Source organism: Bifidobacterium sp. LH_413, from assembly GCF_056357015.1.
The window spans coordinates 401,800-459,470 of record NZ_JBKEVK010000002.1; the positions used below are offsets into that span (position 1 = coordinate 401,800).

General features: G+C 64.8%; 40 protein-coding genes and 3 tRNA genes (2 of these 43 only partly in view). 24 read left to right on the forward strand and 19 right to left on the reverse strand.

Annotated elements, in window-relative coordinates; translation table 11 throughout:
• The 3 genes in view from AC1AYN_RS05685 to pknB are tightly spaced (each overlapping or abutting the next) and all read left to right on the forward strand, a layout consistent with a single transcriptional unit that may run on beyond the window.
• A protein-coding gene (locus AC1AYN_RS05685; RefSeq protein WP_476532509.1) for a peptidoglycan D,D-transpeptidase FtsI family protein crosses the window boundary here: on the forward strand, positions 1 to 797 show its 3' portion. 670 nt of this gene lie to the left of the window's left edge; only the last 797 of its 1,467 coding nucleotides appear in the window; the start codon falls outside the window, past its left edge; its stop codon occupies positions 795 to 797.
• Complete coding sequence (locus AC1AYN_RS05690) at positions 794 to 1,768, forward strand: serine/threonine-protein kinase (protein WP_476502246.1); 975 nt, start codon at positions 794 to 796, stop codon at positions 1,766 to 1,768. Before AC1AYN_RS05685 ends, AC1AYN_RS05690 begins: the two co-directional genes overlap by 4 nt.
• Complete coding sequence (gene pknB / locus AC1AYN_RS05695; protein ID WP_476532510.1) at positions 1,765 to 3,855, forward strand: Stk1 family PASTA domain-containing Ser/Thr kinase; 2,091 nt, start codon at positions 1,765 to 1,767, stop codon at positions 3,853 to 3,855. The genes AC1AYN_RS05690 and pknB overlap by 4 nt, the downstream gene beginning before the upstream one ends.
• 193 nt (positions 3,856 to 4,048) lie before the next feature.
• Here pknB and AC1AYN_RS05700 read toward each other — a convergent pair whose 3' ends face one another.
• From AC1AYN_RS05700 to AC1AYN_RS05710, 3 genes are all read right to left on the reverse strand, one after another.
• Complete coding sequence (locus AC1AYN_RS05700; protein WP_476502244.1) at positions 4,049 to 4,693, reverse strand: anthranilate synthase component II; 645 nt, start codon at positions 4,691 to 4,693, stop codon at positions 4,049 to 4,051.
• Positions 4,694 to 4,891: 198 nt separating this feature from the next.
• Positions 4,892 to 6,091, reverse strand: a complete 1,200-nt coding sequence (locus tag AC1AYN_RS05705) for a class E sortase (RefSeq protein WP_476532511.1) — start codon at positions 6,089 to 6,091, stop codon at positions 4,892 to 4,894.
• 4 nt (positions 6,092 to 6,095) lie between these two features.
• The gene (locus AC1AYN_RS05710) at positions 6,096 to 6,944 is read right to left on the reverse strand and encodes a DUF881 domain-containing protein (protein WP_476532512.1); all 849 of its coding nucleotides are present in this window, start codon (positions 6,942 to 6,944) and stop codon (positions 6,096 to 6,098) included.
• Between the two features lie 153 nt (positions 6,945 to 7,097).
• Here AC1AYN_RS05710 and crgA point away from each other — a divergent pair, with 153 nt between their 5' ends.
• On the forward strand, positions 7,098 to 7,565 hold the full coding sequence (crgA, locus tag AC1AYN_RS05715; protein ID WP_476502241.1) for a cell division protein CrgA: 468 nt from the start codon (positions 7,098 to 7,100) through the stop codon (positions 7,563 to 7,565).
• Positions 7,566 to 8,348: 783 nt separating this feature from the next.
• On the opposite strand, the gene AC1AYN_RS05720 is transcribed toward crgA, so the two are convergent.
• Positions 8,349 to 9,056, reverse strand: a complete 708-nt coding sequence (locus AC1AYN_RS05720) for a rhomboid family intramembrane serine protease (protein ID WP_476532513.1) — start codon at positions 9,054 to 9,056, stop codon at positions 8,349 to 8,351.
• Between the two features lie 132 nt (positions 9,057 to 9,188).
• Between AC1AYN_RS05720 and AC1AYN_RS05725 the strand changes: the two genes are divergently transcribed.
• A complete protein-coding gene (locus tag AC1AYN_RS05725) occupies positions 9,189 to 9,428 on the forward strand; it encodes a hypothetical protein (protein ID WP_476532514.1) in 240 nt (79 codons plus the stop codon).
• Positions 9,429 to 9,689: 261 nt separating this feature from the next.
• On the opposite strand, the gene AC1AYN_RS05730 is transcribed toward AC1AYN_RS05725, so the two are convergent.
• On the reverse strand, positions 9,690 to 12,134 hold the full coding sequence (locus AC1AYN_RS05730; RefSeq protein WP_476532515.1) for a glycogen/starch/alpha-glucan phosphorylase: 2,445 nt from the start codon (positions 12,132 to 12,134) through the stop codon (positions 9,690 to 9,692).
• Positions 12,135 to 12,438: 304 nt separating this feature from the next.
• Between AC1AYN_RS05730 and AC1AYN_RS05735 the strand changes: the two genes are divergently transcribed.
• Entirely contained in the window at positions 12,439 to 12,909 is a 471-nt protein-coding gene (locus tag AC1AYN_RS05735) for a sterol carrier family protein (RefSeq protein ID WP_476532516.1), read from the forward strand.
• Positions 12,910 to 12,924: 15 nt separating this feature from the next.
• Here the strand turns inward: AC1AYN_RS05735 and AC1AYN_RS05740 are convergent, their stop codons facing one another.
• Positions 12,925 to 13,332: a DUF3073 domain-containing protein gene (locus AC1AYN_RS05740; RefSeq protein WP_476532517.1), complete on the reverse strand. Its 408-nt coding sequence runs from the start codon at positions 13,330 to 13,332 to the stop codon at positions 12,925 to 12,927.
• Between the two features lie 185 nt (positions 13,333 to 13,517).
• On the opposite strand from AC1AYN_RS05740, the gene trpS reads away from it, so the two are divergent.
• Positions 13,518 to 14,645, forward strand: a complete 1,128-nt coding sequence (trpS, locus tag AC1AYN_RS05745; protein WP_476532518.1) for a tryptophan--tRNA ligase — start codon at positions 13,518 to 13,520, stop codon at positions 14,643 to 14,645.
• Between the two features lie 466 nt (positions 14,646 to 15,111).
• Here trpS and AC1AYN_RS05750 read toward each other — a convergent pair whose 3' ends face one another.
• Positions 15,112 to 16,128 (reverse strand): hypothetical protein, encoded by a 1,017-nt coding sequence (locus AC1AYN_RS05750; protein WP_476532519.1) that lies wholly within the window; start codon positions 16,126 to 16,128, stop codon positions 15,112 to 15,114.
• Positions 16,129 to 16,361: 233 nt separating this feature from the next.
• On the opposite strand from AC1AYN_RS05750, the gene AC1AYN_RS05755 reads away from it, so the two are divergent.
• Positions 16,362 to 17,876, forward strand: a complete 1,515-nt coding sequence (locus AC1AYN_RS05755; protein ID WP_476532592.1) for an amidohydrolase — start codon at positions 16,362 to 16,364, stop codon at positions 17,874 to 17,876.
• A gap of 247 nt (positions 17,877 to 18,123) precedes the next feature.
• Here the strand turns inward: AC1AYN_RS05755 and AC1AYN_RS05760 are convergent, their stop codons facing one another.
• Together AC1AYN_RS05760 and AC1AYN_RS05765 are read right to left on the reverse strand one after the other, a co-directional pair.
• Entirely contained in the window at positions 18,124 to 19,800 is a 1,677-nt protein-coding gene (locus AC1AYN_RS05760; protein ID WP_476532520.1) for a sodium/proline symporter, read from the reverse strand.
• A 341-nt stretch (positions 19,801 to 20,141) separates the two neighbouring features.
• Positions 20,142 to 21,992, reverse strand: a complete 1,851-nt coding sequence (locus tag AC1AYN_RS05765; RefSeq protein ID WP_476532593.1) for a threonine/serine exporter family protein — start codon at positions 21,990 to 21,992, stop codon at positions 20,142 to 20,144.
• 423 nt (positions 21,993 to 22,415) lie between these two features.
• On the opposite strand from AC1AYN_RS05765, the gene AC1AYN_RS05770 reads away from it, so the two are divergent.
• Both AC1AYN_RS05770 and AC1AYN_RS05775 read left to right on the forward strand, forming a co-directional pair.
• Positions 22,416 to 25,172 carry a phosphoenolpyruvate carboxylase gene (locus AC1AYN_RS05770; protein ID WP_476532521.1) on the forward strand — a complete coding sequence of 919 codons (2,757 nt, stop codon included), beginning with the start codon at positions 22,416 to 22,418 and terminating at the stop codon, positions 25,170 to 25,172.
• An 802-nt stretch (positions 25,173 to 25,974) separates the two neighbouring features.
• Positions 25,975 to 27,291 (forward strand): OFA family MFS transporter, encoded by a 1,317-nt coding sequence (locus AC1AYN_RS05775; protein ID WP_476532522.1) that lies wholly within the window; start codon positions 25,975 to 25,977, stop codon positions 27,289 to 27,291.
• Positions 27,292 to 27,480: 189 nt separating this feature from the next.
• Here AC1AYN_RS05775 and AC1AYN_RS05780 read toward each other — a convergent pair whose 3' ends face one another.
• Together AC1AYN_RS05780 and ahpC are read right to left on the reverse strand one after the other, a co-directional pair.
• Positions 27,481 to 29,472, reverse strand: coding sequence for an FAD-dependent oxidoreductase (locus tag AC1AYN_RS05780; protein ID WP_476532523.1), 1,992 nt, complete (start codon positions 29,470 to 29,472; stop codon positions 27,481 to 27,483).
• Between the two features lie 237 nt (positions 29,473 to 29,709).
• On the reverse strand, positions 29,710 to 30,273 hold the full coding sequence (ahpC, locus tag AC1AYN_RS05785) for an alkyl hydroperoxide reductase subunit C (protein WP_476532524.1): 564 nt from the start codon (positions 30,271 to 30,273) through the stop codon (positions 29,710 to 29,712).
• Positions 30,274 to 30,996: 723 nt separating this feature from the next.
• On the opposite strand from ahpC, the gene AC1AYN_RS05790 reads away from it, so the two are divergent.
• From AC1AYN_RS05790 to AC1AYN_RS05810, 5 genes are all read left to right on the forward strand, one after another.
• Entirely contained in the window at positions 30,997 to 31,641 is a 645-nt protein-coding gene (locus AC1AYN_RS05790; protein ID WP_476532594.1) for a carbonic anhydrase, read from the forward strand.
• 81 nt (positions 31,642 to 31,722) lie between these two features.
• Positions 31,723 to 32,337, forward strand: a complete 615-nt coding sequence (locus AC1AYN_RS05795; RefSeq protein WP_476532525.1) for a sugar O-acetyltransferase — start codon at positions 31,723 to 31,725, stop codon at positions 32,335 to 32,337.
• A gap of 62 nt (positions 32,338 to 32,399) precedes the next feature.
• Positions 32,400 to 33,296 carry a hypothetical protein gene (locus AC1AYN_RS05800; RefSeq protein WP_476532526.1) on the forward strand — a complete coding sequence of 299 codons (897 nt, stop codon included), beginning with the start codon at positions 32,400 to 32,402 and terminating at the stop codon, positions 33,294 to 33,296.
• Positions 33,297 to 33,387: 91 nt separating this feature from the next.
• A complete protein-coding gene (locus tag AC1AYN_RS05805) occupies positions 33,388 to 34,701 on the forward strand; it encodes a hemolysin family protein (protein ID WP_476532527.1) in 1,314 nt (437 codons plus the stop codon).
• 77 nt (positions 34,702 to 34,778) lie between these two features.
• Positions 34,779 to 35,258 carry a Dps family protein gene (locus AC1AYN_RS05810; protein WP_476532528.1) on the forward strand — a complete coding sequence of 160 codons (480 nt, stop codon included), beginning with the start codon at positions 34,779 to 34,781 and terminating at the stop codon, positions 35,256 to 35,258.
• A gap of 178 nt (positions 35,259 to 35,436) precedes the next feature.
• Here AC1AYN_RS05810 and AC1AYN_RS05815 read toward each other — a convergent pair whose 3' ends face one another.
• Together AC1AYN_RS05815 and AC1AYN_RS05820 are read right to left on the reverse strand one after the other, a co-directional pair.
• Positions 35,437 to 37,089, reverse strand: a complete 1,653-nt coding sequence (locus AC1AYN_RS05815; protein WP_476532529.1) for a peptide ABC transporter substrate-binding protein — start codon at positions 37,087 to 37,089, stop codon at positions 35,437 to 35,439.
• A 162-nt stretch (positions 37,090 to 37,251) separates the two neighbouring features.
• Positions 37,252 to 38,067: a M48 family metallopeptidase gene (locus AC1AYN_RS05820; protein ID WP_476532530.1), complete on the reverse strand. Its 816-nt coding sequence runs from the start codon at positions 38,065 to 38,067 to the stop codon at positions 37,252 to 37,254.
• A 633-nt stretch (positions 38,068 to 38,700) separates the two neighbouring features.
• Between AC1AYN_RS05820 and AC1AYN_RS05825 the strand changes: the two genes are divergently transcribed.
• From AC1AYN_RS05825 to AC1AYN_RS05840, 4 genes are all read left to right on the forward strand, one after another.
• A tRNA-Ile gene (locus tag AC1AYN_RS05825) sits at positions 38,701 to 38,774 on the forward strand.
• An 80-nt stretch (positions 38,775 to 38,854) separates the two neighbouring features.
• A tRNA-Ala gene (locus tag AC1AYN_RS05830) sits at positions 38,855 to 38,927 on the forward strand.
• A 234-nt stretch (positions 38,928 to 39,161) separates the two neighbouring features.
• Positions 39,162 to 40,349 carry a tyrosine-type recombinase/integrase gene (locus AC1AYN_RS05835; protein WP_476532531.1) on the forward strand — a complete coding sequence of 396 codons (1,188 nt, stop codon included), beginning with the start codon at positions 39,162 to 39,164 and terminating at the stop codon, positions 40,347 to 40,349.
• Positions 40,346 to 41,683, forward strand: coding sequence for a tyrosine-type recombinase/integrase (locus tag AC1AYN_RS05840; protein WP_476532532.1), 1,338 nt, complete (start codon positions 40,346 to 40,348; stop codon positions 41,681 to 41,683). The genes AC1AYN_RS05835 and AC1AYN_RS05840 overlap by 4 nt, the downstream gene beginning before the upstream one ends.
• A gap of 931 nt (positions 41,684 to 42,614) precedes the next feature.
• Here the strand turns inward: AC1AYN_RS05840 and AC1AYN_RS05845 are convergent.
• Positions 42,615 to 42,956 (reverse strand): hypothetical protein, encoded by a 342-nt coding sequence (locus AC1AYN_RS05845; protein ID WP_476532533.1) that lies wholly within the window; start codon positions 42,954 to 42,956, stop codon positions 42,615 to 42,617.
• Positions 42,957 to 43,630: 674 nt separating this feature from the next.
• Positions 43,631 to 44,077, reverse strand: coding sequence for a hypothetical protein (locus AC1AYN_RS05850; RefSeq protein ID WP_476532534.1), 447 nt, complete (start codon positions 44,075 to 44,077; stop codon positions 43,631 to 43,633).
• Between the two features lie 394 nt (positions 44,078 to 44,471).
• Here AC1AYN_RS05850 and AC1AYN_RS05855 point away from each other — a divergent pair.
• Positions 44,472 to 44,554 (forward strand) — tRNA-Ala (locus AC1AYN_RS05855).
• Positions 44,555 to 45,105: 551 nt separating this feature from the next.
• Here AC1AYN_RS05855 and gnd read toward each other — a convergent pair.
• From gnd to AC1AYN_RS05870, 3 genes are all read right to left on the reverse strand, one after another.
• On the reverse strand, positions 45,106 to 45,981 hold the full coding sequence (gene gnd / locus AC1AYN_RS05860; protein ID WP_034525618.1) for a phosphogluconate dehydrogenase (NAD(+)-dependent, decarboxylating): 876 nt from the start codon (positions 45,979 to 45,981) through the stop codon (positions 45,106 to 45,108).
• A 124-nt stretch (positions 45,982 to 46,105) separates the two neighbouring features.
• On the reverse strand, positions 46,106 to 47,434 hold the full coding sequence (locus tag AC1AYN_RS05865; RefSeq protein WP_476532535.1) for a GntP family permease: 1,329 nt from the start codon (positions 47,432 to 47,434) through the stop codon (positions 46,106 to 46,108).
• A gap of 106 nt (positions 47,435 to 47,540) precedes the next feature.
• Entirely contained in the window at positions 47,541 to 48,068 is a 528-nt protein-coding gene (locus tag AC1AYN_RS05870) for a gluconokinase (RefSeq protein WP_476532536.1), read from the reverse strand.
• A gap of 161 nt (positions 48,069 to 48,229) precedes the next feature.
• Here AC1AYN_RS05870 and AC1AYN_RS05875 point away from each other — a divergent pair, with 161 nt between their 5' ends.
• Positions 48,230 to 48,994 carry a FadR/GntR family transcriptional regulator gene (locus tag AC1AYN_RS05875; protein WP_476532537.1) on the forward strand — a complete coding sequence of 255 codons (765 nt, stop codon included), beginning with the start codon at positions 48,230 to 48,232 and terminating at the stop codon, positions 48,992 to 48,994.
• Between the two features lie 153 nt (positions 48,995 to 49,147).
• A complete protein-coding gene (gene gdhA / locus AC1AYN_RS05880) occupies positions 49,148 to 50,494 on the forward strand; it encodes an NADP-specific glutamate dehydrogenase (protein WP_476532538.1) in 1,347 nt (448 codons plus the stop codon).
• A gap of 1,598 nt (positions 50,495 to 52,092) precedes the next feature.
• Here gdhA and lacZ read toward each other — a convergent pair.
• Positions 52,093 to 55,380 carry a beta-galactosidase, LacZ type gene (lacZ, locus tag AC1AYN_RS05885; protein ID WP_476532539.1) on the reverse strand — a complete coding sequence of 1,096 codons (3,288 nt, stop codon included), beginning with the start codon at positions 55,378 to 55,380 and terminating at the stop codon, positions 52,093 to 52,095.
• 398 nt (positions 55,381 to 55,778) lie between these two features.
• On the opposite strand from lacZ, the gene AC1AYN_RS05890 reads away from it, so the two are divergent.
• Together AC1AYN_RS05890 and AC1AYN_RS05895 are read left to right on the forward strand one after the other, a co-directional pair.
• A complete protein-coding gene (locus tag AC1AYN_RS05890) occupies positions 55,779 to 57,353 on the forward strand; it encodes a glycoside-pentoside-hexuronide (GPH):cation symporter (RefSeq protein ID WP_476532540.1) in 1,575 nt (524 codons plus the stop codon).
• A gap of 227 nt (positions 57,354 to 57,580) precedes the next feature.
• Positions 57,581 to 57,671, forward strand: partial view of a LacI family DNA-binding transcriptional regulator gene (locus tag AC1AYN_RS05895; RefSeq protein WP_476532541.1) — the start only. 950 nt of this gene lie beyond the right edge of the window; the window shows 91 of its 1,041 coding nt (coding positions 1–91); the start codon lies at positions 57,581 to 57,583; its stop codon lies beyond the right edge, outside the window.

The window sequence follows — 57,671 nt, forward strand, 5'->3', positions numbered from 1 at the left end:
TCGTGGCGGCCACCGCGCTCGAGACCGGCCAGTACCAGACGGACACGCAGATCCCGGCCGGCGCGAGCTACACGCTGCCCGGCACGGTCACCGACCTCACCAACGTCGAATACCAGGCGAACGGCTCGAACGGCACGATCAGCTTCGAGGACGCCCTCGCCTACTCGTCGAACACGGCGTTCGCCCAGCTCGGCGTCGCGCTCGGCCAGGACAAGATCGCCGACATGGCCACGAAGCTCGGCTTCGGCAGCTCGATCGTCGTGGACGGCACCGAATCGACCGGCTCCCCGATGAAGGCCGTAGCCTCGAACTTCCCGACGTCGATGACCGACGACAAGCTCGCACTCGCCTCGATCGGCCAGGGCGACGTCACCGAGACGCCGCTGCAGAACGCGATGATCGCCGCCGCGATCGCGAACGACGGCACGCTGATGCGACCCACGCTCGTCGACCGCGTGCGCGCCAGCGACCTGTCCGTGCTGTCCGAGACGAAGGCCTCGACGATGTCCGAACCGTTCAGCTCGGACACGGCGAACAAACTCACGCAGATGATGCAGGCGGTCGTCACGAAGGATTCCCCGACGCTCGCCCCGACCGGCGTGAGCGTGGCGGCGAAGACCGGCACCGCGCAGATCGGCGCCGACAACAGCGCGATCGACGCGTGGGTGATGGGCTTCGCCCCCGCCGACGACCCGAAGATCGCGATCGCCGTCGTCGTCCACAACACCACCGGATACGGCATCACCTCCGCCGGCCCGATCTTCCGCTCCGTACTCGAGGAGGCGCTCAAGCAATGAAACTGATCGAAGGACAGCTGATCCATCGCCGATACCGCCTTGACTCGCGCATCGCGAAGGGCGGCATGGGCGAGGTGTGGAAGGGCTGGGACATCCAGCTCGGCCGCCCGGTCGCCATCAAGGCGCTGCGCTCGGACCTGACGAACGCGGAGGCGAAGCTTCGCCGCCTGCGCGCCGAGGCGCACAATTCCGCGAACCTCGCGCACCCGAACATCGCCGCGCTGTTCGAATACTACGAGCATGACGGCATCGGGTTCCTCATCATGGAGTACGTGCCGTCGAAGTCCCTCGCCGACATCTTCCACGAGAAGGGCGCGATGGACCCGCTGGAGCTGCTGCCGATCCTCATCCAGACCGCGCGCGGCCTGTTCGTCGCGCACAGCCACGGCGTGATCCACCGCGACGTGAAGCCCGCGAACATCATGGTCGCGGACAACGGCGAGGTGAAGATCACCGACTTCGGCGTCTCCTATTCGACGAACCAGGAGCAGATCACGCAGGACGGCATGGTCGTCGGCACCGCGCAGTACATCTCCCCCGAGCAGGCGCAGGGCCAGCAGGCCACGCCGCAGTCGGACATCTACTCGCTCGGCGTGGTCGCCTACGAGGGCCTGTGCGGGCACCGCCCGTTCACCGGCGCGACGCCCGTCGACATCGCGGCCGCGCATGTGAACGACCCGGTGCCGCCGCTGCCGGACACGGTCGACGTGCAGCTGCGCGAATTCGTCATGTCGATGCTCGCCAAGGACCCGCTCGACCGCCCGAAGGACGCGCTCGTCGTCTCGCGCACGCTCGCGCGCATCGAACGCCGCCTGCTCGACCAGCAGACCGAGCTCAACGACGCCACCATCACCACGGGGAGGCGCCTGCCGCGCAGGATCGCCAGCACCCCGCACATTCCCCTCGTCTCGTCGCCTGACAGGCGTGCCGCCGGCACGGACCAGCAGACGCTTTGGAAGGAGCAGCAATGAGCAACATGCCCTCTTCTCTCGCCCAGGGCCGCTACCAGCTGGGACAGCTGGTGGGTCGTGGCGGCATGGCCGAGGTGCACGTCGCCACGGACACGCGACTGGGCCGCACCGTCGCCATCAAGATCATGCGCGCCGACCTCGCCAACGACGAGATCTTCCTCAAGCGGTTCCGCCGCGAGGCGCATTCGGTCGCGCAGATGAACAATCCGAACATCGTCAACATCTACGATTCCGGCGAGGAGACGGTGATCTCCGAGAACGGCCAGCCCGAGCGCCTGCCGTACCTCGTCATGGAGTACGTGAAGGGCCAGACGCTGCGCGACATCATCCGCGTGAACGGCGCCCTGAGCCAGCGCGACGCCGAACAGGTGATGCTCGGCGTGCTCAACGCGCTCGAGTACTCGCACCGCATGGGCGTGATCCACCGCGACATCAAGCCCGGCAACATCATGATCTCCGAGCAGGGCATGGTCAAGGTCATGGACTTCGGCATCGCCCGCGCGCTCGACGATTCCGCCGCCACGATGACCCAGTCGCAGGGCGTGGTCGGCACCGCGCAGTATCTCTCCCCCGAGCAGGCGCGCGGCGAGACCGTCGACATGCGCTCCGACCTGTATTCGGCCGGCTGCGTGCTGTACGAGATGCTCACCGGCCGTCCGCCGTTCACCGGCGATTCGGCGGTGGCGATCGCCTACCAGCACGTCTCCGAGGTGGCGACGCCGCCGTCCGCCGTCGTTCCGGGCCTGCCGAAGATGTGGGATTCAATCTGTGCGAAGGCGATGGCGAAGGACCGTCAGAACCGTTACGCGACGGCCGCCGACTTCAAGAACGACATCCTCACGTACATGAACGGCGGCGTGCCGGTGGCCGCCGCGTTCAACCCGCTCACCGATCTGGCGAACATGAAGGCGCGCAAGCAGGCCGAGCAGGATGCCGCCACCGTGCCGCTCAACCCGAACGACAAGAATTCGACGCAGGCGTTCAATCCGGTGACCGGCCAGTTCGACCAGGTGCCGGCGGCCGTCGGCGCCGGCCAGCAGACCGCCGCGGCCGCCGCCCGCTCGCGCGCCGCGCAGCGCGAGGCCGCCGCGAAGGCGAAGCGGAAGAAGAAGATCATCCTCGGTTCGGTGATCGGCGGCCTGGTCGTCGTCGCGATCCTCATCGCCGTGTTCTTCGCGATGGGCGGCGAGAAGACGGTCTCGCAGACCGCGACCGTGCCGACGATCACCTCCGCGATGACGAAGGACCGCGCCAAGTCGACGATCGAGGCGGCCGGCTTCCAGTTCCAGGCGATGATCGACAACGATTCGACCGAGCCGGAGGGCACGTTCACCAAGCAGAGCCCGGAGGGCGGCACGAAGGCGACCAAGGGCTCCACCGTGAAGGTGTGGTTCTCCGCCGGCCCGCAGAGCGTGACCGTGCCCGACGTGAAGGGCATGTCCCAGTCGGAGGCGAAGGCCGCGCTGGAGAAGGCCGGGTTCAAGGTCCTGTCCAGCGTGCAGTCCGAGAACAGCGCCGACATCGAGCAGGGCGCGGTGACGCGCACCGATCCGGCGGCCGGCACCTCGCAGCCGAAGGGCACGGCGATTCAGCTGTACGTCTCCTCCGGCATGACGAAGGTCCCGGACGGCATCGTCGGCCAAGCCAAGGACGCCGCGGTCGCCTCGCTGCAGTCGCTCGGCTTCACCGTGACGATCACCGAGGAGTATTCGGACACGATCGCCGCCGGTACGGTGATGAGCGTCAACCCGGGTTCGGGCTCGTCCGTCGCGCAGGGCTCCGCGGTCACGGTCGTCGTGTCGAGGGGCAAGGAGCAGGTGACGGTGCCGGACGTGACCGGTCAGACGTATTCGGCCGCCAAGGCCCAGCTGGAGGCGCTCGGCTTCACTGTCACGCAGTCCGGTTCGACCGGCACGAGCGACAAGGTGACCTCGCAGAACCCGGCCGCCGGCCAGGCTGACAAGGGCGCGACGATCACGCTCACCACGCAGAGCTCCAGCTCGAGCTCCGGAACCGGCTCCGGTTCCGGTTCCGACAGCGGCACCGGCTCCGGCAACGGCGACACCGCCGAACCCGTCACCAAGTAGGTTCCCTCTGACACTAGGCCCCCTCTGACGAGGGGGCTCCCGGCGAAGCCGGGTGGGGGAGAGACAGCAGCCGCAGGCCGCAGGAAATGGAATCGGCTTCAGCCGATGCAGTATTTCCCGCGGCCTGCGGCCGCTCCTCTACTCTCCCCCAGTCAGCCTTCGGCTGACAGCCCCCTCGTCAGAGGGGGCCTATTTACTTCACTACTTTGGGCTGGAGGCCTTGGGCGTTGGCTACGGCGGTGGTCTGGCCGCAGACGGCGAGCCAGTTGGCGAGCAGACGGTAGCCGTCCTGCGTCATCACCGATTCGGGGTGGAACTGCACGGCGAACATCGGCTTGCCCTTCACGCGGATGCCCTGCACGATGTGGTCGCCCTGCGTCCACGCGGTCACTTCGAGCGTGTCCGGCACGGAATCGGGCTCGACGGCGAGCGAATGGTAGCGGGTCGCGGTCATCGGATTCGCGACGCCGGCGAAGATCTCGTCATCGACATGCTCGACGAGGCTTGTCTTGCCATGCATGATCGTCGGTGCATGGTCGACGGTGGCACCGTACACCTCGGCGAGCGCCTGCAGACCGAGGCACACGCCGAACATCGGCTTGCCCTGCTTGGCACACAGTCGAATCATGTCCTCGCTGGCGCCGGAATCGGCGGGGGCGCCGGGGCCGGGGCTGATGAGCACGCCGTCGTAGCCGTCGGTCACGTGCTCGTCGGACGGGTCGATGGCGTCGTTGCGCACCACGTCCACGGTCGCGCCGAGCGTCTTCAGATAGCCGACGATCGTGTAGACGAACGAATCATAGTTATCGATCACCAGAATATGCGCGGAATCGGTCACGATGGCTCCTTTACGGCATCCTCACGGGCGTCCTGTCGCAGACTCCCGTCGCGGGAAATAGGGACGTACTGACCGCCAGTCTACCGCCGCGCGCGCGACGTGGCCGCGGGCTTCCCGCGCCACGGACGCGACGCGCGCATCGTGCGCGGCCGGCGCGTGGCGACGCCACGGCCGCGCGACGAGCGCGACGTCACGACGTCACGACGACACCGCGAAATTGCTCATCTGCTGGAGGAACGGGATGTTGGTGGCCGCCCACGGGAACGTCCACTCGAACAGGGACGCCGCGGCGGCGACGCACAGCAGGCCGAGCAGGACGAGACGGACCGGCAGCACGCCCGGCTGAAGCCGCAGCAGGCCGCCGTAGATGCTCGCATCGGGGCGCGGGCGGAGGCCGGCGCGGATCGCGGCGCGCGCCGGCCAACGCCACGCGACCGCGGCGGCGATGAACAGGATGAGCCACGCGACGAGCGCGACGATCACGACCGGCTTCATCGAGCCCATGCGCGCGGGCAGCGACATGGCGGTGGTGCTGTTGCTCGCGAACTTCACCTTGCCGGACGAGTCGGTGGTGGCGAGCTCCTGCGGGATGCCGTCGGACACCTTCGCCCAGTACTTGAGCTCGCCCCAGACGATCCAGCGATGCGTCGGCGTCGAGTATTTCGGCTCGCAGGTGGTGAGCGTGATCATGCGCTTCGTGGCCTGCTGGCCGCTGTTGAACGGGTCGGGGGCGATTACGTAGACGTCTTCGGGCAGCACGATCTTGTACTTCGTGAACGTGTAGACGTACCAGTAGTCCTTCGTGCGCACGACGATCGGATCGCCCTCCTTGAGCTTGTCGACGTCGCCGAGCGGTTCGCCGTAGCCGTTGCGGTGGCCGGCGATCGCGAAGTTGCCGACCTGGCCGGGCAGCTGCGTGTCCTCGTAGTGGCCGAGACCGTGGCGGGCCAGCTGGGCGGCGTCCGTGCCCTCGACCACGTTGCGCTGCCAGCCGGCGCCGAAACGCGGCACGTACAGCTGCGCGATCAGGTCGCCGTAGCTCGCCGATTCCGGCTGCACGGGGGCGTCGCCCTGCTGCGCCTGCGCGATCTTCGTGCTGTCGCCGCTCGCGGACGGGTCGGACCAGGAGACCTTCTGACGGGTCTCGACCTGTGTGCGTTCCGCCTCGACGCCGGTCCACCACATCTGCCACACGATGTAGAGCGCGCAGATCGCGGCGAGCGTGATGAAGATCTCGGCGAGGATGCCGACCGCCTGCCAGACGGGGCCGTTGCGGCGGGCGGGGGGCGTCGCGGTTGCGGGATTCGCCGCGGGATTCGCCGCGGCGCCGGGGGGCATCGGTACCGGCGGCATGCCTGCGTTGCGTGAGGCGCGTCCGTGCTGTGCGCTGTGCTTCATCTGGTCATTCCCCTTCCGTCGCGGATTGGCCGGTCGTGGAGCCGGTCGTCGACTGCGTATCGTTCGTGGTATCGGTGGCGTCTGTGGTATCGGTGGTATCGGTGCCGCTGCCCTTGGTGACGGCCGCGTACTTGAGCGGCTGCAGCAGGGACGGCGTCTCGTCGAACGTGAGGCTCTTCTTGCGCTCCACCTTCCAACCGAGGCCGAACGCGCTCACGTACTGCTTGTAGATGGCGATCGCCGGCGACTCGTCGAGCGCCTCGATGAGCTGGTCCGGATCACCGATCGCGGAGATCGTGAACGGCGGCGAATACTTCTTGCCGTGCAACGAGACCACGTTGCCGGAGCAGATGACCGCCGAATTGAACAGCATGCGCTGGTCCATGAACTGCATCGAATCGGCTCCGCCCGCCCACAGGGCGTTGATGACCGCCTCGAGATCCTGCTGATGGATCACGTACTTGTCGATGTCGCTGCTGGAACCGGACGAATCGACCGCCTGCTCCCACATCGGCGAATCGTTGAGCGTGACGGTGATGCCGGGGCCCTCCACCTTCGGCAGCGTCGTGCCGGTGCCGGAATCCTCGCTGGTGGACGGGGTGTCGCTGTTCTTCGCGGTGAGCTCGGTGAGCGTGCTCACGTCGGAGCTGAGCTTCTTCACGTCGGCGGACAGGCCGTCGACCTCCTTGACGCGCTGTTCGACGAGCTGCGCCGTATCCGAATTGACGACGGTCGTGCGGTTCGCGCGCAGATTCGTCGCGAACAGGTAGCCGGTGAGCGCCACGACGACCATGATGGTGACGCTGCCCCACAGGGAACGTTTCGCGATATGCTTGCCGCCATGTCTGGCCATACGCGCGCCTTTCGTCTGTGTTCCGGCTGTTCCCGGTCATTCCGGCTGTTCCGGCCATGGCTCCACCCGGATTTCACCAGATTGCGAACGTCATGGCGGGCATTGTTCGCCGCTTTCGAGTGTAGCCACTATTATGACTCCTAGCCTATTGAAATGGAGACTACGCTGATGGCTGACGAAGAGCTCAACGAGAACGACGCGAAGGACCAGAAGGACTGGCAGTCCGAGACCGCAACGACTGCGGACACGAAGGCGGACACGAAGGCCAAGTCCGATTCCTCCGATGATTCCACCGACAACGGGTTCACCGTGGACATGGATCAGGTCGAGGCCGTTCTGAACGCCACCGCCGACAAGTCGGCCATGACGCCGCAGATGAAGCGCATGATGGCCCGCCAGGAGGAGAACACGAAGCGCGTCGAGGAGACGATCAAGGGCACCAAGTCGAACCCGCGCTGGTTCGTGCCGCTGTTCTGCATCCTCATGGTGATCGGCCTCGTGTGGGTCGTCTGCTACTACCTGACCAGCAACTACCCGATTCCGAACATTGGTGCCTGGAACCTGCTCATCGGCTTCGTGATCATCATGATCGGCTTCCTCATGACCATGTGGTGGCGCTGAGCGCAGAGCGACGCGCGCCCAGCGTGCTAGTGCCCGAAGGGGGATGCGGCTGTAGGCCACATCCCCCTTCGTCATATCTCCGCGCCCCCTTCAGGGGGAGCTGCATATGCCCCGATACGCCGTCCACAAGCCACTCCCCTGCGCCCCCTTCAGGGGGAGTTGTCCGGCTTCGCCGGACTGAGGGGGGTTCGGGGCCGAGGGACTGGGGACTGAGGTACTCGCCTCCCTCTGACGAGGGAGGTGTCAGCCGCAGGCTGACGGAGGGAGAGACCCCCACCGCGGTGGACGACTGTGGATAACGGATGTGGAAAGTTGTCCACAGTTATCCACAGGACCTCAGATATTGGAAATACTGGGATTGTGGACGATGTTCACGGGGTTATCCACAGGTTATCCACAGTTGTGCACAACTTATCCACTGGTTATCCACCGAAATCCACAGGTTATCCACCGTGCGGCGTCCACACGCATCCACAACGGCGTAATCCACGGTGGAAAGCAACGTTGTGGATAACTTCAGCCCCACATTGTCCACAGCGCACAATCGTTGCAAAATCAACGATTGTGCGACTTACCCACGGGATATATCCACTGTTGTCCACCGGTTATCAACTGGTTATCCCCAAGTTATCCACACTCTTTTCCACATTTGTGGAAAACTACATATGTGTGATTACCCACTGAATCATCCACATATAGGGAATACGGGAATCACCGATAGACAATCACCGCTCACCACATCACCGTGCTCACCACATCGGCGCACTCACCGCATCACCGTGCTCACCACATCGGCGCGCACAGCAGCATGACCGCGATCAGGAGCACGACCATCACACCGCCGTAAAGCCACATGCGCTGGGTGAAGGAGCGACGCCGCAGCGCCGGAATACCGGCGACGAGCAGCCAGGTGAGCACGCCGCCGACCACGAACCCGCCGACGTGCGCCTGCCATGCGATGCCGCCGACCACGAACGGCAGCAGGAAGTTGACCGCCATCCAGATCATCATCGAACGGATGTCCTCGCCGACGCGACGGTACACGATCAACACGGCCGCGAACAAACCGAACAACGCACCGGACGCGCCATAGGCGGCGGTCATCCAGTCGCCGGTCACGCGCGACCAGACGAGCATGCCGACGGCGCCGCCGAACCCGGAGATCAGATAGAGCGCGAGGAAGCGCCAATGGCCCATCAGCCGTTCGAGCACCGGGCCGACGGACCAGAGCGCGATCATGTTGAACAGGATGTGCATGAGGTTCGGCGCATGCAGGAACATCGACGTGAGGATCGTCCACGGCTTGGCGAGCATCGTCAGCGGCATCACCATGCCCGCGCCGACGAACGTCTGGAACGCGGCGGGCGCGACGAGACGCAGCAGAATCTCGACCACCCACACGGCCACGCACAGGCCGATGATCGACCACGTGACGACGGGTCCGCCGTTCCTCCACTCGTACTGGATCTGCCGTTTCGTCGGGAAGCTCATACGCATGCTGCCATCGTAGCGGGCGGGGAGAATCCCGGTGTCGTTCCACCCAATCCACACATAAGCACGCCTATGATGGGTTGCAGGGTTGGCTTGGACGGACAGGCCGACGAGAATGGGAAAGGAGCCGTCATGGAGAACAAGTCTTCGAACGGTTGGAAGTTCTTTGCGCTGCTGTTCGGTGCGTTGCTCGCAGGTCTGGTCGGCCTGTACATCTACAAGCAGCAGAACCCGGATTACGATCCGTGGGAGGAACCGTGGGAGAACAGCTCCTCTCCGGTCGATCTGGGCCTGAACAAGGGCAAGGACAAGGACGAGGAGGCCGATGAGGCTCCCGCCGAGGAAGCTCCGGAAGCCGCTGCCGAGGCCTGAGTTCTTTTCTTCGAGCGGGCGCGTGCGGCCGTGACGCGCGCCTGTGAACCACGTGAGCAATGCAAAAGCCCCGCAACCTGATGAAGGTTGCGGGGCTTTCGCGTTCATCGGCCTGCGCCGGCCAGCTGGCTCCCTCGGATGAGGAGGCTGTCCGCGCAAGCGGCCTGGGGGCGGCGACGGAACCACGTTGCGTTCCGGCGCTGTCTACCCCTCAGTCCGCCTGCGGCGGCCAGCTCCCTGCAAGGGGAGCCAAGGAAAAGGTCAGGCGAGGGGGCCGGTCTTCCAGATTCGCTCGAGGTAATCCTCGATGGAGCGGTCCGAGCTGAAGAAGCCGGAGTTCGCGACGTTGAGGATGGCCTTGCGGTTCCAGTCGAGCTGGTGGGTGTACAGCTCCTCGATCTGGGCCTGGATGTTGGCGTAGGAGGAGAAGTCCGCGAGCGTCATGAACCAGTCCTTGGTCAGCCAGTCGGAGACGAGCGGCGCGTAGGCGTTGCGGTCGCCCTCGGAGAAGGTGCCGCCGGCGACGAGGTCGATGGCCTGCTTGAGTCGCGGATCGGCCTCGTAGTACTTGGCCGGATCGTAGCCGGACGCGTAGAGGGACTCGACCTCGTCGACGTTCATGCCGAAGAGGAAGAAGTTCTCGGCGCCGACGCGTTCGCGAATCTCGACGTTCGCGCCGTCGAGGGTGCCGACGGTGAGCGCACCGTTGAGGGCGAACTTCATGTTGCCGGTGCCGGAGGCCTCCTTGCCGGCCTGGGAGATCTGCTCGTCGAGTTCGGTGGCCGGGATGAGGTTCTGGGCCATCTCGATGTTGTAGTTCGGCAGGAAGTGGACGGCCAGCTTGCCCTTGACGTCCGGATCGTTGTTGACGACGCGGGCAACGTTGTTGATGAGCTGGATCGTCATCTTGGCCAGGTAGTAGCCCGGGGCGGCCTTCGCGCCGAAGAACACGGTGCGCGGCAGCACGTCGTCGGCGTTGATGGTGCCGTTCTTGATGCCGGCGTAGCGGGAGATGACGGCGAGGATCTTCAGGCTCTGGCGCTTGTACTCGTGCAGGCGCTTGACCATCGTGTTGAACATGGTGTTCTCGTCGATGTCGATGCCGTAGTGGTCCTTGGCGAAGCCGACGAAGGCGTGCTTGTTGGTCTGCTTGACGGCGGCGAACTTCTTGACGAACTCGTCGTCCTGGGCCAGCGGGACGAGGCCCTGCAGCAGCTCAAGGTCGGACAGCCACTTGTCGGTGCCGAGGCCCTCGGTGATGAGGTCGGACAGCGCCGGGTTGGCGAGCTTGATGAAGCGACGCGGGGTGACGCCGTTGGTCACGTTGGTGAACTTGTCCGGGTAGGCGTCGGAGAAGTTCTTCAGCGTGACGTCCTTGAGCAGCTGGGAGTGCAGCTCGGCCACGCCGTTGACGTGGGAGCCGCCGTAGGTGGCGAGGTAGGCCATGCGCACGGCGTCGCCGGTGTAGATCGCCATGTCGTTGATGGTGGACTCGGCCACGCCCTTGTCCTTGAGCTCGGCCTTGAACTGGTCGCTGATCTTCTCGATGATCTCGAGGTGACGCGGCAGCAGCTCGCCGATCAGGCTGGCCGGCCAGACCTCGAGGGCCTCCGGCAGCAGCGTGTGGCAGGTGTAGTTGAAGGTCTTCTGCGTGATGGACCACGCGGTGTCCCAGTCGTAGTCGTATTCGTCGATGAGGATGCGCATGAGCTCGGGGATGCCGATCACCGGGTGGGTGTCGTTGAGCTGGAACGTGATCTTGTCCGGGAAGGTGGTCAGATCCGGCTTGTCCTGGCCCGGGTAGAAGACGCGGATCGCGTCGTGCAGGGAGGCGGAGACGAAGAAGTACTGCTGCTCGAGACGCAGCTCCTTGCCGACCTTGGTGGAATCCTCCGGGTAGAGGATCTTGGAGATGTTCTCGGCCTTGACCTTCGGCTCGACGGCCTCCATGTACTCGGAGCGGTTGAAGGCGAGCAGGTCGAACTCGTCGTAGCTGCGGGCGGTCCACAGGCGCAGCGTGTTCACGCGCTGGGACTTGTAGCCGGGCACCAGGTAGTCGACCGGCACGGCGCGCACGGACCAGGCCGGCTTCCACACCTTCTTGCCGTTCTCCTCGACGACCTCGCCGCCGAAGGAGACCTTCTGGTCGCGGTTGTAGTCGATGTGGCCCCACGGCTCCTCGTTGGAGAGCCAGTAGTCCGGGGTCTCGACCTGCTTGCCGTCCTTGTCGAACTGCTGCTTGAAGATGCCGTAGCGGTACTGGATGCCGTAGCCGAAGGCCGGCACGCCCAGCGAGGCGAGGGAGTCGATGAAGCAGGCGGCGAGACGGCCGAGGCCGCCGTTGCCGAGGCCCGGCTCGTACTCGGCGTCGACGATGTCCTTCGGCTTGAAGCCGAGGGCCTCGACGGCCGCGTCGAACTGGTCGGTCAGGCCGGCGTTGAGCAGCGCGTTCTCCAGCTGCTTGCCCATGAGGAACTCGGCGGACAGGTAGCCGACGGCCTTGGTGCTGCCGTTGACGGTGTCGGCCTGGGTGGTGAACCAGGCGTCCTGCAGATGATTGCGAACGGCCTTGGCGGCCGCGACGTACACGTCGGCGGCGGTGGCCTGCTCGACGGTGACGCCCTGCGTGTACTTCAGTTGTTCACGAATCTCGTCGGCGAACTGCTCTGCCGTGACAGGAGATTTCGGAGCGGTAATCTCGGTCATATTCTCGTTTTCCTTCCGGGGAGGGACTTCCCTGACCATCATAAGGCGCGTCACGGGGGCGCACCCCAACACATACATGAACAGTGCGTTACATTCGCACGGCGTCGTGCATACGTTTTCATCGGTCAACAATCGTCACTCTACTACGTAGCCCCAACGAGACCGGCGACGCGCGTGTTCGTCGCGACGCGTCGTCACGCGCAAGGACGCAGCCCGCGCAATCGTCGCGTCACATCATCCGCCATCGCCGCTCCCCGCCGCGGCCGCACGGGCGGCGCGGCAGGGGTCGCGGCACAATGGCGGTATGGCAGTGATTCTGGAGAAGGATATGGCGCGCGGACGACGCGCGTTCGACGAGTGGCGCGACGCGGCGACCGCGATGATGCGGGAGGCGGGCGTCGCCGCCGACAATGCGGATGCGCGCGCGGCGGGGGACGCCGCCGCGACGCGCGACGCGAGGCTGGCGATCGCGCCGCGACTGGCGCGGCCCACGATGGCGATGGCCGTGCGCTACTCGCTGTTCCTGCTGGAACGCAAGGCCCCCGGGCCGGGCGTGGAGGTGCGTGTGGCACCGTGGGGCGCGGTGAAGATCCTCGACGGGCCGGAATCCGATCCGCACAATCTCACGCCGCCGGACGTGGTCGAACTCGACCCGGACGTGTGGCTGCGCGTCGCGACCGGCGTGACCACGTGGGCGGAGGAAAAGGACGCCGGCCGCATTAGCGCGGTCGGCGAACGGGACGATCTGGGATGGCTGCTGCCGCTGGAGGCGTGAGCTCAGACCCTGCGCTCAGGCCTTCTTGGGCTTGAGGGCGCTGGGGACGGGCATCGGGATCGGCTTGTGCGGAGCCATCGGCTTCGGCGCGGCCGGCTTGGCCGACGTCTTCGGGAATTCGCCGCTGGTCGCCTTCGCGGCGGCCTCGGCGGCCCACTTGGCGTACTCGTCGAGGTCGTCCTCGGCGGGGGCGGCGGACTTGCCGGCGGCGTCATCCGCGTCGCGGGCGGAATCGCCCGAAGCGACGTCCGCATAGTGGTCATCGTAATGATCGTCGAGATCGGCGAACGGGTCGACCGAACCGGTGCCTGGCTCCTGGCCGCTCAACTCCTTGGCAAGCTCGTCGTAATCGGTGTCGGTTGTCAGATATTTGAGCTTACGGGCAATTTTCTGCTGCTTGGCTTTCTGACGTCCGCGGCCCATGTGACCCCCTGAAAATAATGCTTGCTATCGATTCATCAACTAAGAAGAGTACCACTTGTTTTCCGATGCGGGCTTGTCGGCTCGCGCTTTTACGATAAAAGCGATATTTTGCACGGTTTTGACACAACCCGCGACGGCGACACGCGCCCGATCGGGCTGCCTCCATCAATCAAAGGACGATGAGCATGACGGACGAAACGCAGGCGCAGACCACGCAGGCGCAGACCACCGAACCGCAGGTCACGGCGGCCGGCAACGAGATGAGCGCGAGCTTCCTGGCGGCGAAGAAGCGCTCCGACGCGACGCTCGCCAAGCTCGAGGCCGACCCGGGCAAGTTCACGATGCTCACCGGCGACCGCCCGACCGGCCGCCTGCACCTCGGCCACTACTTCGGCTCCATCCGCGAGCGCGTGGCCATGCAGAACAAGGGCGTGCACTCGAACATCATCATCGCCGACTACCAGGTGATCACCGACCGCGACACCACCGAGCACATCCAGGACAACGTCCTCAACCTCGTGCTCGACTACATGGCCGCCGGCATCGACCCGAAGAAGACGATGATCTACGCGCACTCCGCCGTGCCGGCCGAGAACCAGCTGCTGCTGCCGTTCCTCTCCCTCGTCACCGAGGCCGAGCTGCACCGCAACCCGACCGTCAAGTCGGAGATGGAGGCCTCCGGCCACGCGCTGACCGGCCTGCTGCTCACCTACCCGGTGCACCAGGCGTGCGACATCCTCTTCTGCAAGGCGAACGTCGTGCCGATCGGCAAGGACAACCTGCCGCACATCGAGATCACGCGCACGATCGCCCGCCGCTTCAACGAGCGCTACGCGAAGAAGCACCCGGTGTTCCCGGAGCCGGCCGCGATCCTGTCCGACGCCCCGGAGATCCCGGGTCTCGACGGCCGCAAGATGAGCAAGTCCTACGGCAACTCGATCATGCTGGGCGCCACCGCGGCCGAGACCGCGAAGCTCATCAAGAAGAGCAAGACCGATGCCGAGCGCACCATCACCTTCGACCCGGTCAACCGCCCGGAGGTCTCCGCGCTGCTCACCACCGCGGGCCTCGTCACCGGCCGAGACCCGAAGGACATCGCCGCCGAGATCGGCTCCGCCGGCGCCGGCGCTCTCAAGGCGTACGTCATCGAATCCGTGAACGAGTTCCTCGCCCCGCACCGCGAGCGCCGCGAAGAGCTCGCCAAGGACATGGACTACATCCGCGACGTGCTGCACGACGGCAACGAGCGCGCCAACGAGATCGCCAACGCCACCCTCGACGAGGTGCGCGAAGCGATGGGCATGAAATACTGAGCCGCGGATCGCAGACGCGAACGAGCACGGCAAGCCGCATGGGACCCCGCTTCGAGCGGGGTCCCATGCTATTGAGCCGCGGATGGACGAACGACTGGGGCAAGGACCACAGTGAGCTGGGTGCATGACGAGCACGCGACGGATGCGTGACGATTGCGAGACGGAGACGGCCGCCTAGGACGGAGGCGGTCGCCTAACCCAGCTACGAGGGGTACATTACGTGGCGGCCGGGAGGCTATCTCCGTTCCGAGGGGTATCGCCTTCGCTCGCACCCTTCTATATCGGAGGTTTTTGGGCGTATTCGACGTGGATTGGCACCGGTGCGGCACCCCTCGCAACGAAGATAGGTGTCCGGACGGCCACTGGAGTACCCCTTCGAATGGAGATACGCCGATACGCCACCGGCAGTACAGAACGACGGCCGTACGGATTACGGTCATACGGACTCCGACCGTACGGGTTACGGCTACGCGATGGCCTCCAACTCGTCGGTCCCGCCGCCATACGCGGCATCGTCGGGCTCGATGGGCATCAGCGGGCGGAATCCCAGACGCTCGTACAGCGGCTTCCGACGCATCGATCTGGCATCGCAGATCTGCATGATGGTTTTGCGCCTCGTCAGACGGATGGTCTTGCCGGTGACCTCCCGCATATGCCTCGCGACCCTTTCGGCAAGCCGCTCCTCATCATCCGCATCCCCGATGTCCAATTTGGTCACCTGCACGTACCTCCATCCGGCGTCCTCGATCAGCTGTCGCCTCGTCATATCGTTGAGCCACTGCCCCGCATGATGCGCTCCCTCATATTCGATGCAGATCTTGAACTCGGGGTAGGCGAGATCGAGATATATCGAACGTCCCTTGATGGATACGGGGTAATTCACATGAGGGGTATCCAAGCCGTACCGCGGCATCACCAGCCTCGTCCGGGTCTCCATCGAGGAGTCCGTGCCGCTTCTTGCCAACCGCAGCGCACGCCTGCAGTTCGCGTATCCCCGGAACAGACGTCCGCTGCCGCCTTCCTCCGCCATGGCCTGCGCGTATGACCGGGCACCATCCAGATAGGCGATCAGCTCCTCCATCATCGTCCGGCGGAGACGACGGTCGCGGCGCATCATCGAATCGGCGAGCACGATCAGCTCCTCCAGATCCAGGTAAGCGGCGAACATCGCCCACGTGCAGGCCGGTGATACGCATGGGAAACGCCGGTCGACGAGCACCGTGTCCAACGGGAACCGCCAGACCACCGCGGCGACGCCGTCGAGCCGGTATTTCCGATTCGCATGGGGCACGGCGACCATGATGCGCCGTTTGAGTCTTGCGCAGCCAGCCGGCAGCCGCGGCATCTCGATCGATTCGAGCTCCAACGCCGTTGTCAACGCATAGGGTGGACGCCAGCCGCTGCGCTTCTGCAGATCGGCGCAATCCCTCATCCTTCGGTACTTCAGTTCGGTCAATGCCGCCAAGGCCATCGATTCACTCATCACCGTCACCTTCCCGCTCAACGGATTCCCGACGACTTCCAGCACGCCGTCGTGCCCGCGGAGCCTCCAGTCTATGCGGCGCCCCCGCTTCCCGACCATTGCCCCGTCCGACCGGTTGACGATCGTGGAGAACCCGGTGGATGACGGGAAGCGATCCGCCCTTGCGATGGTTCATCTCATTGCGTGCCCATGGGTCGGATAACGGGTGTGCGCGCTCACACTCCGGTGGCATGATGGCTGTCATGAGCACATCGCTGAACATCCTCAACGCACGCGTCCCCGGCAGCGACGAGCGCGTGGACCTCGTCGTCCGCGACGGGAAGATCACGGCCGCCGGCCACGCCGTCGCACGGCCGGACACCGACGCGACCATCGACGCATCCGACCTGTGGGTCATCCCGGGACTCGTCGACTGCCATACGCATTTCACGCAATGGTCGAAGACGCTCGGCCGCCTCGACCTCATCGACGCGAAATCCGCCGCCGAGGCGATGGCGCTGCTGCGCGCGCATCTCGACGCTCGTCGCGCGGCCGGCACGCTCGACCCGGACACGTTCGTGGTGGGCATGCGGTTCCGCCACTCGCTGTGGGCCGACGACGCACAGCCCACGCTCGCCGCGATCGACGCGGTGGCCGGCGAGCAGCCGGTGGCGTTGTCGAGCGCGGACATGCACTGCGGATGGGTGAATTCGGCGGCGGCCCGCCGGCTCGGCGTGCACGCGGACGCGAAGACCGGGCTCGTCGGCGAGCTCGAATGGTTCGACGCGTACACGAAATTCGACAAGGCACCGGGCGCAGCCGAGGAGACCGACCGGTTGCTGCGTGAGGCGGAGAAGGACGCCGCAAGCAAAGGCGTCACCGGAATCCGCGACTACGAGATGGCGGAGAACATCGATACGTGGATCGCGCGCTTCACCGCCGGCATCGACGGACTGCGCGTGAAGGCGGGCGTCTACCCGGAACGGATGGAAGCCGCGATCCGCGCCGGCTGGCATACCGGCAAGCCGCTGCCCGGCAGCCGCGGGCTCGGCGAGGTCGGCGCGATGAAGCTCATCTCCGACGGCTCGCTCAACACGCGTTCCGCTTACTGTTCCACGCCGTATTCGGGCATCACACCGGCCACGTACGGCACGCTCAGCTATACGCCGAGCCAGATTGCGCGCTACATGCGCCTCGCCACCGAGCATGGCTTCCGTATCGCCTGCCACGCGATCGGCGACGAGGCGAACGCGATCGTGCTCGACGCGGCGGAACTCACGCACGCACGCGGGTCGATCGAGCATGCGCAGATGCTGCGCCGCGAGGACATCCCGCGTCTGGCCGCGCTCGGCCTCGAGGCGAGCGTCCAGCCGCAGCATGCGATGGACGACCGCGACGTGATCGACCGGTTCTGGGCGAATCCGGCCGGCGTCCCGTACGCGTTCCGTTCGCTGCACACGGCGGGCACGCGGCTGCGTCTGGGCTCCGATGCGCCGGTCGCGCCGCTCGATCCGTGGATGGCGATTTCGGCGGCCGTGTTCGCGACGGAGAGTTCCGCACGCGAACCGTTCCAGCCGGAGCAGCGTCTGCCGCTGCGCGTCGCGCTCGCGGCGTCCACTGAGGTCGGTCGCGGGTACCTGCGTTCCGGCGATGATGCGGATTTCGTGCTGTTGGACGCCGATCCGTACGCGATGGAGACGCCGGAAGCGATGCGCGCGATGCGAACCCACGTCGCGATGACGTTCCTCGCCGGACGACGGACGTATTGAGGGGGTTCAGCCTTGCCTCCCTCTGACGAGGGAAGTAGGCACCTGATTTCTTGGCCCCCTCTGACGAGGGGGCTGTCGAACGCAGTGAGACTGGGGGAGAGATAGCCGGAACGTAACGTCGACGATATCTCTCCCCCACCCGGCTACGCCGGGAGCCCCCTCGTCAGAGGGGGCCGAAAGGGCCGAGGCTACTTGCCGGTGACTGAACGACTCGCCTGCGGCGAGGCGGTTTCCTGCCGTCGCTCGGCTATCGCCTCTCTCCGGCCGAGTCGGTGGACAGCACACCGTGCTGTCCACTCACCTCTTCGGCCATGGCCTCCATTGGCTCGTCGACGAGGACGGAGCCGGAGGGGAGAGTGCCGGGAAGCGGGTCGTCCATGTAGTGGTCGAACTCATAGAGCATCCGGTCGTTCGGCTTCTCGGTGACGAGCGAGAACACGACGATGCACAGCAACGAGACGAGGAACGCGGGCAGCAGCTCGTAGATCGCGAACACGCCGCCCAACGGCTTGATGAGATTATGCCAGATGAACACGGTGGCGGTGCCGGAGACCATGCCGGCGACGGCGCCCACCTTGTTCGCGCGGCGCCAGTACAGCGCGCACAGCATGAGCGGGCCGAACGAGGCGCCGAGGCCGGCCCACGCGTAGGAGACGACCTGGAAGATCGAGGAGTTCTGGTCGTAGGCGACGAGGCAGCCGAACAGGAACATGAGGACCAACGTGATGCGCGCGACGATCATCACCTGGCGGTCGGTGGCCTTCTTGTGGAACAGGCCGCGGAAGATGTTCTCGCCCATCGCGGAGGCGCCGATGATCATGTACGAGGAGCTGGAGCTCATCGACGCGGCGAAGATGCCGGAGACGACCACGCCGCACACGAAGCTCGGCAGCAGAGTCTGCGCGAGCACGATGAAGATGGTTTCCGCATCGGTGCCGGTGAGCAGGTGCGTCGGCATCATCGCACGGCCGACGAGGCCGATGCACACGGCGCTGGCGAGCGACAGCACGCACCAGGAGGTGGCGATGATACGCGACTTGCGCACCTCCTCGGCGTCGCGGATCGACAGGAAGCGCACGAGCACCTGCGGCATGCCGAAGTAGCCGAGACCCCACGCGAGCATCGAGACGATCGTGATGATGCCGTAATCGGTCGGAGCGCCGAACACGGCCTTGCCGGCTTCGACGATCTGCTTGCCGGTCTCGGGATCGAGCGTCGGCGAGGCGACCTGCGTGCCGGAAAGGAAGCCGGGGATCGCGCGCAGGAACGCGACGGTCTCGCCGATGCCGCCGGCGGAGGCGACCGTGCCGACGAACACGACGGCGAGCGCGAAGAACATGAGCAGGCCCTGGATGAAGTCGGTCATCACGACGGACAAGTAGCCGCCGACGATCGTGTACACGAACACGACGAGCGCGCCGAGCACCATCATCAGGTGGTAGTCGAAGCCGAACAGGGCGCTGAACAGTTTGCCGACGGTCACGAAGCAGCTACCCACGTACACGCAGAAGAAGACGAGGATGATGATCGCGGAGATCGTCGAGATGACGCCCTTCGTGTCGTGGAAGCGCTTGGCGAAGAAGTCGGGGATGGTGATCGCGTCGCCGGCGACGACCGAGTAGCGGCGCAGTCGGCGGGCGACGATCTTCCAGTTGAGGTAGGTGCCGATGGCGAGGCCGAGCGCGGTCCACAGCGGGTCGGCGGCGCCGGTGAAGTAGGCGAGGCCGGGCAGGCCCATGAGCAGCCAGCCGGACATGTCGGAGGCTTCGGCGGACAGCGCGGTCAGCCACGGCCCGACGCCGCGGCCGCCCGCGAAGTACTCCTTGGAGGAGGAGTTGGACCGCTTGGAGTAGATGAATCCGATGGACAGCATGGCCGCGAAGTAGATGACCATGGCCAGCAGAATCCAGAAATCGTTCGCCACGCTAACCGCCTTATCCGAAATATCCACGACTCCGCACGCCGCGCAGACGCGTGACGCCTGCGCGCGAGGGCCGTGGGGTTTCTCTCTCTGGGAATTCCTAATGCTTTCGCCGACCTTCCCCGAAAGTGCGGACAATCCCACGAATACGTCTCGCATGCTGAGCGAAACACCTATGAAAAAGGCTCCCTCTGACGAGGGGGCTCCCGGCGGAGCCGGGTGGGGGAGAGATATCGCGAACGTGACATTCCAGCTATCTCTCCCCCAGTCCGCTATCGCGGACAGCCCCCTCGTCAGAGGGGGCCGGACAGGAGGAACGCGGCGAGGGGGCCGAGCGAAGGAAATCAGATGTCGTAGCGCCAGGACTTGTCGGTGATGACGCGGGCCATCGCGAGGCCGATCGGCAGACAGATGATCACCATGAACGCCTTGAACGCCCAGTCGAGCGCGGTCAATGTGTCGAACGAGCCGAGGTGGAACATGGCCTGGTACATGTACAGGCCGGGCACCATGATCACGATCGACGGCACGGTCAGGCAGATGCGCGGGTAGCCGAAGTGCGGCGCGAGCCAGCCCTTGCGCACGGACGAGCGCCATGCGGTGGCAAGCAGGCCGGCGAGGAGGGCGCCGATGAACGCGCCCGCCTCGGCCGGCACGCCCATGTCGACGATCTCGAGGCGCAGCGTATCGGTGATGGCGCCGATGATCGCGGCGACGAAGCACATGCGCTGCGGCGAGTTGAACATCACGGAGAAGCCCCAGACCCCGAGGAACGCGAACACGAATCGCAGCGCACCGTTCACCCACACGTTGAGGCCGAGCGGCTCGAATCCGGTCGGATTGAGGTGCACGATCGAGGCGACCATCCAGCCGGCGAGCGTGGCCATCAGCACGATGCACAGGAAGTACGTGAGGCGTTGGATGCCGGATGGGAAGTCGATCTTCGCCATGTCGAGGCCGCTGGTGATGAGCGGGAATCCGGGGATGACGAACAGCATCGCGCCGATGTACGCGGTGTCGTGCTGCAGGGCGATCGGGTCGAACAGGCCGATGAGGCGCAGCGTGCCGGTGCAGACGAGCGCGGCGAGCGCGACGCACACGAACGTGACGAAGAACTGGTTGAGGTGATGCTTGAACAGGCGGCGGCGCAGCCAGTGGCCGAGTCCGGCGCCGAAGAACGCGCCGACCATGTCGTACGGGCCGCCGCCGAGCAGGAACACGAAGGACGCGCAGGCGATCGCGGAGGCGAGTCCGGCGAAGGCGGGCGAGTAGAGCGGCTTGCGATGCTCGATCATGTCGAGACGGTGGTGCGCCTGCCGCACGGTGATGCCGCGGCCGCCGTTGCCGTTCGCCGCGGATGCGGGATCGTCGAAGTGTTCGGCGTATTCCTTCGGCGGCTTGCGGTTCGCGGCCTTCACGGCCTTGGGACGGCGACGTTGGGCCGGTTTCTCGGTGCCGCCGGCGACGTGGTCGGGGAAGTCCGATTCCATCGCGTCCGGCGCGTCCACGCCTCGCACCTCGGCCGCATGTGCCGCCTCCTGCTCCGCTTCCTGTTCCGCTTCACGGGCCTGTTCGTCGGCGGCGCGCGCGGCGAGCGACTGGGTCATCGCGGACTGAGACCAGTCGTCCTCGTGCACGTGCAGCTGGTGGGCGCGCGGGTCGCCGGGATCGCTGTGGCGGTTGGCCTCCTCCAGCGCGTCGAGCACGGCGTCCTGACCGGGGCGGGAGGCGGCGCGTTCCTCGCGCTTCTCCTCCTTCTCCTCCTTGCGCAGCTGTTTGGAGAGGTCGGCGGAGACCTGCGAGGCGTCCTTCGCGTCGAGATGCTGCATGAGGCCCTGCGAGACCTCGGGCTGCACGTGGTACATGCTCTCCTCGCCGAGGTTCACGCTGAACCAGTCGGCGAAATGCTCGAGCAGCCAGATGCGTTCGGTGTTCACGCCGGTGCTCGGCAGGTCGATGACCTCGGTGATGCGGTCCTTGCCGTCCGTGCACGCGGCCTCGATGTCGGTGAGGTTGACGTCGGCGCGCACGTGCACGCCGAGCGGGTACGCGATGCGATGCATCATCTCGCGCACGCGGAACGATCCGGTGCCGGCCGACAGGTCGAGCAGGCCGACGCGCACGATCACGCTGGCCTTCGCGGCGATGCCCGCCTCGGCGATGGGCTTGTCCCAATCGCGTTCGATGTCCTCCATATCCAACGGGATGGAGTGGGTGTGGAAATGCTGGACGGCGATCGCGCCGTGCTCATGGCTGTTTCTGATGTCGGTATGCCCCCGGACCGGCGGCTCGCCGTCCTGATGCTGGCTCTGTTCTTGGCTCTCACTCACGGTGTCCATTACTACCGCGCAGTCTCCCCGCAATCATCGGAGACCATCTTTTTGCCCACATACCGGACATTTCGGCGTCACGATTCGACAAACGCACGAAATCCACCCACAATTCCGCGCGAAAAATGGGATTCGTAACGTAAACGGCGATTACCCGTGGCTACAATGGCGACCACAACCAAACGCTGCGCAGGGCTGTGGGCTCGCAACGGCCGATCTCAACAACCATGGAGGAGCCATGGACGATCGGCAGACCGAGCAACCCTCAACGCGGCAGAAGGAGGTCTGATGACAGATAACGATCAGCAGATCACGCCCGCCGACGCGACGATAGTCTCGACCGGCACCGGAACCAAGGGTCCCGAAGAGCGTCAGCTGCCTGAATCACTCGCCAGCGATATGGATCTGTGTCTGCGCATTCTGCGCGACGTGCTCGGCGAGTTCGATCCCGAACTGCTCGCCACTTTCGACGAAGTGCGCCAGTACGCGGTCGAGGCCAGCGCCGAACACTTCGAAGGCGTCATGGTCGATCCCGACCCGGATCACGACGGACTGAAGAAGGCCGTGGACGTCATCGACAAGATGAAGCTCCACGACGCCCAGCTGCTGGCCCGCGCGTTCGCCACCTACTTCCACCTCGCGAACCTGTGCGAGGAGGACTACCGCGTCTCCGTGCTGCACGCGCGTGAGGCCAAGGTGACCGAGGACAGCGCCGTGGACCCGATCAACGAGCTTACCGTCGCCTACCACCAGCTCATCAACGAGATGGGCCCGGCGAAGGCGAAGGAACTGCTCGACCGACTCGAGTTCCACCCGGTGTTCACCGCGCACCCGACCGAGGCCCGCCGCAAGGCCGTCGAAGGCAAAATCCGCCGCATCTCCGAACTGCTCACCGCGCACAAGACGCTCGGCGGCTCGGACAAGAAGGAGAACAGCCGCCGCCTCTACAACGAGATCGACGCGCTGTTCCGCACCTCGCCGATCGCGCTGAAGAAGCCGACCCCGGTCGAGGAGGCGGACACGATCCTCGACATCTTCGACAACACGCTGTTCCACACGATCCCGCAGGTCTACCGTCGTTTCGACGACTGGGTGCTGGGCGACAAGGCCGGACTCGTCGAGCCCGTCTGCCCCGCGTTCTTCCACCCGGGCAGCTGGATCGGCTCCGACCGCGACGGCAACCCGAACGTCACCGCCAAGGTGAGCCGCCAGGTGGCCCGCAAGTTCTCCGACCACGTGCTCGCCGCCCTCGAGGAGGCCACCCGCACCGTCGGCAAGAACCTCACGATGGAGGCCGAGACCACGCCGCCGAGCGCCGAGCTCAAGATGCTGTGGAGCCACCAGAAGGAGATGAGCGAGCGTCTCACCGACAAGGCCGCGCTGATCTCCACCAAGGAGCTGCACCGCGCCGTCATGCTGGTGATCGCCGATCGCCTGCACTACACGATCGAGCGCGACGCCGACCTCATGTACCACACGTGCGACGATTTCATCGCCGACCTGAAGACGGTCCAGAAGTCGCTGGCCGACGCGGGTGCCAAGCGCTCCGCCTACGGCCCGCTGCAGGACCTCATCTGGCAGGCCGAGACCTTCGGCTTCCACATGGTCGAGATGGAGTTCCGCCAGCACTCCGTCGTGCATTCGCGCGCCCTCGCGGACATCCGCGAGCACGGCCTGCACGGCGAGCGCGGCGACCTGCAGCCGATGACCCAGGAGGTGCTCGACACCTTCCGCGCCCTCGGCTCCATCCAGAAGCGCAACGGCACGAAGGCCGCCCGCCGCTACATCATCTCGTTCACGAAGAGCGCCCAGAACATCAAGGACGTCTACGAGCTGAACCGTCTCGCCTTCGCGCATCCGGAGGACGTGCCGACCATCGACGTGATCCCGCTGTTCGAGCAGCTCGAGGATCTCCAGAACTCGGTGGACGTGCTCGAGGACATGATCAAGATCCCCGAAGTGCAGGCTCGCCTCAAGGCCACCGGCAACAAGCTCGAGGTCATGCTCGGCTACTCCGACTCCTCGAAGGACGCCGGCCCGACCTCCGCGACGCTGGCCCTGCACTCCGCGCAGGAGCGCATCGCCAAGTGGGCGAAGTCGCACGACATCGACCTGACCCTGTTCCATGGCCGCGGCGGCGCCGTCGGTCGTGGCGGCGGCCCCGCCAACCGCGCGGTGCTCGCCCAGCCGGTCGGTTCCGTCAAGTGCCGCTTCAAGCTCACCGAACAGGGCGAGGTCATCTTCGCTCGCTACGGCAACCCGGTGCTGGCCATCCGCCACGTCGAGTCCGTCGCGGCGGCGACCCTGCTCCAGTCCGCGCCGAGCGTCGAGAAGCGCAACACGGACATGACCGTCAAGTACGCGGAGATGGCGCACGAGCTCGACGAGGCGGCGCACAACCGCTTCCTCGACCTGCTGCACACGCCCGATTTCGCGCAGTGGTTCTCCACCGTGACGCCGCTGACCGAGATCGGCCTGCTGCCGATCGGCTCCCGCCCGGCCAAGCGCGGCCTCGGCGCGAAGTCGCTCGACGACCTGCGCACGATCCCGTGGATCTTCTCCTGGGCCCAGGCCCGCATCAACCTGGCCGCCTGGTACGGCCTCGGCACCGCGTGCGAGAAGTTCGGCGATCTGGAGACGATGCGCCAGGCCTACGAGGAGTGGCCGCTGTTCTCCACGTTCATCGACAACATCGAGATGTCGCTCGCCAAGACCGACGAGCGCATCGCGAAGATGTACCTGGCGCTGGACGACCGCACCGATCTGCCGGAGAAGGTCATGCACGAGATGGAGCTCACCCGCAAGTGGGTGCTCGCCATCGTCGGCGACAAGTGGCCGCTCCAGCACCGCCACGTGCTCGGCCAGGCCATCCGAATCCGCTCCCCCTACGTGGACGCGCTGTCCGTCACCCAGGTGCTCGCGCTGCGTTCGCTGCGTAAGAAGGTGGACAAGGAAGAGCTCTCGAAGAGCCAGCAGGCCGAGTTCATCTATCTCATCCTCTGCACCGTTTCGGGCGTCGCCGCCGGCCTGCAGAACACGGGCTGACGTTTCGGGTCGTGTGTGGCGCGGCGCAGGCCGCGCCACACACGCTGGAGAAGCCCGGTGGGCTTCTCCAGCCCGAAACGTAGCGGGGTGTTCGCGCTCATGCGCTTCGCGCGCGCGAACACCCCGCAATACAGCAAGCCTCCGCGACCGAGCGGAGGCTTTCCTTTTCCCGCCGCCGCGGCGAAGCCGCGAATCAGCACAGTCTCGCCGAAGGCGAGTCCACCCCCGTCGTCCGGCCCTTCCAACCTCCGCCTCATCACTCCCCGGCCTCGATTTCCCTGCATCTCCGTTACGAGGGGTACATCCCGCCCATCCCCTACGCGTATCTCCGCTACAAGGGGTGCCCAATCCCGCATATCCCGAGTATGTACGGCCCGATATCAACCTCCATACCCGGAAATCACCAGTTCAACCACCCCTCGTAAGCCAGATGGATATCCGGGCCCCGACACGTCCACCCCCGCGAAAGCGTGTGAACAATCTCACGCCGTCCGTCACCGCCCTTCAGCGAGCCACGGTATGAATCCCCGTTATAGTGCTCTTTGTCGGCGTCGACAGGGGGCAAGAACGCCGGCGAAACACACATCGGGGATGTTCGGTTGATTATCGGGTATCCGCGATGCGCATGATGCGGAATCATCGTGCACGCCATACGACCTATGGCATGCGGATCCCGCATCATCGCACGATCAGCGTGCACAATCGTTTCGCATGACCGTTCCACACGGAACGGCTCGGCGACCAATCTCCCTCTGCGCATGCCGGCAGGCCATCGTATCCCGCTACGAAAGGAATCCCGCGCATGGCAAGGCTCACCGCGAATCGTTGGACCAGCGCAATCGCGCCCGCGCTGCTCATCCACATCCCGATCGGCACCGTCTACTGCTGGAGCGTGTTCAAGCAGCTGATCGCCGACCAGATGCACGTCGCCCCCGCTTCTGTGGAATGGGCGTTCTCGCTCGCCATCTTCTTCCTCGGCATGTCCGCCGCATTCGCCGGGCCGATGGTGGAGAAGGACATCCGCAAGTCGGCGCTCGTCTCGATGATTTGCTTCGTGGCCGGATTCGCCGGTACGGGCGTGAGCATCGCGTTGGGCTTCCTGCCGGGCGTGTTCATCTGTTACGGCGCGATCATGGGTGTGGGACTCGGCGTCGGCTATCTGACGCCGGTCAAGAACCTGATGCTCTGGTTCGCGGACAACAAGGGCCTCGCCACGGGCATCGCGGTCGCCGGATTCGGCCTCGCCAAGGCAATCGGCAGCCCGCTGATGGAGGTCCTGATCGGCACGATCGGCCTGGTGCCCATGTTCTACGTGCTGGCCGCGGTCTACGCGGTGATGATGTTCGTCGGATTCCTGCTCATCCGCCGTCCGGCCGGCTGGACGTACGATCCGGTCACCTCGCATGTGAGCCGCCGTTCGATTCTCGGCAAGCCCGTGTTCTGGGGCATCTGGATCGCGTTCTACCTCAACATCACCTGCGGTCTGGCGCTCATCAGCCAGGAGAAGGACATCCTGCACGACGTGCTGGCCGCGCTCCCCCGGTACTCCTCGCTGAGTCCGAGCGCGTTCGCCGCGGCATCCGCGGGCGTCATCGGTCTGGTACTGGCCGTCGACTCCGTGTTCAATACGGTCGGCCGCATCGGCTTCTCCACGCTCTCCGACCACCTGAAGCGCCGTGAGAGCGTGTATCAGGTGCTGTTCGTCATGTCGATCGCGGTCTGCCTGCTGCAGACCGTGCTCGACAGCATCGGCAACGCCCTGCTGTGGGCCGTGCTCGCCATGCTGTTCCTCGTCAACGCGGGTTACGGCGGCGGATTCTCCACGCTGCCGGTGCTGCTCGACCAGCATTTCGGCACGAAGACCGTTTCCACCACGCACGGACTCACCCTTAGCGCGTGGGCGTTCGCCGGCCTGTCCGGCAACCAGCTGGCTTCGTTCGTGGTGACGCACGCGCCGGATCAGGCGCATCGCTACGCCGCGCTGATTCCGGTGCTCACCACACTGTACGCGGTGGCGCTGGTGAGCGTCACCCTGGTCAAGGCCTCCGGCAAGCGTGCCGCGGCGGACTCCGCGGTCCCGACCCCGGCGCCCACCCCCGCAATCGGCAAGGCCGCCTGACCCACCATCGCTCCCCACCATCCTCACACCCCACACCTCACCCCCACCATCACTCCCATGGTGCGGTAAAACCCTCATGGTGCGGTCACGCAAAACGGCGTTATTCCGCCAATCCGCGAAATCGCGTTACCGCACCATGGGAGTTGGGGTGGCTGGGGTTAGGAGTGGGAAGGTTGGGAAATGGGTGCGTCAGGCGCCCAGCAGATCGAGCATCTGGGCGATGTTCTTCTTGCCGAACTCGACCTTCTGTTCGCCGCCCTTGTCGATGACGATGCAGGGCACGCTCATCGCGCCGTACTGGTCGCGCAGCTCCGGGAAGTGCGAGACGTCGTAGGCCTCGGCGCGCACGAGCGGATTCAGCGAGGCGATGCGCTGCGAGGCGAGCACCGTCTCCGGGCACATCGTGCAGGTGAGCGACACGAGAATCATCACGTCGGTCGGCGCATCGATCGCCGCGGCCCGCGCACGCAAGTCGTCGTCGAGCGGCTGGCCGGGGCCCGCCGCGTTGTACAGGCCCAGCACGAACGAGTTGAACTCGTGGCCGGACGGCACGCCATGGAAGGCGAGACCGGTGAAAACGAGCCGAGCCCCGTCACCATCGCCATCACCGTCACCGTCACCGGCCACGCAGATGCGCACGGCCGGACGGGCGACCGGCATCACGCCGGCCGGGTCGAACTCGGCACGACCGGAATCGTCGAGCGTGCCATACACCGGCAGCACAGCACCGGAATCGCCGGCATCACCGGAACCATCACCATCACCGCCAGCCGAGGCGACGATCTCCAACGGCTCGCCGACGACCAGACCGGTCGGCGCCGACGCACCATCCACCGCCGTGATCACCCCGGACGCGTCCACGGCCACCGAATTCAGTTTGCCGCCGGACAGCGCGACCATCTCGCCGATGAATCCCTGCAATTCCGCGGAAAGCGGGGTGTCGTCGAGTTCCAACGCGAGCGTGACCGGGCGCGCCATGCGACCGAACACGACGCCGAGCTGCTGCTTGATCGCGGCGGAGAACAGCTCGCCCGGTTTGCGCTGCGACGCGGCCTTCGCGGCGGCCGCGTCGGCGCTGCGCTTGACGGGCGCCGGCGCGGGCGACGTGCCTGCGGCACCGGCGCCCGACGCGGCCAACGTCGCGGCCTGCGCCTCCGCCTTCTCGTAGGCGGAGGCGGTCGGCCGCGGCGGGACGAGGCCGGTCCGCTCGCTCACCGACTTCGCGTACCGTTCCAGCTCGACGGCCGCGATCGCGCCGTCGGCGGTCGCGGTGACCACCTGACGCAGGTTCTTCACGCGCAGATCGCCGGCCGCGTACACGCCCGGCACGGACGTTTCGAGATAATCGTGCGTGACGACGTAGCCGTGATCGTCGAGCTCGACGACTCCCTTCACCAGATCGGTGGCAGGCACGTAGCCAGCGAACACGAACACGCCGAACGTGCCGCCGTCGGCCGGCTTCCACGTTTCGGTCTCGCCGGAGTCGCGATCGGCGATCGTCGCCTCGCGCAGGCCGCCCTGACCGGCGGTGACGCCCTTGAGTTCGACGCCGTAGCGCACGTCGATCTTCGGATTGTTCTTCGCTTCGGCGGCGACCGACGCGTCGCAGGTGAAATCGTCCTCGCGCACGAGCACGGTGACCTTGCTCGCGTACTTGGTGAGGAAGACGGATTCCTCGGCCGCGGCGAATCCGCCGCCGACCACGAGCACCTCCTTGCCGGTGAAGAACTCGCCGTCGCAGGTGGCGCAGTAGGCGACGCCGCGGCCCGCGTACTCGCGCTCGCCCTCGAAGCCGAGCTTGCGCGGGGAGGCGCCGGTGGCGATGAGGATGCCGAAGGTCTTGAGGTCGCCGCGCGTGGTGTGCACGGTCTTGACGTCGCCCTCGACGTCGAGGCCGGTCGCTTCGGCGGAGAGGAATTCGGCACCGAAATCCTTGGCTTGGCTCTTCATGGTCTGGGTAAGCGCGCGGCCGGTCGTGCGGCCCACGCCCGGGTAGTTCACGACCTCGTTGGTGATGGTGATCTGGCCGCCGAAATCGTCCTTCTCGAGCACGAGCACGCGGTAGCGGGCGCGGGCGAGGTACAGGCCGGCGGTGAGGCCGGCGGGACCGCCGCCGATGACGACGACGTCGTAGAGGTCGTCGGTGTTCTGGGTGGCGTTCTGGGTGGATTGTTGCGTCATGAAAGCTCCTTGCGTACGTTCGCCCCCGCCGGCGGGGGCTCCCGCAAAGCGGGTGAGGTGGATGGGGATGAATAGCAACAAGCCCCCTCTGACGAGGGGGCTCCCGGCGCAGCCGGGTGGGGGAGGGAAAATGCGGATGTTGCGTTCCGCTCGCGCTCTCCCCCCAGTCAGCTTCGCTGACAGCTCCCTCGCAGAGGGGGCCACGTTGCGAGTCGCCTATCGTCTAGGCGATACGGATCACAGCTGGCCGACGAGGTCGAGGCTCGGCTCGATGGTCTCCTCGCCCGGGGTCCAGTTGGCCGGGCAGACCTGGTCGCCGTGCTCGTAGACGAACTGGGAGGCCTGAACGCGGCGCAGCAGCTCGTCGGCGTTGCGGCCGACGTTGGAGGAGGTGACCTCGTAGGCCACGACCTTGCCCTCCGGGTTCACGATGAAGTCGCCGCGCTCGGCCATGCCGTCGGTCTCGTTGTAGGTGTCGAGGTCGCGGGCGAGCAGGGCGGTCGGGTCGGCGAGCATCGGGTACTGGATCTTCGCGATCTTCTCGCTGGCGTCATGCCACGCCTTGTGCACGAAGTGGGTGTCGCAGGACACGGAGTAGATCTCGCAGCCGATCTTCTTGAACTCGTCGTACTTGTTGGCGAGATCCTCGAGCTCGGTCGGGCACACGAAGGTGAAGTCGGCCGGGTAGAAGAAGAACACGGACCAGTGGCCGAGCACGTCGTCCTTGGTCACCTCCTTGAACTCGCCGTTCTGGAAGGCCTGGACCTTGAAGTCGGTGATTTCATGCTGCAGAAGAGTCATCGTCGTTCCTTTCCGGACCCGCGTGGGATTCGCGCGGCGTCCCGCGATCTGTGCAACCTCGTCCATCGTATCCCGGAACCCCCGCCCCCGATCCCGCGGCTCGCGCAGAGCGATGTATGAACAACATCACACCGGGAATGGGATTGGGGGCCAAGCGGCGAGGACGGTCTTGGCGCAAACCGGACGCGAACCTGCACGGTTCCGACCGCGACCTGCACGGTTCGGCATGGAAACTACATGATTCATGTATCTACTTGCACGGTTCCGACCCGAACCTGCATGATTCCACCTGCAACCTGTGGGCATACCCCGGCAAGAACCCCCGTCTCCGGGCTTCCGCATCCGCCGAAAACCTTGGTTTTCCAACACATGCCATTCCAAAACGTGGCGGCTCTTCAGACCCACACCATGCAGGTTCGCGTCTGCTTCCTACAGGTTCATCTGTCAACCATGCAGATTCACCCCGCAACCATGCAGGTTCACCTCTCAACCACGCAGGTTCCTCCCTTCTTCTCTCCAATCCCTCCCAACCGCGTACAAGCCTTTCGGCCCACGCACCTTCTACACTGGATTCCGGTGGATCGTGGCCGCGATCCGCAACGCATACTCCGAGGAGCCCGCATGTCCGAAGCGTTCAGCGAACCGACCGAACCGTTCGAATCGACCGAACCGTTCGAATCCCATGACACCCCCGAGGCGAAGGCGAACGCCGCGTGGAGCCGCCTGCTGCAGGGCAACCGCCGTTTCGCCGAGGGGGCGGCCGAGCACCCGTGGCAGGACCGCGAGACCCGCGAGCGCCTGCTCGACGGCCAGCACCCGGATGCGGCCGTGCTCTCCTGCTCCGATTCGCGTGTGCCTCCGGAGATCATCTTCGATCAGGGTCTCGGCGACCTGTTCGACATCCGCACGGCCGGCGAGGTGCTCGACGACGCGGTCATCGCCTCGCTCGAATACGCGGTGGAGCATCTGGGCGTGAGCCTCATCGTCGTACTTGGTCATGAGGGCTGCGGCGCGGTGAAGGCGGCCGTGGACGGCGTCGCCGAACTCGCGACCCGGTTCGATGACTGCGATTGCTTCGACGTGCCGGAGGGCGCGGCCCGCGACGAGGCGCACGCCGACCACTTGGAGGCGATGCTCGCCGCGCAGGATTCGCCGATCGTGCGCGAGGTGGGCACGTCGGTCGCGCAGGCGATGGACGCCGATCTCGAGGACGCCGCCGATTTCGAACGCGCGCACGTGGCCCGCACGATCGAGTTGCTGGCCGACGGCAGCGAAGTGATTCGTCTCGCGCTGGCCGAGGGACGTCTGATGATCGCCGGCGCCCGCTACGTGATGCACGACGGACTGGTCGAGGTGCTGTCGTTCTGAGCTCCGCTCCCGCCGGGCGCCCGCCGAAGCGCCCCGCGCCGCCCGCCAATCCCCGCACGGAGTATACGGAAGGAGACCACCATGACCGTGCCGCAGCGCGTGCTCGACATCATGCACTCGCCGGGCATCTACTTCTGCGACGATCCGGAGATGGACGCCGCGCAGAAGGAGCAGCTCGACCTGCTCTACGACTTCAACGCCACGCGCCCGAGAGACCCGAAGCGCCGCGAGATCGCCGAGCAGTTGTTCGGCGATTTCGGCGAAGGCGTGTACCTGGAGCCGCCCGTGCACGCCAACTGGGGCATCAGCACGCATTTCGGCGACCACGTGTACGCGAACTTCAACCTGACGCTCGTCGATGACGGCGAGATCGTCATCGACGACCACACGATGATCGGCCCGAACGTCACGCTCGTGACCACCGGTCACCCGATCCGCCCGGACCTGCGCGAACGCGTCGCCCAGTTCTCCGAGCCGATCCACATCGGCCGCAACGTGTGGATCGGCGCGAACGTGACGGTGTTGCCGGGCGTCACCATCGGCGACGACGCGGTGATCGGCGCGTGCAGCCTCGTCACGAAGGACGTGCCGGCGAACAGCGTCGCGGTGGGGACGCCGGCGCGCGTCATCCGAGAGATCGACGAACACGACCGCGAATACTACTGGCGCGACCGCCGCATCCCGGACGACATCTGAAGCACCGCTCCCCCGTTCCCGCCTGCCGGCGCATTTCATCGAATGTTCATGCGGGCGGACGAGTGACGGCCCGCCGCGGACGTATCGTTGAAGTGGGAACACCGGAAACGCTACGACGACGGGCGAAGGCAGGTACAGTGAACGGTTCACGCGACGGGGCGCAGGTCCCCTTCGACGACGGCATCGGACTCGACACGGAGGACAGCACGGGGCACAGCGCGCACGCACACGCTGGAGCAAGCGCCGATACGCGCATCAAGGATTCGCATGACAAATCATCCGAATCATCCATGTTCACGCGCCCGAAGTCGCTCCAGGTCGCCGATACCGATTCCCTGCTTGTGCGTGTGCTGAAAGGCGCAGGACATGTCGCCCTCATGGTTCTCGAGGGAATCCTCACTCTCTTCGGGGTCTTCCTGTATCCGCTGGCGTTGTTCGCGGTCATCATTCCCTTCACGCTGCCGTTCCTGGCTTCCAGCATCAACGGCAGCTATGATGCAAACGCGATTTACATCCGCTTGGGCATCGCGGTGCTGTGCATCGTGGGAGGATTCGCCATCGCGGCGCTGACGGTCCGATGGTATCGCCGGAACAAATTCCTCAAGGCCATGATCGCCGCGCTGATCGCCGTCGCAGCGTTCGGCTACGGCCTGGTCTGTACAGGTTCATATGCGACCGCGCTGGCCGAAGGGCCGAAGACGATGGCGGTGGAACGCCCGACGGTGACGTGCGAAACGAAATCGGACGACGACGGCGACTACCAGGTGTGCGCGATGACGTTCACACCGGCGCTGACGTTCGACGCCGGATCGTGTGAGGACGACGGCAGCATCAGCGCGAACAACCGCATCGCGCGTGACCTGCTGAGCATCCACTCCGACCACATGCTGCTTCACTACTACGACACCGTCACCGGCCCCATCTACGTGGGGCTCGAGGACGACCCGCGGTATTCGTGAGCGCCCGGCAAACCACCAGCCGCCGCCGGACCGCCCCCGGACCGCCCCGGACCGCCGCGATTTGACGTGCCGGCCCCTTAGAGTGGGGGGCATGTCACTTGGTCTGAACATCCTGCTGATCTTCGTCTTCCTGTTGCTGGGTTCGATCTTCTCCGGCACCGAACTGGCGCTGGTGAGCCTGCGCGGCTCCCAGGTCGACCAGATGGAGCAGGAGGACGCCCGCGGCGCCCGCGTGGCCAAGATCGCCCGCGACCCGAACACGTTCCTGTCCACCGTGCAGATCGGCGTGACCCTGTGCGGCTTTCTGTCCGCGTCGTTCGGCGAATCGTCGATCTCCCCGTACATCACGCCGGTCGTGGAGGGTTGGGGCGTGCCCGCGCACATCGCCGCGCCGCTGACCACAATCAGCCTCACGCTCATCATCTCCTACTGCTCGATCGTGATCTCGGAGATGGTGCCGAAGCGCATCGCCATGCAGCGCACCGAGGCAATCGCGCGCGCGGTGGTGCCCGCGATCGACATCTTCGCGAAGGTGTGCAGCCCGATCATCTGGCTGATCGGCAAGAACACGAACGGTCTGGTGCGTCTGCTCGGCTTCGACCCGAACGAGACCGAATCCGAGGTGAGCGACGACGAGCTGCGCGTGCTCGTCAACTCGAACACGAACCTGAGCAAGGACGAGCGCACGATTCTCGACGACGTGTTCGACGCGTCGGAGACGATCGTCGCCGAGGTGATGCGCCCGCGCGCCGACGTCGTCTTCCTCGACGGCGCGATGACGATCCCCGACGCCGCCGCGTACGTGCGTGAGATGCCGTATTCGCGGTATCCGGTCACCGGCAAGGATTTCGATGACGTGATCGGATTCGTGCACGTGCGCGACCTGCTCGACGTGCGCGATCCGGATGCGAAGACCGTGTCCGACGTGACGCGCGAGGGCATCTCGCTGCCGGGCACGTCGAAGCTGCTGCCGAGCCTCGAGCTGCTGCGCAAGCGCGGCATTCATCTGGCCGTCGTGATCGACGAGTACGGCGGCACGGATGGCATCGTCACGTTGGAGGATATGACCGAGGAGCTGGTCGGCGACATCCGCGACGAATACGATCTGCCGAGCGAGCCGGGCGGCGCGCGTCGCGACCGCCGCACCGCGTTCGTCAATGGTGTGGCGACGATCGAGGGCGGCATGACGCTCGAGGATTTCGAGGATCTGACCGGCATCGAACTGGAGGACGGCCCGTACGAGACGGTCGCCGGCTACTTCCTCGCGCACACCGGCAAGATGGGCGAGGTCGGCGACGTGCTGCACGCCGACGGCTACAACATGGTCGTCACCAAGGTCGACGGCCGCCGCATCGACACGATTGAAGTCCGCAAAGCCGGCGCCCCGGACCATGCCGAGGCATAACGGGTAGACTCGGAGTCAAGACTTCCTGCGGGAGATTCCCGTGGGGAGATGTTCCGATCACGGAAGGAAGGAACACCATGACACTTGCATTCATCGTCCCGGGTCTCGACGAAGCGACCTCCGAGAAGGCCATCGCCATCCTGCAGAACCGTCTCAGCCAGGAGCAGGAGGCGGCGCTCGTCCTCAAGCACGCGCATTGGAACGTGACCGGCCCGAACTTCATCGCCGTGCACGAGATGCTCGACCCGCAGGTCGAGGTCGTGCTCGCGCAGGCGGACGAGACCGCCGAGCGCATCGCCACGCTGGGCGGTACCCCGGACGGCCGCGCCGACGCAATCACGCGCAACCGCACGTGGAAGCCGTTCGACGTCGAGGGCCGCGCCGGCACCGAAGAGTACCTCAAGGCGCTCATCGAGTACTACGACGCGTTCATCGCCGACGACCGCAAGGCCATCGCCGAGCTGGACGAGCTCGACGTGATCAGCTCCAACATTATCCAGGACCACGTGCAGGAGCTCGAGAAGTTCCAGTGGTTCATGCGCTCCCACCTCGCGTGAGGCCGCACCACACGTAGCACCACGTAGCACCACGCAAGACGCCGAGCGGCGGAACATACGGAGACTCATCCCCGTATGTTCCGCCGCTCATTCGTTCTGGGCACCTGTCCCCAGCGTCCCGCAGTCCGGAGCAATGGGCGAATTTCCGGACTACGGGACGCTTACATAGGAGCCCGACTTACTCCTTCACCAGGTTCTGGTACTCGGGCAGGCCCATGTAGTTGAACTTCACGTTCTTGACGGACTTGGACGCGCCCGCGGAGACGTTGCCGTACCACAGCGGGATCACCGGCAGGTCCTTGAGCAGCAGCTCCTCGGCCTGGTGGTAATACTTCACCGAACCGTCGAGCGTGGTCTGCTTCGCGGCCTCGTCAATCAGCGAGTCGAACTCGGAGCTCTTGTAATCGCCGTTGTTGAGGCCCTTGCCGTCAGCCGCGGAGGAATCGTACGCCTGCACGAGGTAGCCCTCCGGATGCGGGTAGTCGGACTGGAGGCCCTGCGTGAACGCGGCGTCGATCGTGCGGTCGTGCACGGCGCCGGAGAAGTCCTTCTGCGTGGGGAACGGGTACGATTTCGCGTCGATGCCGAGCGCGTTCTTGATCGAGTTGACGATCGCGTCCACCCACTGCTTCGAGCCGGAATCGGAGGCGTAGGCGAGGCGGAACGTGCCGTCCCACGGCGAGATCGCGTCGGCCTTCGCCCACAGTTCCTTCGCCTTCGCGGCGTCGTAGGAGAGCACGTCGGAGCCGTCGAGCGACTTCGAATAGCCGGCGATCGAGGGCGCGGTGAAGTCGGTGGCGACGGTGGCGGTGCCGCGCAGGACCTTGTCGACGATGCGGTCGCGGTTCACCGCGTACGAGATCGCGGCGCGGCGCAGACGGCCCTCCTCGCCGGTGAAGTGCTTGAGGTTCGAGGGGATCGTGAACGCCTTGAATCCGGGGCCCGCCTTGCTGAACGACTGGATCGAGCCTTCGTTCTTGTACGTGGCGAGCGCGCTGTTGGGGATCGAGTCGAGCACGTCGAGGTTGCCGGCGGTGAGGTCGGCGTACGCGGATTCGAGGTTCGTGTACAGCTTGTACGTGACGCCGCCGTTCTGCGCCTTGCGCGGGCCGGTGTACTTCGGGTTCGGCGTGAGCTTGATCTCGCTGTCGTGCCTCCACGATGCGAACTGGTACGGGCCGTTGCCAACTGGCTTCTCACCGAACGCCTTGATGTCCTTGTACGCGCTGGACGGCAGCGGCAGGAACGCCACGTCGCCCACCTTGTAGTCGAACGACGAGTCGGGCGCGGCGAGCGTGACCTGCAGGGTACGGTCGTCGATCACCTTGAGGCCTTCGAGCTGCGCGTTCTTGTCGCCGTGCTCGTCCTGCAGCCTGTCGTAGCCCTTGATCGTCGCGAAGATCGCGGCGCCCATCTGGCCGTTGGCGGCGTTCGCGGCGAACGACCACGACTTCGCGTACGTCTCGGCGGTGATCTTCTCGCCGTCGGAGAATTCGAGGCCGTCGCGCAGCTTGATCGTGTACTGGGAGGCGTCGTCGTTCGGCGTGATCGACTCGGCATCCGCGTAGATCAGCTTGCCGGTGTCGCTGAACGTGACGAGGCCTTCGAACAGCTGCGTCACGACCTTCCAGCCGGCGAGGTCGTTCGTGTCGGACGGGATGAGCCCGCTCGCTGGTTCGACGTCGTTGACGACGACCACCTGCTTGCCGTCGGTCTGTTCGACGGTGCTCGCATCCGTGTCGCCCGTCGCGCCGCAGCCGGACAGCGCGAGCGCGAGTCCGAGCGTCGCGGCGAGCGCGGCGGTGATGCGTTTCGTGAGTCCTGTGCGCATGATGGTCCTCTTCCGTTGCTTCCGTTGGTTGCGATATCTCGTGGTCGTTCGTGATATCTCGAATCGACATGTGCGATGACATATCACCATACAATCGCCACGGACATTACGCTTTCGGGAGGGGAACACGCCAGCGTCGTCATCGACGTTGCCGATGACGGGCTACAGCACCGCGCGACGGTTGAGCTCGCGGCGCAACGCGCGCCATCCCGGCAGATACGCGTCCATGCGCGCGCGGAAGCGCGGCCCGTGGCCATGCTCCCACAGGTGCGTCAGTTCGTGGACGAGCACGTATTCGAGGAACCGCGGCTCCATCAGCCCCAGCTGCAGGTTGATGCGGATGCGGCCGGTCTTCGGCGTGCACGACCCCCATCGCGACGTCATCAGACGCAGCGTGACGTGCGTAGGACGTTTGCCGACGATCGGCGCCCACTTGTCGAGCAGCGCCGGCAGCTGCGATTCGATCGCGGCCGCCGCCTCGCGACGACGTTCGTCCGTCCACTCGAACGCGGGTGCCACGGCGGGGGGATTCTGGGCGTTCGGAGCATACGGTCGGTCCGTGCCACCGACCACTCCATCGGCGTCGTCGAACAGCGGCTGCTGCGACGCGAACGACGCATCGTCGAGACCCTCCAACGGTACGTCGACGGCATCCGCCGCACCGTGCGCCGCCATCTCCTCGACCACGAGACGACGGGATTGCGCGATGCGCGCCTGCTGTTCGACGATCCAGTCGCGGCGCTCACGCACGAAATCGCGGATGCGGCGCTCAGCCATACGCATCGGCGCAGACACCTCGACCGCCCCGGTCGGTGGCTTCACACGCAGATACAGGTTCCGGATGCGCTTGCGCGTCACCACCACCTCGAGACCATCGACCTCGATGACGCGAACGGAGGCAACGGAACGCGGAACGGCAGCGCGCGGAACGGCGGAAGGACGCGGCGCAGCAGCGGAAGGACGACGGCGATACGGCATACCGCCATTGTCCCGCAAAGACGGACAAGGCCGCACAGCCCAACAGGCCGCCGAAGACTGCTCGCAATTGCGGTCGGCTCCCGGCGTAGCCGGACACTACGGTCTTGTCCCCTCTGACGGGACATCGCCGTCAAGCAAACGCCAGAGGCGTTTGTAGGCGATGTGCGAGCCGACAGGCGAGCCAATATGAGGTCGGCCGCAGGCCGTCCTTGATTGCGGTCGGCCTCCCGGCGAAGCAAGTCACGACGATCCCGGCCCCCTCTGACGAGGGGGCTCCCGGCGAAGCCGGGTGGGGGAGAGATAGCTGGAACGCGACATTCCGAACGCGACATTCCGCCATGACGTCACATCCCAGCTATCTCTCCCTCAGTCCGCCTATGGCGGACAGCTCCCTCGTCAGAGGGAGCCCACACCCCAGCCCCGCAGTCACACCGCATCCCTCCTCGACAGTCACGGTTCACCCCGGGGTTTGCTACGGAAAAACATTGCAAACCCCGGAGCAAACCGTCGAAAGGATGGAGCGAACCGCAAACGGCGGAAACAAGCCGCGACACGCCGAAGAGCGGTCCATTTTGACACCACCCGAATCGCATGTAATATATCTACTCGTTGCGCTGCTGAAGCGCGATGGACGGGCCCGTAGCTCAGGTGGTTAGAGCGCATCCCTGATAAGGATGAGGTCGGAGGTTCAAGTCCTCCCGGGCCCACAGGAAAAACCAGCGGCCATGTTTGAGCCGCTCTTTTTTTCTATCCGGACAAGTTCAGATTCGTTGTGCACGACCCATTCGGGGCATTGGCGCAGCTGGTAGCGCATCTGCTTTGCAAGCAGAGGGTCACCGGTTCGAACCCGGTATGCTCCACGAACGCGACGATGTGAACGACTGGATAAAACCCTTGGAATCAAGCCGATTCCAAGGGTTTTTCGTTACCGCCTTCGGTGTTCGTGGCTGAACTCCCTCCAAGCAAATCTAGGCATTTTTAGGCCCTATTCATCAGACGTAATCGCACGTATATCGCACGACACGCCGGGCTGAGAAGTTTCTTGCCGGAGTTATCGCACGATATCGCACGACCGAGATTGAAAGGACAATGACATGGCACGCCGAGGTTTTGGGTATGTCCGTAAATTGCCTTCGGGCCGATACCAAGCTTCATACATGATGAACGACGAACGTTTCACCGCGCCCGACACATTCGCGAACAAGACAGAAGCCGACGCATGGCTTAGCGACGTGCGTGTATCCATCAACCGCAATGAGTGGATAGATCCACGTCTTGCCGAACAATCGTTCAAGGTGTACGCGCTGACGTGGTTCGAGGGGCACATGGGGGATTTAGCCCCGAAGACGCAAGCGTTGTACTCCAATTTGCTCGACAAGCTGTTGTTCCCAACGCTAGGGGCTATATCGATGAACGACATCACGCCTTTGACGGTCAAGCAATGGCGGAACGAACTTGTGAAGCAATTTGCGCTTCGCGCCGCCGCCGGCGATATGCCCAATAAACGCAGCACCGGCAAGACACGCATATCGCAGGCATACCGATTGCTGCACACCATCATGGCCGAAGCCGTGCGGGATGAGGTGATACGACACAATCCTTGCGTCCTTAAGGGGGCGGCACAGGTCAAGGCGGCAGAGCGCAAGCCCGCCACGCTTGCCGAGTTGGACACAATCGCAGCGAACATGCCGGAACGCTACCGGGCGCTTATCTATGTGGCGGCGTGGTCGGGATTGCGTTTCAGTGAACTAGCCGGACTGAAACGCGCCGACGTGGTGCTTGTGGCCGACAAGAGCGGAGCGACGTTCTATCGGCTAAACGTCGATAAGCAGACATATAAGATAGGCGGCATCCTTTACGATGGCGTGACACCGAAGACGGATGCGGGGCGTCGTGTGGTGTATCTACCGGCGTTTCTAACGGAAACTCTTATGGAGCATATGGCGCGGTACACCGGAACCGATAACACGGCGTATGTGTTCGGCACACGTAACGGAACGCCCATGATGAACAACAGCGTAGGCAAGATGTTCAGGCATGCGCGTGAGATAGCGGGCCGTCCTGACTTGCGTTTCCATGACTTGCGGCATACGGGCGCAACGATTGCGGCCAAGTCCGGGGCCACCACCAAGGAACTCATGCAGCGCATCGGCCATAGCAGCATGCGGGCGGCGCTTATATACCAGCATGCCACCGAAGAAGACGACTTGCAGCTTGCCGCGCGCATGGACGCTATGGCGAGTGTCGCAGACCGTCAGACGGTCAAGGGGGTGGAACAGTGACGCGGGGATTGCCCGAAGCTTGGCGCGAGCCGCTTGCAGCTTATTTCGACTACCTAGAGGCTATGGGCTACAGTCCGAACACGATAGCGTCGCGGCGTAGCCATATGCGGCGTTTCGCGGTAGCTGCCGGTGTCTCACCGGCCGAAGTCACCACCAAGGACTTGGTGCGGGCGTTGGGGCGTTGCCCCAGTCGTGAGTATAAGAAGGGCGTGAAGAACTCGTTTTCGTCGTTCTTCAAGTGGTATTGCCATATCGAGCAAGGGCGCGCGGACAATCCGGCCGAAGCGCTGCCGAGCGTGCGCAAGGCGAAGCCGAAGCCCATGCCGTGCCCGGATAGCGTGATACATGACGCATTGCAGCGCGCCACGGCTTCGGAACGGTTGATGATTCTACTAGCCGCCGAGTGCGGACTAAGGCGCGCCGAGATAGCACAGGTGCATAGCCGGGACGTGGTGGACGATTCCAGCGGCGGCAAGTCGCTTATCATCCATGGCAAGGGCGACAAGCAACGTATCATCCCGTTGCCGAACGATGTAGCCGCCGCAATCGTCGCCGCACGCGGGTATGTGTTCCCCGGCCGCTTCGGCGGGCATGTGGAAGTGTCCTATATCGGGAAACACGTCAGCCGGTTGCTGCCGGATGGGTACACGGCGCATAAGCTACGGCACCGTTTCGCCACGGTCGCCTACGCGGAATCTCACGACATGCTGGGCGTGTCCAAGGCGCTCGGCCACGCGAGCACGGAAACCACCATGGCGTATACGGCGTTGCCGGACGACAGGCTACGCGGCCTTGTGTCGGCCACCACGATGACGGCGCAGCCTTCCACACCGGAGCCGCCGAAGCCCGAGCGGCCGGAGCCGCTGCCGAGCGTGGAACCGGTGGAGGACGCGACGGCGCAAGTGAGACGGCACCGGAACGGCAAGATTCATTACCGCTATGAGAATGGACACGGCACGCGGCGCAAGGCACCACGCAGGACGGCGACGAACAGCATCGCAGTAGAACGCGCGAATATGCTTATCGCCGGTATCCTCGTTTCCATGCTGCAAGGCGAGACGGGGCCGTTGGTCGATATGGTGCGCGGCGACGACCCGCGTTCGTTCCGCATCCCCGCCGAAGCGTTCGCGGAGACATGGCACATTCCGCCCGAAGGCCACGCGCGGCGCGGCAGTACGGTAAGGGCCGGGGCGCGGTTGCTGCAAGCGAGAGGCTTCATAGAGTTGCGGAGCACCAACGACGGCACCATATCGGGAAACATCTCGGTCGGCCTTGAGACCATGCGCGCCGAGATGTACGAATCAGCTAGCCGATATGTCGATATGACCGATTAGCCGGGATGAATCAGGGGCCGTCACTCCGATAGGGGGATGCCGGCCCCTTGAATCTCTCTACCGTTACACAAATGATGTTCTATCCCTATAATAGGGCGTTATTTGCACTCAAGTGGGGAAACATACTCGTTTTAGTGTGTTTTTCTATACCAAAGTGGGGAATTTATTTTTCTGAGTTGGGGGAAGTGAAACGGTGGGCGCGGGGTGTCCCTTCGGAATCATCGTTAAAAAAAACGTTTTTTCAAACACCCTTAGAGAGAAAACAGAAAGGTGCCGGGCTCTTGCGCATGAACCATGATTCTCAAAAAGCTGACCTCCCTTCTTAATCCCTTATCATCCCTTCTTAATCCCTTACTACCTTTGGCACATACATGACGTAGGTGCTATCTACACATGATGTATGTGCATTACTACACATGATGTAGGTGCAGCTACACATGATGTATGTGCATCGCTACACATCATGTAGGTGCATAGGGCGTGTATCTGCACCCACATGATGTATGTACAGATACACGCCCATAGTCTCTATCTTCGTTCGAACATGCGGAGGATACGCCCGAGGTGTTGCGCGTCGTTGGGATATATAGTTTTCAACTCGTCATACCGCAATGCCACTGCCTCATAGACACATAGTCGATACTCTTGCACATGTCCTTTGTGGGACGGTGCGCCTTCGGGGACGATGAGACCCGCGCGACGTAGGTCTGCTATCGGCCTATCGAGGTACCGGGCCTTGTCGGAATCGCCGTATATCTCCATCGCAAGGGCAGCGCGCGACTTCCAGTAGACCGCCCGCCGTCCGCCCGGTTGTGTGCTATCCTTCGCGTCGGGGTCGGTTGCCGTGTTCGCCATGCGTAGTAAGACACATTGAGACAATGGCGAGAGCCTGTACAGGCCGCATATCCGCCCCGCCCATTTCGTCAACCCGTTACCCATTGGCGAACACCGCCCACGGGTCAGACACGCCCCCGGTCTCCAGCGAGTCGTCAAGCCACCACGGGCCATGTTCTTCGGCGGCACGTCTAGGATTCATACGCAAGAGCAGACGCACCGAGTTGGGGCGTTCGCTCGGCTTCACACGCACAAGGCCAAGCGACATGAGTTTTTCCAAAGCGCGACGCAGCGCGTGAACCGTGCCGGTATGCCATGGCAAGCCAAGATGGCGGGCCATATCGTAATAGGCCATATCGTAATATCCGCACCTGTTCTTTTGCCGTTCGACGATATAGAGATACAGGCGCTTACATGCGTTGCCGTCCAATTCGTTCATCGCCCACCCCTTGACTGTCGCAACCTCACCAGCACATCGTTATGGGTCAGTCCCTTCACATTCACCATTCCGGCGCGTTCAAGGCGGGCAAGACCGGCACGTAACGTCACTATGGTTTCCGCATTGTCGGAGCCGTACCATATCCAAGGCAGACCGGAACGGCGGGCAAGGGTGAGGTAATCCACGCGAGTGAACGTCACAGCGTTGCACGATTGAACAAGATATGCAAGTATGCGGCGGACTATGTATGTTTTGAGTTCACCCGTGGTACGGCTAACAGTCTTAGTCTTACGCGTCATCGTTCACCCGCCTTGTTACGGGCGAGAACGTCGGCGGCGCTGCTGTTCTGCAAATCAACAGCACGAGTGCGGGAACGTCGTCGTTTCGGCGCGGCCTTAACCTCTCTCGGTTGCGGCGTGGCACGGCGACGACGACTGTCTACAAACTCGTTCAGGTCGCCTATCGTCCATTTACGTGTAGGACGGCCAGCTTCGCCGCTACTTGGGCATCGATATAGGCAATATGTCCCTTTCGCGTCAGCCTATCCAACGCCGTCGTAGATATGCCGAGATAATCGGCGGCTTCGGTACGGTCAAGCAGCCGATACGTATTGTTCTCCATGGTGTCCCCCTATGTCGGGTACAGGGGGCCGCCTAGACAAGGGCGCGCGTCAGTTAGCGGAATACAACCAGCAATAGAGCCCGGTCTAAACGGCCCTCGCGTATGCGAAGCCGCCATACCGACACGAGCTGAGGAGCACGCGGCATGAGTATTGCCGCCGCAACCAAAGACGCGACATCAGGCGTGACATCAGGGGGCGGGCTATCAGGACGGTAGTCCCCTAACCAGTCAAGAAACAGAAGACACAGCGCGAAAGCCGCAACAAGTTGTGCACTAGCGTGGAGCAAGTCGGCATCGCCGTGTTCGACTATCAACACTATGTACTCGGTTGATGTTTCGGCGCGACGGTTCGCGTGACTCACCACTCCCAGACACAACACGAACATCACAGGCTCAAGCGCTTGCGCGTCCGGCGTTTTTTCGAGCACACCCACCAATCGCCGCGCGTGCTCTACCGCAATCCGCGCATCCATGCCTTGAGCGTCCATCGCTTCCAGCATCAACGCTTCCAACCGTCTGTAGTCCTTGGTCTTGAAGCAATCACGTAGAACGTGTGCCACATGGCCCCGAACTAGCCGCGACTTGGCGGACAGCACGGGAAATCTACTATGTATCCCCATATTGCCGAACTTGTGACGACGTGTAGCCCGGTTGCATCCTTGCGCGGACAGTTCATTGACATAATCATCAAACGAGCCGACAGACGAAACGCCATGCGCGGCCATTGCGCTATGCAAGCGCCTAGCCGCATCCAAGTTCGTCAATGGTTTCGTCATACCTGCAACATACCAAGGTTTAGGCATGTGCGGGCATGGGTTGACGGCATGTCGCACTACCAATTTCACGGCTAATCGCACGTATATCGCACGACGGTACATAAGCCACCCCAAAAATGGCGTATTATAAGGGTTCAAGGCTTATTTGTGTCTTGCTTTGCAAGCAGAGGGTCACCGGTTCGAACCCGGTATGCTCCACCATCGCAACGAACGGATTGCCGAACGAAAAACCCTTGGAATCAAATCGATTCCAAGGGTTTTTCGTTACTCGCGCATCCGCGCCCCTACTGATGCGCGCCGGGTTATAGGCCAAATTGTGTGTCTGGTGATTTAGTCGTTTGCGCCCCCTTTCAGGGGGAGCTGGCGGCCGAAGGCCGACTGAGGGGGTAGCTGGTCGCGTATACCCGGCGGATACCCCCTCAGTCCGGCTGCGCTGGACAGCTCCCCCTGAAGGGGGCGCAAATCGCCGGTCCGCTCCCACGCGGGGCGCAAATCGCCGGTCCGCTTCCGCGCGGGGCACGAGACAGGCGTGATCAGGCGCGGCGCTTGCGCCAAATCGTCAGACTGATGCCGGCGGCGGCGAGCAGGAGCATGGTACCGGTCAGACCGGTGACCATGCCGCCGGTGCGCTGAATGACATCCACCGTACACCGACGAAACGCCCGGAACGGCTTTCACCGGAAATGGGAAAACCGTCTCGGGCGCTTCATGTTGGTTGAAGGTGGTTGAAGGAAAGGAGAGAGAACCGAACGTCAGGCCTTGGTGACGTGGCCGCCGAACTGGGCGCGCATCGTGGAGACGACGCGCAGCGTGTCGTCGCCGCCGCCGCGCGAGGTCTGGCGGGCGTACAGCGCGGCCGCGGTGGCCGGGGTGGGCACGCCGAGTTCGAGCGCCGCCTCGATCATCCACTTCGCCTCGCCGGATTCGTTGGCGACCGGCGGCATCGATTCGAGCGTCGGATCGTCCTTGAACGCGTTGGCGAGCAGGTCGAGCAGCCAGGATCCGACGACGGAACCGGACTTCCACGAGGTCATCACGGCGGCAGGATCGTCGACGAGCTCGGAGCGGACCATCGTGGCGAAGCCCTCGCCGAACGCCTGCATCATGCCGTATTCGATGCCGTTGTGCACCATCTTGGCGAAGTGGCCGCCACCGACCGGGCCGGCCAGCACGAGACCGTAGTCGTCGTTCGGCTTGAGGGTCTCGTAGATCGGGCGCATGAACTCGAAGTCCTCCTTCGAGCCGCCGACCATGAGCGCGTAGCCGCGGTCGATGCCCCACACGCCGCCGGAGACGCCGCAGTCCATGAAGCGGATGCCGAGCTTGCCGAGCTCCTCGGCGTGACGGGCGTCGTCCACGTAGCGGGTGTTGCCGCCGTCGACGATCATGTCGCCGGCTTCGAGGAGTTCGCCAAGGCGGGTGATGGTGTCGTCGGTCGGCTTGCCGGCCGGGACCATGACCCACACGACGCGCGGGGCGTCGAGCGCGGCGACGAGGGCTTCGAGCGAGTCGACGTCGCGGCCCGATTCGGGGGACATGTCGTAGCCGACGACCTGGTGACCTCCGGCGACGAGACGCTTGGCCATGTTGCCGCCCATGCGGCCGAGTCCGATCATTCCAATCTGCATTTCAAGGTTTCCTTTCACAGCGGTGTGGGTTGGGTGGGGATTAGGCGTTCTGTCGGGTGTTCTCTCCCCCAGTCATCCTGCGGATGACAGCCCCCTCGTCAGAGGGGGCCGAAGTGGGGGAGCGTTACAAGACGAGGGAGAGGAGCATGACGCAGGCGAGGCCGACGACGGAAAGCACGGTCTCCATCAGGGACCAGGTCTTCAGCGTCTGCGAGACGGACATGCCGAAGTACTCCTTGACGAGCCAGAAGCCGGCGTCGTTGAGGTGGGAGAAGAACACGGAGCCGGCGCCGATGGCGAGCACGAGCAGCGCCAGGTGGGTCGGGCTCATGCCCTGCGCGAGCGGCACCATGATGCCGGAGGCGGTCACGGTCGCGACGGTCGCGGAACCAGTGGCGAGGCGGATGAGCACGGCGACCAGCCAGCCGGCGATGAGCGGGTTCATCGCGGATTCGGTGATGCCGTTGGCGATTACGTCGCCGATGCCGGAGTCGACGAGGGTCTGCTTGAAACCACCGCCGGCGGCCACGATGAACACGATGCCGGCCACGGAGGCGAAGGACTTGCCGACCTCGCCGTTGATGAACTCGCGGGTGCGGCCCTGCATGAAGCCGAGCAGGACCATCGCGACGACGGCGGTGATGAACAGGGCGGTGAGCGGCGTGCCGATGAAGACGAGCACGCGACCCCACAGGGCTTCCTTCTGGCCGGTCAGGTCGACGACGGAGGCGGCGAGCATGAGCACGACGGGCAGGAGGATCACGGTCATCGCCTGGGCGAAGGAGGGGCGCTTGGACTCGTCCTTGACGGCTTCCTTCTCGGCAGCCTGCTCGGGCGCCTGGATCGGCACCCACTTGGCCATGATGCGGCCCATCAGCGGGCCGGAGATGATGACGGTCGGGATGGCGACGAGCAGGCCGAGGCCGAGGGTGACGCCGAGGTTCGCGTTGAGCGCGGAGATCGCGACCAGCGGGCCGGGATGCGGCGGCACGAACGCGTGCAGCGTGGACAGGCCGGCGAGCGCGGGGATGCCGATGAGCACGACGGGCATCTTGGCGCGGCGCGCGGCGAACAGGACCACCGGGATGAGGATGACGACGCCGACCTCGAAGAACATCGGGATGCCGACGATGAACGCGATGAGCGCCATCGCCCACGGCAGCATCTGCAGCGGCGTCTTCTCCATGATCGTGTCGACGATCACGTCGGCGCCGCCGGAGGCGAACAGGAGGGTGCCGACGATCGCGCCGAAGCCGATGAGCAGGCCGACGTTGGAGACGGTCGAGCCGACGCCGGACGTGAAGCTGTTCCACGATTCGTCGAACGGGACGCCGGCGCACACGGCCATGACGAACGAGCCGACCATGAGCGAGATGAACGGGTGGACCTTGGCCACGGCGATGAGCAGCACGATGGCCGCGATGCCGACGATGGCCGCGATGATGAGATTCATGATGTTGTCCTTGACTTCATTGGAAGAACGTGCTGTATTCTCGGCTCCCCTTGTCAGGGGAGCTGGCAGCCGAAGGCTGACTGAGGGGTAGTCATACGGCCGAGGCTCAGGCCGCGACCGGGACCTTGCTGTCCTGGTAGGCCTTGACGGCGGCGACGGCCTGTTCGACGACTTCGTCGATGGTGCCGTCGACGGGGACGACGACGCCGTTCTCGTCCGGTCCGAGCGGCTGCAGGTCGGCGAACTGGCTGGCGAGCAGCGACGGCGGCATGAAGTGGTCCTTGCGGGCGGACAGGCGGCTGTAGATCAGCTCCTCGGAACCGGCGAGGTGCACGAAGAACACGTCCACGTTCTCGCCGAGCAGGTCGCGGTAGGCGCGCTTCAGGGCAGAGCTGGAGACGACGGTGTTCTGGTCGAGCGCCTCGCGGGCGACCATCCACGTGTTGATGACGCGCAGCCAGGGCCAGCGGTCCTCGTCGGTCAGCGGGTGGCCGGCGCTCATCTTGTCGATGTTGGCCTGCGGGTGGAAGTCATCGCCTTCGGCCATGGTGTAGCCCAGTCGGTCGCGGATTGCTTCCGCCACGGTGGATTTGCCACATCCGGCGACGCCCATCACGACGACATGAATACTCATTGGTGAATCTCCTTTGGTTCCGTCGGTCAACTACCTCGTTGATTTGTTGATATGACTATACGATGATTTAATCGTACTTGTCAAGTCAAAAGTACTACTTTTTCGGAAATCGTTCGATTTTTCCGCGGATTAGTATGATGAGACGAGTCAAGGAGGGCATCATGGGCGACGACACCACCGGACCGAAGCCAGCATCACAGGCGAAGGCATCGGCGCAGGCGAAGCCGAATCTGGACACCCCGAGCGAACTGCTGCATCAGGCCATCACCGACGAACTCGCCGTCGACATCCTCGACGGACGCTGGAACCCCGGCGAACCGCTCACGTTGGAAGCCATCCAGGACCGTTTCTCCACGTCACGCACCGTCGCGCGCGAAGTCGCGAAATACCTCGAATCGATGAACGCCGTGACCGTGCGCCGCCGCGTCGGCCTCGTGCCGAGGCCGGTCGCGGAATGGGCGGCGCTCAACACGCAGGTCATCCGCTGGAAACTCATGTCGTCGCGGCGCAAGGAGCAGCTGCGCACGCTCACCGAGCTGCGTCTCGCCGTCGAACCGGCGGCGGCCGCCGCGGCCGCACGCAACGCGACGATGGAGGCGAAGGCGATGTTCCCCGTGATGGCGGGCGAACTGCGCAGGACCGGCGAGACCGGCGACCTCGCCGACTTCCACGAGCTCGACGTGCGTTTCCATTCGGCGCTGCTGCTCAACAGCGGCAACGAACTGTTCGCCGGCATGGCGGACATCATCGGCATCGTACTCAGGGGACGCGTCGAACTGCACATGTACCCGCAACGGCCGGAACCGGCGGCGCTCGACGCGCACGACGCGGTCGCCGAGGCGGTGTGGCGCGGCGACCCGGACCGTGCGCGCGAGGCGATGCACGCGATCGTCGACGAGGTCGTCGAGGCGCTCGACCTGACGTGAACTGACGTGAGCGCGGCGGACGGCGCGGACGCGTCCAGACTCCCACATGTCCACCTGATGGCGAATATCATCCCAACCTCTTGAGCGTTTCTCGATTTCGCACCTACAATCGGAACCGTCTATTGATGGTCCAACCCAAAGGGGAGTTTCACTATGCTCACGAACGAGTACGTCAAGCGCGTCTATGCGCAGGTCGAGAAGCGCGACGGCGACCAGCCGGAGTTCCTGCAGGCCGTGCAGGAGGTCTTCGAAAGCCTGCAGCCGGTCGTCGAGAAGCATCCGGAATACGAGAAGGCGGGCGTGCTCGAGCGCATCGTCGAGCCGGAGCGCGTGGTCAAGTTCCGCGTCGCCTGGACGGACGACGAAGGCAAGGTGCAGGTCAACCGCGGCTACCGCGTCCAGTTCAACTCCGCGATCGGCCCGTACAAGGGCGGCCTGCGCTTCCACCCGACCGTGAACGAGGGCGTCATCAAGTTCCTCGGCTTCGAGCAGATCCTCAAGAACTCGCTGACCACGCTGCCGATGGGCGGCGGCAAGGGCGGCTCCGACTTCGACCCGAAGGGCAAGTCCGACGCCGAGGTCATGCGCTTCTGCCAGGCGTTCATGACCGAGCTGTGCCGGCACATCGGCCAGTTCACCGACGTGCCGGCCGGCGACATCAACGTGGGCGCGCGCGAGATCGGCTACCTGTTCGGCCAGTACAAGCGCATCCGCGGTGAGTACTCCGGCGTGCTCACCGGCAAGGGCCTGGAGTTCGGCGGCTCGCTCGCCCGCACCGAGGCCACCGGCTACGGCGTCTGCTACTACACCGCCGAGGCGCTGCGCGTGCTGCGCGGCGATTCGTTCGAAGGCAAGACCGTCGTGATCTCCGGTTCCGGCAACGTCGCGATCTACGCGACCGAGAAGGCCGAGCAGCTGGGCGCGAAGGTCGTCACCGTGTCCGACTCCAACGGCTACGTCTACGATCCGGAAGGCATCAAGGTGGACGTCGTCAAGCAGATCAAGGAGGTCGAGCGCGGCCGCATCAAGGAGTACGCGGAGCGCGTGCCGGGCGCCGAATACCATGAGGGATGCTCGGGCGTGTGGACCGTGCCGTGCGACATCGCGCTGCCGTGCGCCACGCAGAACGAGATCGACGAGAAGTCGGCCGAGGCGCTGGTCGCCGGCGGCTGCAAGGTCGTGTGCGAGGGCGCGAACATGCCGTCCACGCCGGAGGCCATCGCCGTGTACCAGAAGAACGGCCTGCTGTACGGCCCGGCCAAGGCCGCGAACGCGGGCGGCGTGGCCGTCTCCGGCCTGGAGATGAGCCAGAACAGCTACCGTCTGAGCTGGACCTTCGACGAGGTGGACGCGAAGCTCAAGTCCATCATGGAGTCGATCGTCGCCGAGTCGCTGAAGGCGGCCAAGGAGTACGGCCACGAGGGCGATCTGATGCTCGGCGCGAACGCCGCCGGCTTCGTCAAGGTCGCCAACGCCATGGTCGCCCAGGGCGTCCTGTGACCCGCTAGGGACCCGCTGAGGGACCCGCCGAGGAACCCGCGGTACGGTTCGGTGAGCCCGCTCCCCGACCATCACGGTTCCCGCCCCAACACACACGGTTCCCTCCTTGGTTTGCCACGCTTTCCCGCGGCAAACCAAGGAGGGAACCGTTACTTATAAGGACCGAACCGTTACCTTTCCGGACCGAACCGCGCCCCTCACAGACCGAGCCGCGCACAATATGGGCTCTTCGTATTTTGGTGTGTATGGGCCGTGCGGTTGGATTTTCATTTCCCTCCCGCTGGCGGGAGGTGGCGCGCAGCGCCGGAGGGTGGCCGCGGGCGGGCAGACGCCGGGATTCCACTCCCTCCCCGAGGGGGGTGTCGCCGCCTCCGCCACCGGCAGGACGACACACATCGATATATGCGCCCCGATGCCAGACACAGCCAGCAATCCCGAAGATAAGCGGCCTCGTCCGGGATTCCTGACGCCGGGCTTTCTCCCCCAGCGTCCCGGTTTCGGGAAATGAGCGGCTTCGTCCGGATTTTGGGATGCTGAGCCCTTTTCAGCGTCACATATCCCGGAGATGAGCGGCTTCATCCGGAATCCGGGATGCTGAGTCCTTCTCAGCGTCCCGGATTCGGGAGAACGGCCCCACCGTCCGGGATTTCTGACGCTAGGGAGGAGCGGCCGGACGGGGAGCGGCCTCCCGGGGTGATGCGGACAGCCTGTCTTCGGGCCTGGGGATGTCCCTGTGCTCCACAACGCTGTGCGGGGATGGTGTTGTGGAGCGCTGGTGCGCCACAACTTGGTCGTGGGAGGCGGTTCGCGGGAATTGTGGCGCGATTTGGGGGTCCGTCTGCTCCACAACGCGCGGTGGGAGCGATACCGGCGGCTGTTGTGGAGCGGGCCCGCTCCACAACGGGGGCGGGAGCCGGGATTCCGGGGAGTCGTGGCGCACTTTATGGGCCGGGAACACTGGAAACAGGGGTTTTCGCGGGGGTCGCGGCGGGAGGCTGCTCCACAACAGGCTCTCCGGCACGTGTTGTGGAGCAGCCCCGTCCGGGACGCGGGACACGGGACGCGGGACACGGGACGCGGGACATAGGACACGGGGCATAGGACACGGGGCATAGGACACGGGGCATAGGACACGGGGCATAGGACACGGGGCATAGGACACGGGACGTAGGACACGGGACACGGGACGCGAAGTATGGGCATAGGGTGTGGGAGCGGGGTATGGGGAGCCGCGCACCGCACGCGCCCGCCGCCCGCATCCCGAAACGGCCGGCCCATGTCTAAACAACCAGCCACTGAACGACCAACTGGCCCACGTCTGAAAACAGCCGACCCCGCGCCCGAAACGGCCAGCCTCATGCTGGCCGACGCATCGGATTCCAATCCACGACCACCCTCCGGCGCCACGCGCCACCTCCCGCCAGCGGGAGGGGAATAACGATCACCCCGCAGTACAATATGCACTTCGCATCAACTTCGTACTTACTTACCACCGATACGAAGCTGATACGAAGTTCTGGTATGTGCGTACGAAGTCAGTAACGGGCCGGTTCCATCATATAGGGACCGACCCGTTACCTTCCCGGACCGAACCGCGTCTACAGCAGCTCCAGGGTCACGTCGAGCTTGAGCGGCCGATCCGCCGGCACCTGGAACTCGTCGTGCACGGGCGCACCCCACGTGTCGTCACCGCCGACACCCATCTGGGCGGCGAGCAGACGCAAGTAGATGTTGCGCACCGGCGGCAGCTCGTCGGGGTGCATGGCCTCCTCGAGCATCAGCGAGCTGTACGGCAGCAGGCTCACCGCGAACGGCGAGGCGTCAGCACCGCAACCACACCCGCACCCGCGCACGTCACCCGCCGAAACGCGCATGCCGTGCCCGTATTCATCGGTGATCTCCGCCCAACGCACGCCCTCATGGTTGCCGGTCTCCTGCGGCACGAGGTAGGGCGCGCAATCCTCCTCGGCCGTGCGCGAGAACACGCCGAGCTTCGCGCCGTGCAGTCGGTCGGCGTAGGTCTCCTCGGGTCCGAGTCCGTAGAAGCGCAGGCGATCGTACTGCGCGGGCAGCTTCCATTCGAGTCCGAACGCGGGCAGCGTGGCCGCACCGGCCTCGCCCGGGTACTCCACCGTCAGATGCACACGCAGCGACGCGTCCACGTCGTAGCGCACGACGACCGGCGTGTGCGCGGCGTCGGCAAGTTCGTAGTCGTAGCGCGCGGTCAGGCCGTGACCGTCGGCCGTCGGCTCCACCGACGTGCCGGTCACGCGCGCGTACCGGCCCGCCGCGAACCACTGCGCGCGGTCGAATCCGGAGCCGTTGCCGCGGTCGTTGTCGACGAGCGCGCGGAACGTCGTGAGGTTCGGCCGGCGGATGACCATCTCACGTCCGTCGCGACGGAACGACACGATGCCGCCCTGCGTCTTCGACAGGATGATCTCGTCGCGGTCGTCGTGGATTCCCGCGTTGAAGCCGTCGGCGGCGACAGTCGCGCGCGTCGCGGCGACGTCGCACGCGCGACCGCCCGCCGCACCGGCACCGTCGCCGTCCACAGACACGACGGCCGTGTGCTGGCCGAACGTGAGCTCGTACCCGGCCGGCGCCCAGTCGGTGGCGACGGCGAGACGCTGGTCGACCTCATATGTGACCTCGTGACGGCCGCCGACCGCGCAACCGCAATCGCAATCGCCGCCCGCCGTCACGTCCACCAGATCGGTGACGGACGGGAACCCGACCGCCTCGCGGCGCGTCTCGCCGGCCGGCACGTCGAAGCGGTAGTCGGCGTGCCAGCGTTCGACGCCGTCGACGAGCACGCGCGCGGTGAACACATAACCGGCGGTGGACACGAACAGGTTGTCGTTCGTGACCGTCACGCCGTGCGCGTCCGGCACGAGCCTGACGTTCGCGTAGCACTGCTTGACTTCGGCGGCCTTGGGGGAGGGGGTGCGGTCGGCGAACACGATGCCGTCGCCGCTGAACTCGTAGTCGTTCGGACGATCGTCGAAGTCGCCGCCGTAGGCGAGGCGCTCGGTGCCGTCTGGGAGCCTCTGGACGAGCGCCTGGTCGACGAAGTCCCAGATGAATCCGCCCTGATACTTCGGGTGCTTCTCGAGCGCCGTGTACAGGTGCAGGCCGCCGGTGGAGTTGCCCATCGAATGGCTGTATTCGCAGGAGATGTACGGCTTGGCGTCGTCTCCGAGGTATAGTTCCTCGATCTCGGCGGGCTTCGCGTACATGCGGCTCATCACGTCGGAGACGTCGTTGTATTCCTGCTGCCAGAACACGCCCTCGTAGTGGACCGGGCGATGCGGGTCGTTCGCATGCACGAAGTCGCACATGGAACGGAACACGTCGCCACCGAACGACTCGTTGCCGAGCGACCAGATGACGACGCTCGGATGGTTGTAGTCGCGGCGCATCATGCTGCGCGTGCGGTCGACGCACGCCCCGCGCCATTCGTCGCGGCTCGCGGGCACGGCGAGGTCGGGCGTGAGCACGTCGCCGGGGGAGGTCCAGCTGCCGTGCGTCTCGAGGTTCGTCTCGTCGATCACGTAGATGCCGTATTCGTCGCACAGTTCGTACCAGCGGCTCTCGTTCGGGTAGTGCGAGGTGCGCACGGCGTTGATGTTGTGGCGCTTGAAGAAGCGGATGTCGGCGATCATGTCCGATTCGGGCACGGTGCGGCCGGTGCGGGCATCGAATTCGTGACGGTTGACACCCTTGAACACGATGCGCTTGCCATTGAGCTTCATCAGTCCGTCCTCGATGGCGAAACGACGGAAGCCGATGCGCTGCGGGACGGCTTCGACGAGCGCGCCGTCCGCGCCGGCGACGACGAGTTCCAGCGTGTAGAGGGCGGGATCCTCGGCGCTCCACGGATTCACCTGGCCGACGTTCGCGTGCCACGTGACCGTGCCCTGCGCGGCGGCGGGGGCGGTCACGTCGGCGACGGTCTTCGTCTCGCCCCACACGACTGTGCCGGCCGCGTCGCGCAGCGCGAGGTCGATGGTCGCGCCGGCCGCGCCGGAGACACCATCCATGATGCCGGCCGCGCCGGAGAGGCCGTCCACCGTCGCGACGACGTCGAGCACGCCCTCGCCGGTCGAGGCGTCGTAGTCGGCGTCAACCTTGAGGTCAGCGACGTGGACGCGCGGATGCGCGGCAAGTTCGACACTGCGGAAGATGCCGTGCAGACGCCAGAAGTCCTGGTCTTCCAGCCAGCTCGCGGACGTGAACTCGAAGCAGGCGACGGCGAGCGTGTTCGCGCCTTCGCGGATGATTCCGGTGACGTCGAACTCGCTGGGGGTGAAGGAGTCCTCGGCGTAGCCGACGAACGTGCCGTTGAGCCACACGGCGATCGCGGTGGCGGCGCCGTGGAAGGTGAGGGTGACGGTGCGTCCGTCGCGGATCGCGGCGGCGGTCTTCGGAGCGGTGGCGAACGCGCGGCGGTACAGGGCGACGTGGTTGTGTTCGGGGATGCCGGGCGCAACCGGGGCCTCATGGCCGGACCACGGGTACTGCTGGTTCACGTACTGGTGCTTGAGGAATCCCTTGACTTCGAGCGCGGAGGGCACGTCGATGGGGGAGAATGCGGAGTCGTCGTAGGCGGGCTGGGCGAAGGCGGCTTCGGCGAGCGTGCTCTTGCCGTAGTCGGCGAGGTCCACGAGTTCGACCTTCCACGTGCCGTCGAGGCTCTGCTTGAGGTCGGACGCCTCACCCGCGGCCGGGACGTGGTCGTAGGCGCGGTGGCTGGAGTGGGCGGCGAGGCGGTTGACGGCGAACGTGCGCGGGTCGGTGAGCCATGCCGGATCGAAGCGGTCGGCGGCGACCGGTTGCGCGGATGATTGCCCGCCTGTCCATCCGGCTGTGGTGAGACTGGTCATAATCATTGCCTTTCTGCTGGTCCCGATGGTGCGCCGATGCTTGATTGTTGTGCACCACGACTTCGTGATTTCCCACCGGGATAAATCGTTTACTAAATTTACCGTCGCCAATACGATAACGCAACCACGACACGCGCCCACTCCGACGGCAGGGCATTTCAATCGCCGCACTGCCACCAACGCAACATCACACACGACGCCGCACACCGCACCGCCGACACCGCCTTCCAACAGCACATCGGCAGCACACCAACACACTCGCGACACGCCTTACCGACAGCCGTTTTTATAACGATATTTAGTTACGATTTTACTTATTTTAAGTAATGCGATACACTCAATCGCACCTGTCCGGACAACAACGTCCGGGCGGCTTCACCGTCGAAAGAAGGCACAGGATGTCCGCCACGCCCACGGAACCCACGCATACGCCACCAACCCAGCAATCCGATCCGCAACGACCGGCAGCACCGCACCCGAACCAATCCGCCGCGACCACCGCGACCACCGCGGCCACCGCGCCGACGATCCACAAAGGGCGTCTCGCCGCCTACGCGTTCGGCAACTTCGGCCAAGCGCTCTTCTACAACGCGCTGAGCACCTACTTCGTAGTCTACGCGACCACGTCGCTGTTCGCCGGCATCGACAAGGCCCTCGCGGCTAAGCTCATCGGCGTCATCACCTCGCTCGTGATGATCATCCGCATCGCCGAAATCTTCATCGACCCGCTGCTCGGCAACCTCGTCGACAACACCACCACGCGAATCGGCCGCTTCCGCCCATGGCAGTTCATCGGCGGCACCGTCTCCGCCATCCTGCTGCTCATCATCTTCACCGGCATGTTCGGCCTGGTGAACGTCAACACCACCGCGTTCATCATCACGTTCGTCATCGTGTTCATCGTGCTCGACGTGTTCTACTCGCTGCGCGACATCTCCTATTGGGGCATGGTGCCGGCCATCTCCTCCGACTCGCACGAACGCTCCGTCTACACCGCCGCCGGCACGCTGTTCGGCTCGCTCGGCTACAACGGCCTGACCATCGCCGTCATCCCGATCACCACGATGTTCGCGATGGACCACACCACGCAGACGCAGGGCGGTTGGACCGCGTTCGGCGTCATCGTCGCGCTCATCGGCATTCTCACCTGCTGGACCGTCGGCTTCGGCGTCAAGGAGAACGACAGCGCGCTGCGCAGGAAAGCCGAGGCGAACGGCAACCCGCTGCAGGCGTTCAAGGCGCTCGGACGCAACGACCAGCTGATGTGGACCGCCCTCGCCTACCTGTTCTACTCGTTCGCGAACGTGGCCACCGGCGGCGTGATGGTGTACCTGTTCAAATACGTCGTCAACCGTTCCGACCTGTTCTCGATCACCGGCATCATCCCGTTCGTGGCGGGCATCCTGCTCGCGCCGCTGTTCCCGGTCGTCACGCGCCGCATCCCACGCAAGGCCGTGTTCCTCACGGGCATCGCGATGATGGGATGCGCCTACGTGCTGTTCATCATCGCACCGACCAACATCACGGTCGTCATCACCGCGCTGGTGCTCTTCTACGCGCCGCAGACGCTCATCCAGATGACCGGCATCCTGTGCCTTGAAGACTCCGTCGAATACGGGCAGCTCAAGACCGGCCGCCGCAACGAGGCCGTGACACTCTCCGTGCGCCCGATGCTCGACAAGATCGCCGGCGCGTTGTCCAACGGATTCGTCGGCTTCGTAGCCGTCGCCGCCGGCATGATCGGCACGGCCACGGCCGGCGACATGACCCCGGCGAACATCGCCACATTCAAGGGGTTCGCGTTCTACATGCCGCTCGCGTTCATCGTGATCAGCTTCCTCACGTTCCTGTTCGGCGTGAAGCTCAGCGAGAAGGCGCATGCCCGCATCGTGCGCCAACTCGAAGCCGGCATGGGCGGCGACGGCGAGCCGGAATACGGCAAGGAGATCGCCAAGGCCGCGCTGCTCGGCTAGCGAGGTACCTACTGTCACGACAGCGTGACGGCTCCTCGACAGGCACGGTTCCCTCCTTGATGCGCACGGTTCCCTCCTCGGTTTGTTACGGTTTTCCGTTGCAGATCAGGGAGGGAACCATGACAACCGATGAGCCCGGTGCGCCCGCGCGCGACGTCGTGCGATATGATGGAATTAGTAAACGAATTTACCTGTGATTCCGCAAGGGAGCGTACTGAACAACCATCATGGTCACGATCAAGGAGATAGCGAAGCAGGCCAGCTTCTCGCCGGCGACGGTCTCCCGTCTGCTCAACGGCGACCCGACATTCTCCGTCA

Coding starts and splice junctions, on each gene's coding strand:
- AC1AYN_RS05690 (WP_476502246.1), top strand. CDS start 794: ATGAAACTGATCGAAGGACAGCTGATCCATCGCCGATACCGCCTTGAC.
- pknB (WP_476532510.1), top strand. CDS start 1,765: ATGAGCAACATGCCCTCTTCTCTCGCCCAGGGCCGCTACCAGCTGGGA.
- AC1AYN_RS05705 (WP_476532511.1), bottom strand. CDS start 6,091: ATGAAGCACAGCGCACAGCACGGACGCGCCTCACGCAACGCAGGCATG.
- AC1AYN_RS05710 (WP_476532512.1), bottom strand. CDS start 6,944: ATGGCCAGACATGGCGGCAAGCATATCGCGAAACGTTCCCTGTGGGGC.
- crgA (WP_476502241.1), top strand. CDS start 7,098: ATGGAGACTACGCTGATGGCTGACGAAGAGCTCAACGAGAACGACGCG.
- AC1AYN_RS05720 (WP_476532513.1), bottom strand. CDS start 9,056: ATGAGCTTCCCGACGAAACGGCAGATCCAGTACGAGTGGAGGAACGGC.
- AC1AYN_RS05725 (WP_476532514.1), top strand. CDS start 9,189: ATGGAGAACAAGTCTTCGAACGGTTGGAAGTTCTTTGCGCTGCTGTTC.
- AC1AYN_RS05730 (WP_476532515.1), bottom strand. CDS start 12,134: ATGACCGAGATTACCGCTCCGAAATCTCCTGTCACGGCAGAGCAGTTC.
- AC1AYN_RS05735 (WP_476532516.1), top strand. CDS start 12,439: ATGGCAGTGATTCTGGAGAAGGATATGGCGCGCGGACGACGCGCGTTC.
- AC1AYN_RS05740 (WP_476532517.1), bottom strand. CDS start 13,332: ATGGGCCGCGGACGTCAGAAAGCCAAGCAGCAGAAAATTGCCCGTAAG.
- trpS (WP_476532518.1), top strand. CDS start 13,518: ATGACGGACGAAACGCAGGCGCAGACCACGCAGGCGCAGACCACCGAA.
- AC1AYN_RS05750 (WP_476532519.1), bottom strand. CDS start 16,128: ATGAGTGAATCGATGGCCTTGGCGGCATTGACCGAACTGAAGTACCGA.
- AC1AYN_RS05755 (WP_476532592.1), top strand. CDS start 16,362: ATGGCTGTCATGAGCACATCGCTGAACATCCTCAACGCACGCGTCCCC.
- AC1AYN_RS05765 (WP_476532593.1), bottom strand. CDS start 21,992: ATGGAGGACATCGAACGCGATTGGGACAAGCCCATCGCCGAGGCGGGC.
- AC1AYN_RS05770 (WP_476532521.1), top strand. CDS start 22,416: ATGACAGATAACGATCAGCAGATCACGCCCGCCGACGCGACGATAGTC.
- AC1AYN_RS05775 (WP_476532522.1), top strand. CDS start 25,975: ATGGCAAGGCTCACCGCGAATCGTTGGACCAGCGCAATCGCGCCCGCG.
- AC1AYN_RS05780 (WP_476532523.1), bottom strand. CDS start 29,472: ATGACGCAACAATCCACCCAGAACGCCACCCAGAACACCGACGACCTC.
- ahpC (WP_476532524.1), bottom strand. CDS start 30,273: ATGACTCTTCTGCAGCATGAAATCACCGACTTCAAGGTCCAGGCCTTC.
- AC1AYN_RS05795 (WP_476532525.1), top strand. CDS start 31,723: ATGACCGTGCCGCAGCGCGTGCTCGACATCATGCACTCGCCGGGCATC.
- AC1AYN_RS05805 (WP_476532527.1), top strand. CDS start 33,388: ATGTCACTTGGTCTGAACATCCTGCTGATCTTCGTCTTCCTGTTGCTG.
- AC1AYN_RS05810 (WP_476532528.1), top strand. CDS start 34,779: ATGACACTTGCATTCATCGTCCCGGGTCTCGACGAAGCGACCTCCGAG.
- AC1AYN_RS05815 (WP_476532529.1), bottom strand. CDS start 37,089: ATGCGCACAGGACTCACGAAACGCATCACCGCCGCGCTCGCCGCGACG.
- AC1AYN_RS05820 (WP_476532530.1), bottom strand. CDS start 38,067: ATGCCGTATCGCCGTCGTCCTTCCGCTGCTGCGCCGCGTCCTTCCGCC.
- AC1AYN_RS05835 (WP_476532531.1), top strand. CDS start 39,162: ATGGCACGCCGAGGTTTTGGGTATGTCCGTAAATTGCCTTCGGGCCGA.
- AC1AYN_RS05845 (WP_476532533.1), bottom strand. CDS start 42,956: ATGAACGAATTGGACGGCAACGCATGTAAGCGCCTGTATCTCTATATC.
- AC1AYN_RS05850 (WP_476532534.1), bottom strand. CDS start 44,077: ATGCTGGAAGCGATGGACGCTCAAGGCATGGATGCGCGGATTGCGGTA.
- gnd (WP_034525618.1), bottom strand. CDS start 45,981: ATGCAGATTGGAATGATCGGACTCGGCCGCATGGGCGGCAACATGGCC.
- AC1AYN_RS05865 (WP_476532535.1), bottom strand. CDS start 47,434: ATGAATCTCATCATCGCGGCCATCGTCGGCATCGCGGCCATCGTGCTG.
- AC1AYN_RS05870 (WP_476532536.1), bottom strand. CDS start 48,068: ATGAGTATTCATGTCGTCGTGATGGGCGTCGCCGGATGTGGCAAATCC.
- AC1AYN_RS05875 (WP_476532537.1), top strand. CDS start 48,230: ATGGGCGACGACACCACCGGACCGAAGCCAGCATCACAGGCGAAGGCA.
- gdhA (WP_476532538.1), top strand. CDS start 49,148: ATGCTCACGAACGAGTACGTCAAGCGCGTCTATGCGCAGGTCGAGAAG.
- lacZ (WP_476532539.1), bottom strand. CDS start 55,380: ATGACCAGTCTCACCACAGCCGGATGGACAGGCGGGCAATCATCCGCG.
- AC1AYN_RS05890 (WP_476532540.1), top strand. CDS start 55,779: ATGTCCGCCACGCCCACGGAACCCACGCATACGCCACCAACCCAGCAA.